The sequence below is a fragment of the Photorhabdus sp. RM96S genome, from assembly GCF_042879335.1.
Lineage (GTDB): Bacteria > Pseudomonadota > Gammaproteobacteria > Enterobacterales > Enterobacteriaceae > Photorhabdus > Photorhabdus kayaii.
Genome location: NZ_JBHFKT010000033.1, coordinates 1 through 56,555, shown reverse-complemented (window position 1 = coordinate 56,555; position 56,555 = coordinate 1). Strand labels below are relative to the sequence as shown.

Annotated in this window: 53 protein-coding genes and 9 pseudogenes; 29 read left to right on the top strand and 33 right to left on the bottom strand. The window is 41.4% G+C overall.

Features of this window, described 5'->3' with window-relative positions:
- Positions 1-275 precede the first annotated feature (275 nt).
- From ACGF49_RS18285 to ACGF49_RS18250, 8 genes and pseudogenes are all read right to left on the bottom strand, one after another.
- Positions 276-362: pseudogene (locus ACGF49_RS18285) on the bottom strand (hypothetical protein); the annotation flags it as partial.
- A 74-nt stretch (positions 363-436) separates the two neighbouring features.
- Positions 437-1,522, bottom strand: coding sequence for an inositol-3-phosphate synthase (locus tag ACGF49_RS18280; RefSeq protein WP_387492178.1), 1,086 nt, complete (start codon positions 1,520-1,522; stop codon positions 437-439).
- A 128-nt stretch (positions 1,523-1,650) separates the two neighbouring features.
- Positions 1,651-2,484: a glycosyltransferase family 2 protein gene (locus tag ACGF49_RS18275; protein ID WP_387492176.1), complete on the bottom strand. Its 834-nt coding sequence runs from the start codon at positions 2,482-2,484 to the stop codon at positions 1,651-1,653.
- Between the two features lie 7 nt (positions 2,485-2,491).
- Entirely contained in the window at positions 2,492-3,433 is a 942-nt protein-coding gene (locus tag ACGF49_RS18270) for a glycosyltransferase family A protein (protein ID WP_387492173.1), read from the bottom strand.
- Positions 3,415-4,644, bottom strand: coding sequence for a DegT/DnrJ/EryC1/StrS aminotransferase family protein (locus tag ACGF49_RS18265; RefSeq protein ID WP_113044400.1), 1,230 nt, complete (start codon positions 4,642-4,644; stop codon positions 3,415-3,417). Before ACGF49_RS18265 ends, ACGF49_RS18270 begins: the two co-directional genes overlap by 19 nt.
- Before the next feature lie 8 nt (positions 4,645-4,652).
- Positions 4,653-6,608 (bottom strand): carbamoyltransferase C-terminal domain-containing protein, encoded by a 1,956-nt coding sequence (locus ACGF49_RS18260; protein ID WP_262978590.1) that lies wholly within the window; start codon positions 6,606-6,608, stop codon positions 4,653-4,655.
- Positions 6,605-7,066, bottom strand: coding sequence for a Gfo/Idh/MocA family oxidoreductase (locus tag ACGF49_RS18255; RefSeq protein WP_324251150.1), 462 nt, complete (start codon positions 7,064-7,066; stop codon positions 6,605-6,607). The genes ACGF49_RS18260 and ACGF49_RS18255 overlap by 4 nt, the downstream gene beginning before the upstream one ends.
- Before the next feature lie 27 nt (positions 7,067-7,093).
- The gene (locus ACGF49_RS18250) at positions 7,094-7,744 is read right to left on the bottom strand and encodes a Gfo/Idh/MocA family protein (RefSeq protein ID WP_113041394.1); all 651 of its coding nucleotides are present in this window, start codon (positions 7,742-7,744) and stop codon (positions 7,094-7,096) included.
- 795 nt (positions 7,745-8,539) lie between these two features.
- On the opposite strand from ACGF49_RS18250, the pseudogene ACGF49_RS18245 reads away from it, so the two are divergent.
- From ACGF49_RS18245 to ACGF49_RS18230, 4 genes and pseudogenes are all read left to right on the top strand, one after another.
- A pseudogene (locus ACGF49_RS18245) lies at positions 8,540-8,659 on the top strand (adenosine deaminase); the annotation flags it as partial.
- Positions 8,660-8,762: 103 nt separating this feature from the next.
- Positions 8,763-9,293 (top strand): annotated as a pseudogene (locus ACGF49_RS18240) (adenosine deaminase family protein); the annotation flags it as partial.
- A gap of 124 nt (positions 9,294-9,417) precedes the next feature.
- Positions 9,418-9,726, top strand: a pseudogene (locus tag ACGF49_RS18235) (plasmid pRiA4b ORF-3 family protein); the annotation flags it as partial.
- Positions 9,727-9,783: 57 nt separating this feature from the next.
- Positions 9,784-10,008 carry a hypothetical protein gene (locus ACGF49_RS18230; protein ID WP_041380083.1) on the top strand — a complete coding sequence of 75 codons (225 nt, stop codon included), beginning with the start codon at positions 9,784-9,786 and terminating at the stop codon, positions 10,006-10,008.
- On the opposite strand, the gene ACGF49_RS18225 is transcribed toward ACGF49_RS18230, so the two are convergent.
- The 6 genes from ACGF49_RS18225 to ACGF49_RS18200 form a co-directional block, all read right to left on the bottom strand.
- Positions 9,977-10,204, bottom strand: a complete 228-nt coding sequence (locus ACGF49_RS18225) for a hypothetical protein (RefSeq protein ID WP_011146600.1) — start codon at positions 10,202-10,204, stop codon at positions 9,977-9,979. The two genes, ACGF49_RS18230 and ACGF49_RS18225, sit on opposite strands and share 32 nt — an antisense overlap.
- A gap of 89 nt (positions 10,205-10,293) precedes the next feature.
- The gene (pemK-mt, locus tag ACGF49_RS18220) at positions 10,294-10,626 is read right to left on the bottom strand and encodes a type II toxin-antitoxin system toxin endoribonuclease PemK-mt (protein ID WP_146747606.1); all 333 of its coding nucleotides are present in this window, start codon (positions 10,624-10,626) and stop codon (positions 10,294-10,296) included.
- A 1-nt stretch (position 10,627) separates the two neighbouring features.
- The gene (locus ACGF49_RS18215) at positions 10,628-10,885 is read right to left on the bottom strand and encodes an AbrB/MazE/SpoVT family DNA-binding domain-containing protein (protein WP_146748061.1); all 258 of its coding nucleotides are present in this window, start codon (positions 10,883-10,885) and stop codon (positions 10,628-10,630) included.
- Positions 10,886-10,979: 94 nt separating this feature from the next.
- Positions 10,980-11,108, bottom strand: coding sequence for a hypothetical protein (locus ACGF49_RS18210; RefSeq protein WP_262405117.1), 129 nt, complete (start codon positions 11,106-11,108; stop codon positions 10,980-10,982).
- A gap of 403 nt (positions 11,109-11,511) precedes the next feature.
- Complete coding sequence (locus ACGF49_RS18205) at positions 11,512-11,889, bottom strand: type II toxin-antitoxin system VapC family toxin (protein ID WP_058588678.1); 378 nt, start codon at positions 11,887-11,889, stop codon at positions 11,512-11,514.
- Positions 11,889-12,092 carry a type II toxin-antitoxin system VapB family antitoxin gene (locus tag ACGF49_RS18200; protein ID WP_011146605.1) on the bottom strand — a complete coding sequence of 68 codons (204 nt, stop codon included), beginning with the start codon at positions 12,090-12,092 and terminating at the stop codon, positions 11,889-11,891. The genes ACGF49_RS18205 and ACGF49_RS18200 overlap by 1 nt, the downstream gene beginning before the upstream one ends.
- A gap of 98 nt (positions 12,093-12,190) precedes the next feature.
- Between ACGF49_RS18200 and ACGF49_RS18195 the strand changes: the two are divergent.
- From ACGF49_RS18195 to ACGF49_RS18185, 3 genes and pseudogenes are all read left to right on the top strand, one after another.
- Positions 12,191-12,351, top strand: a pseudogene (locus tag ACGF49_RS18195) (IS5/IS1182 family transposase); the annotation flags it as partial.
- Between the two features lie 79 nt (positions 12,352-12,430).
- Positions 12,431-12,895 carry a hypothetical protein gene (locus ACGF49_RS18190; protein ID WP_011146606.1) on the top strand — a complete coding sequence of 155 codons (465 nt, stop codon included), beginning with the start codon at positions 12,431-12,433 and terminating at the stop codon, positions 12,893-12,895.
- 17 nt (positions 12,896-12,912) lie between these two features.
- Positions 12,913-13,221, top strand: a complete 309-nt coding sequence (locus tag ACGF49_RS18185) for a type II toxin-antitoxin system RelE/ParE family toxin (protein WP_113041392.1) — start codon at positions 12,913-12,915, stop codon at positions 13,219-13,221.
- Between the two features lie 680 nt (positions 13,222-13,901).
- Here the strand turns inward: ACGF49_RS18185 and ACGF49_RS18180 are convergent.
- The gene (locus ACGF49_RS18180) at positions 13,902-14,873 is read right to left on the bottom strand and encodes a bile acid:sodium symporter family protein (protein WP_228902305.1); all 972 of its coding nucleotides are present in this window, start codon (positions 14,871-14,873) and stop codon (positions 13,902-13,904) included.
- A gap of 208 nt (positions 14,874-15,081) precedes the next feature.
- Positions 15,082-16,119 carry an oxidoreductase gene (locus ACGF49_RS18175; protein WP_228902307.1) on the bottom strand — a complete coding sequence of 346 codons (1,038 nt, stop codon included), beginning with the start codon at positions 16,117-16,119 and terminating at the stop codon, positions 15,082-15,084.
- A gap of 197 nt (positions 16,120-16,316) precedes the next feature.
- Here ACGF49_RS18175 and ACGF49_RS18170 point away from each other — a divergent pair, with 197 nt between their 5' ends.
- The 12 genes and pseudogenes from ACGF49_RS18170 to ACGF49_RS18115 all read left to right on the top strand — a co-directional run.
- On the top strand, positions 16,317-16,757 hold the full coding sequence (locus ACGF49_RS18170; RefSeq protein WP_113041389.1) for a DUF2569 domain-containing protein: 441 nt from the start codon (positions 16,317-16,319) through the stop codon (positions 16,755-16,757).
- Between the two features lie 107 nt (positions 16,758-16,864).
- Positions 16,865-17,446, top strand: a complete 582-nt coding sequence (gene rsxA, locus ACGF49_RS18165) for an electron transport complex subunit RsxA (RefSeq protein ID WP_011146612.1) — start codon at positions 16,865-16,867, stop codon at positions 17,444-17,446.
- Positions 17,446-18,078, top strand: coding sequence for an electron transport complex subunit RsxB (gene rsxB, locus ACGF49_RS18160; protein WP_113041388.1), 633 nt, complete (start codon positions 17,446-17,448; stop codon positions 18,076-18,078). Before rsxA ends, rsxB begins: the two co-directional genes overlap by 1 nt.
- Positions 18,071-20,074, top strand: coding sequence for an electron transport complex subunit RsxC (rsxC, locus tag ACGF49_RS18155; RefSeq protein WP_387492160.1), 2,004 nt, complete (start codon positions 18,071-18,073; stop codon positions 20,072-20,074). The genes rsxB and rsxC overlap by 8 nt, the downstream gene beginning before the upstream one ends.
- A 12-nt stretch (positions 20,075-20,086) precedes the next feature.
- Entirely contained in the window at positions 20,087-21,166 is a 1,080-nt protein-coding gene (gene rsxD, locus ACGF49_RS18150) for an electron transport complex subunit RsxD (RefSeq protein WP_387492157.1), read from the top strand.
- Between the two features lie 9 nt (positions 21,167-21,175).
- Positions 21,176-21,805 (top strand): electron transport complex subunit RsxG, encoded by a 630-nt coding sequence (gene rsxG, locus ACGF49_RS18145; protein ID WP_113041385.1) that lies wholly within the window; start codon positions 21,176-21,178, stop codon positions 21,803-21,805.
- Entirely contained in the window at positions 21,802-22,485 is a 684-nt protein-coding gene (locus ACGF49_RS18140; protein WP_113041384.1) for an electron transport complex subunit E, read from the top strand. Before rsxG ends, ACGF49_RS18140 begins: the two co-directional genes overlap by 4 nt.
- A 16-nt stretch (positions 22,486-22,501) precedes the next feature.
- Positions 22,502-23,140, top strand: a complete 639-nt coding sequence (gene nth / locus ACGF49_RS18135) for an endonuclease III (protein ID WP_113041383.1) — start codon at positions 22,502-22,504, stop codon at positions 23,138-23,140.
- Between the two features lie 127 nt (positions 23,141-23,267).
- Positions 23,268-25,211, top strand: a complete 1,944-nt coding sequence (locus tag ACGF49_RS18130; protein WP_113041382.1) for an exoribonuclease II — start codon at positions 23,268-23,270, stop codon at positions 25,209-25,211.
- Positions 25,212-25,849: 638 nt separating this feature from the next.
- Positions 25,850-30,745, top strand: coding sequence for a putative adhesin (locus tag ACGF49_RS18125; RefSeq protein WP_387492153.1), 4,896 nt, complete (start codon positions 25,850-25,852; stop codon positions 30,743-30,745).
- A gap of 166 nt (positions 30,746-30,911) precedes the next feature.
- Positions 30,912-31,793 carry a hypothetical protein gene (locus ACGF49_RS18120; RefSeq protein ID WP_387492151.1) on the top strand — a complete coding sequence of 294 codons (882 nt, stop codon included), beginning with the start codon at positions 30,912-30,914 and terminating at the stop codon, positions 31,791-31,793.
- Positions 31,730-31,941 (top strand): annotated as a pseudogene (locus ACGF49_RS18115) (DNA replication terminus site-binding protein); the annotation flags it as partial. The gene ACGF49_RS18120 and the pseudogene ACGF49_RS18115, both read left to right, overlap by 64 nt.
- Before the next feature lie 176 nt (positions 31,942-32,117).
- On the opposite strand, the gene ACGF49_RS18110 reads toward ACGF49_RS18115, so the two are convergent.
- Both ACGF49_RS18110 and ACGF49_RS18105 read right to left on the bottom strand, forming a co-directional pair.
- Complete coding sequence (locus ACGF49_RS18110; RefSeq protein WP_205068530.1) at positions 32,118-32,279, bottom strand: hypothetical protein; 162 nt, start codon at positions 32,277-32,279, stop codon at positions 32,118-32,120.
- An 11-nt stretch (positions 32,280-32,290) separates the two neighbouring features.
- Complete coding sequence (locus tag ACGF49_RS18105) at positions 32,291-32,416, bottom strand: type II toxin-antitoxin system Phd/YefM family antitoxin (RefSeq protein ID WP_113041379.1); 126 nt, start codon at positions 32,414-32,416, stop codon at positions 32,291-32,293.
- 193 nt (positions 32,417-32,609) lie between these two features.
- Here ACGF49_RS18105 and ACGF49_RS18100 point away from each other — a divergent pair, with 193 nt between their 5' ends.
- Both ACGF49_RS18100 and ACGF49_RS18095 read left to right on the top strand, forming a co-directional pair.
- Complete coding sequence (locus ACGF49_RS18100) at positions 32,610-33,056, top strand: antitoxin Xre/MbcA/ParS toxin-binding domain-containing protein (RefSeq protein WP_271859055.1); 447 nt, start codon at positions 32,610-32,612, stop codon at positions 33,054-33,056.
- Positions 33,053-33,526, top strand: a complete 474-nt coding sequence (locus ACGF49_RS18095) for an RES family NAD+ phosphorylase (RefSeq protein WP_113041378.1) — start codon at positions 33,053-33,055, stop codon at positions 33,524-33,526. Before ACGF49_RS18100 ends, ACGF49_RS18095 begins: the two co-directional genes overlap by 4 nt.
- 57 nt (positions 33,527-33,583) lie before the next feature.
- On the opposite strand, the pseudogene fumC reads toward ACGF49_RS18095, so the two are convergent.
- Positions 33,584-33,817, bottom strand: a pseudogene (gene fumC / locus ACGF49_RS18090) (class II fumarate hydratase); the annotation flags it as partial.
- Here fumC and ACGF49_RS18085 point away from each other — a divergent pair.
- From ACGF49_RS18085 to ACGF49_RS18075, 3 genes are all read left to right on the top strand, one after another.
- Positions 33,818-33,982 carry a hypothetical protein gene (locus tag ACGF49_RS18085; protein ID WP_158536500.1) on the top strand — a complete coding sequence of 55 codons (165 nt, stop codon included), beginning with the start codon at positions 33,818-33,820 and terminating at the stop codon, positions 33,980-33,982. It begins immediately after the preceding pseudogene.
- Positions 33,983-34,151: 169 nt separating this feature from the next.
- Positions 34,152-34,514 carry a helix-turn-helix domain-containing protein gene (locus tag ACGF49_RS18080; protein WP_113041377.1) on the top strand — a complete coding sequence of 121 codons (363 nt, stop codon included), beginning with the start codon at positions 34,152-34,154 and terminating at the stop codon, positions 34,512-34,514.
- Positions 34,511-35,791 (top strand): type II toxin-antitoxin system HipA family toxin, encoded by a 1,281-nt coding sequence (locus ACGF49_RS18075; protein WP_262978501.1) that lies wholly within the window; start codon positions 34,511-34,513, stop codon positions 35,789-35,791. Before ACGF49_RS18080 ends, ACGF49_RS18075 begins: the two co-directional genes overlap by 4 nt.
- Positions 35,792-35,889: 98 nt before the next feature.
- Here ACGF49_RS18075 and ACGF49_RS18070 read toward each other — a convergent pair whose 3' ends face one another.
- From ACGF49_RS18070 to ACGF49_RS18040, 7 genes are all read right to left on the bottom strand, one after another.
- On the bottom strand, positions 35,890-36,339 hold the full coding sequence (locus ACGF49_RS18070; protein WP_228902717.1) for a nuclear transport factor 2 family protein: 450 nt from the start codon (positions 36,337-36,339) through the stop codon (positions 35,890-35,892).
- Positions 36,275-36,415 carry a hypothetical protein gene (locus ACGF49_RS18065; protein ID WP_228902714.1) on the bottom strand — a complete coding sequence of 47 codons (141 nt, stop codon included), beginning with the start codon at positions 36,413-36,415 and terminating at the stop codon, positions 36,275-36,277. Before ACGF49_RS18065 ends, ACGF49_RS18070 begins: the two co-directional genes overlap by 65 nt.
- A gap of 103 nt (positions 36,416-36,518) precedes the next feature.
- On the bottom strand, positions 36,519-37,124 hold the full coding sequence (locus ACGF49_RS18060) for a TetR/AcrR family transcriptional regulator (RefSeq protein WP_228902713.1): 606 nt from the start codon (positions 37,122-37,124) through the stop codon (positions 36,519-36,521).
- Between the two features lie 400 nt (positions 37,125-37,524).
- Positions 37,525-37,851 carry a stress response translation initiation inhibitor YciH gene (gene yciH, locus ACGF49_RS18055; RefSeq protein WP_011146654.1) on the bottom strand — a complete coding sequence of 109 codons (327 nt, stop codon included), beginning with the start codon at positions 37,849-37,851 and terminating at the stop codon, positions 37,525-37,527.
- A complete protein-coding gene (pyrF, locus tag ACGF49_RS18050) occupies positions 37,841-38,587 on the bottom strand; it encodes an orotidine-5'-phosphate decarboxylase (RefSeq protein WP_228901999.1) in 747 nt (248 codons plus the stop codon). Before pyrF ends, yciH begins: the two co-directional genes overlap by 11 nt.
- 44 nt (positions 38,588-38,631) lie before the next feature.
- A complete protein-coding gene (gene lapB / locus ACGF49_RS18045; protein WP_112872301.1) occupies positions 38,632-39,801 on the bottom strand; it encodes a lipopolysaccharide assembly protein LapB in 1,170 nt (389 codons plus the stop codon).
- A gap of 6 nt (positions 39,802-39,807) precedes the next feature.
- Entirely contained in the window at positions 39,808-40,119 is a 312-nt protein-coding gene (locus tag ACGF49_RS18040) for a LapA family protein (protein ID WP_112872300.1), read from the bottom strand.
- Positions 40,120-40,533: 414 nt separating this feature from the next.
- Here ACGF49_RS18040 and ribA point away from each other — a divergent pair, with 414 nt between their 5' ends.
- A complete protein-coding gene (gene ribA / locus ACGF49_RS18035; RefSeq protein ID WP_112872302.1) occupies positions 40,534-41,130 on the top strand; it encodes a GTP cyclohydrolase II in 597 nt (198 codons plus the stop codon).
- A gap of 92 nt (positions 41,131-41,222) precedes the next feature.
- Here ribA and acnA read toward each other — a convergent pair whose 3' ends face one another.
- Entirely contained in the window at positions 41,223-43,898 is a 2,676-nt protein-coding gene (gene acnA, locus ACGF49_RS18030) for an aconitate hydratase AcnA (protein WP_349010401.1), read from the bottom strand.
- Positions 43,899-44,164: 266 nt separating this feature from the next.
- On the opposite strand from acnA, the gene ACGF49_RS18025 reads away from it, so the two are divergent.
- Complete coding sequence (locus tag ACGF49_RS18025) at positions 44,165-44,992, top strand: hypothetical protein (protein ID WP_228901997.1); 828 nt, start codon at positions 44,165-44,167, stop codon at positions 44,990-44,992.
- 50 nt (positions 44,993-45,042) lie between these two features.
- Here the strand turns inward: ACGF49_RS18025 and cysB are convergent, their stop codons facing one another.
- Positions 45,043-46,017 (bottom strand): HTH-type transcriptional regulator CysB, encoded by a 975-nt coding sequence (gene cysB / locus ACGF49_RS18020; RefSeq protein WP_113041370.1) that lies wholly within the window; start codon positions 46,015-46,017, stop codon positions 45,043-45,045.
- Between the two features lie 304 nt (positions 46,018-46,321).
- Positions 46,322-48,925 carry a type I DNA topoisomerase gene (gene topA / locus ACGF49_RS18015; protein WP_113041369.1) on the bottom strand — a complete coding sequence of 868 codons (2,604 nt, stop codon included), beginning with the start codon at positions 48,923-48,925 and terminating at the stop codon, positions 46,322-46,324.
- 351 nt (positions 48,926-49,276) lie between these two features.
- Here topA and ACGF49_RS18010 point away from each other — a divergent pair.
- Positions 49,277-49,476, top strand: a pseudogene (locus ACGF49_RS18010) (DUF2498 family protein); the annotation flags it as partial.
- 241 nt (positions 49,477-49,717) lie between these two features.
- On the opposite strand, the gene ACGF49_RS18005 reads toward ACGF49_RS18010, so the two are convergent.
- The 3 genes and pseudogenes from ACGF49_RS18005 to ACGF49_RS17995 all read right to left on the bottom strand — a co-directional run bounded on the left by ACGF49_RS18005 (position 49,718) and on the right by ACGF49_RS17995 (position 53,439).
- Positions 49,718-50,548 (bottom strand): alpha/beta fold hydrolase, encoded by an 831-nt coding sequence (locus tag ACGF49_RS18005; protein WP_113041368.1) that lies wholly within the window; start codon positions 50,546-50,548, stop codon positions 49,718-49,720.
- 406 nt (positions 50,549-50,954) lie between these two features.
- The gene (sohB, locus tag ACGF49_RS18000; RefSeq protein ID WP_228901990.1) at positions 50,955-52,001 is read right to left on the bottom strand and encodes a protease SohB; all 1,047 of its coding nucleotides are present in this window, start codon (positions 51,999-52,001) and stop codon (positions 50,955-50,957) included.
- Positions 52,002-52,675: 674 nt separating this feature from the next.
- Positions 52,676-53,439: pseudogene (locus tag ACGF49_RS17995) on the bottom strand (CatA-like O-acetyltransferase).
- 296 nt (positions 53,440-53,735) lie between these two features.
- Between ACGF49_RS17995 and ACGF49_RS17990 the strand changes: the two are divergent.
- Both ACGF49_RS17990 and cobO read left to right on the top strand, forming a co-directional pair.
- Complete coding sequence (locus tag ACGF49_RS17990) at positions 53,736-54,500, top strand: YciK family oxidoreductase (protein ID WP_113041366.1); 765 nt, start codon at positions 53,736-53,738, stop codon at positions 54,498-54,500.
- Positions 54,500-55,096, top strand: a complete 597-nt coding sequence (cobO, locus tag ACGF49_RS17985) for a cob(I)yrinic acid a,c-diamide adenosyltransferase (protein ID WP_223121385.1) — start codon at positions 54,500-54,502, stop codon at positions 55,094-55,096. Before ACGF49_RS17990 ends, cobO begins: the two co-directional genes overlap by 1 nt.
- Positions 55,097-55,132: 36 nt before the next feature.
- Here cobO and rluB read toward each other — a convergent pair whose 3' ends face one another.
- Positions 55,133-56,065, bottom strand: a complete 933-nt coding sequence (gene rluB, locus ACGF49_RS17980; RefSeq protein WP_113041365.1) for a 23S rRNA pseudouridine(2605) synthase RluB — start codon at positions 56,063-56,065, stop codon at positions 55,133-55,135.
- Positions 56,066-56,555: the final 490 nt, after the last annotated feature.

Here is a 56,555-nt window from a genome sequence, read left to right as displayed (position 1 = left end):
ATTGCGGGGCACCGAGCCAAAGGAACAAGCTTAAAAAAGCGGGTTGGTGCGATGATTATCGGGCAAGAGTTTTCTTTGGATGAATAGCAGTCAAAGTATGCTCGTGCCCTGTGCGCAATATGGTGACCAATTCTAACAATGGGGAGGTACTCGGGTATAATTCTACCTCGACGCTTGATTACATCATCAGGCTTGTGTTTTTCATTTACCGTATATTTCTCAACAAATAGATCTACATCCTTAAAAGTGATTCCTGCTGCGTTTAAGCAATACCTTATAGCATCATTATCATTAAATCCATCATGCTTAATCTTCGTGAGCCTTTCTTTTTCAATGCCAACGATAATCTTACCATTCTTCATTAAGCACGCTGATCCGTCATGTGATAACCCAGAACCTAAAACATAAATTGGTTTGCTCATAGTTCCCCTCAAACTTAAAACATGTATTTTGGTACTTCAAAGGCAACCAGTTTTTGACACTCAGAAATTGCTTCTTCGATTTTTAACTGCACAGGGGGTGTTTTTTGAGTCCATGCTGAAGGACCTTTTAAAGCACCTTTTAGTCCCATGTCTCTAGCAATCTTCAAATAACGTATAGCGTCAATCACAACGCCAGCTGAGTTCTCAGAATCTTGCACCGATAATTTAGTATCAATTTCGACTTTGCTTCCTCCAAACCCGGTAAGCTCCAAGCGTATATGCGCAACCTTATTATCCTTCAAATAAGGTATATAAGTCGATGGCCCGGCAAAAATAGAATCCTCGTGAACATCCACTCCAGCAATTTCATTTTGACTTCTAATAACGTTCTCTTTCGAGATTTTTTTGGATGTTAATCTCTCTTGAACCATCATATTATTAAAGTCAGTATTTCCGCCAATATTAATTTGCTGGTGATAGTCAACAGTTAGATTTCTTGAATGTGCTAATTCCTGGTATACTTGCGACAATATTGACGCACCTAAATGACTCTTCATATCATCACCTATGATAGGGATGCCTTTATCGTAGAACTTTTTGTCCCACTCCGGATCAGACGCTATGAAAACTGGAATACAATTAAGCAACGAAACACCAGATTCCAGACAACATTCAGCAAGATATTCGGTAGCCTTTTGAGAGCCAACAGGTAAATAGTTTATCAATATATCTATTTCTTTTTCTTTAAGACTAGAAACCAAATCAATTGTTTTTTGATCACTCAAAACACGAAACCCACGATCTTCAGGTTGATTGTTCATATACGTAGATACACCATCAAAAATTTCAATTTTCTCGACGATCGGACCTTCTGGCAAATCGGTACAGAATACCCTTGCACAATTGGGCTTTGCAAAAATTGCTTTTGATATTGGTAAACCAACTTTTCTACAATCAACATCATATGCAGCTTTCACATTAATATCTTTGATTGAAATACCTAGATTATTAATTATTGGATCGCTATCTGAGTGAAAATAAATCCCTTGATAGAGAGACGAACAGCAATTTCCAACACCTGCAATAGCAACGTTAATCATATTAAAAACCCTTCTTGTTAGTATTTTGTGAAATTATTAAATCATTTAATTTAAATATATTCTCTTCTTTTATAAGCCAATCTGTCATTTCATTACTATACCGAATGAACTTCAAGATGCTTGAGTCGTCAGATATAAAAACATTTAAATTCAACAACATAATCGTTTTTCAAACATGCACTTTGAAGTATCTTGAGTATATACTTCTTAGAAATATACTTTTTATTTTCTAAGTTAGTATTATAATTTGCATCATCATCCTCTGGATGAGACAAATGTATACCTTCTATCCCCTCAAACAAATGAAATTGAGAATTAGCTTTGTGAAGCCGGAAACCAAGATCAATATCTTCACCACCCCATGATTTAAAATGTTCATCAAAACAGCCCACTTTTTCAAAGAGTTCTTTTTCTACACTAAATATTGTTCCCCATAAAAAGACCCAAGGTGCAGGCATGGAACATAATTTATAGTTGAATCTCGCGTATGAGCTTTGGCGAATATCTTTGCCAACACCCAGTTCTTTCATCCTTTTAATTGTGCTGTCTACATCATCTAGGTCAACTTTTAGATCCCATTTATTTTCAGAGTACAGACCGTATACATTTCCAATCGAAACTGATTGTGAGTTAGAGCTATGGAACTTAATCACATTCTTAACGAAATCGCTTGGCAAAAGTACGTCGGCATCAACAAAAGCCAGTAGCTCCCCTTTTGCATTTTTAGCTCCAATATTTCTCGCTCTGGCTACACGAAAACCTTCGTCAGGTACATATATATACTTGAGTTTATAGTTGTAAACTCGCTTAGTAACAGCGAGACAAGTCTCATCGCTAGAACCATCATCTACAACTATTACTTCGAAGTCACTAAAGTCCGCGCTTTGCTTGTTTAGTAAAGACAGCAAAGACATTAGGCTTTCTTTTTTGTTATAAGAAGGGATGATTATACTTAGAATCATAAATTCTTTACTCCTTGATCTTACTTTTTATTTCAAGAAAAGAGGCTTTAAAATTATGCATATCTGATAGAGTATAGTTTCCTTGTACAGATAAGCAATTATTTAATCTGTTTAGGAATTGTTCAATAACCTCATTAATATTGAAATAAGCACCAAATTTTTCAATATATGAATTCATTGAGATTATAAAGCCTTCAATATCGTTCTTATACTTTTCTTCCAAAAAGGTATCAGGACGATGCACAGCATCTCCTTTGAACCTATATCTAAATGGAATATCTTCTAGTACTTTAATAAATGCCCCACCCGCAACCATATTCATCCAAGTGACATGATCTTCCGAAACTGAAAAGTCTGGGAATGGACATCTAAGCGCCAAGTCAACATTGACTGCCGTGCCTGACGTCGGGAATATGTACCCACAGTGCCTTATCATATCGAGGTATTTATTGCTTCCTTCTGGAGTATACCGACTATGCTGAACAGCGACGTCGAGCATATCACTCCTAAAGTTTTCGAGAGAAACCGAATTACCATTTTCATCGATTCCGGTAAAGGTTGTGCTAATAATTAAGTCTGATTGATTAATCTGTTCTGCGGCACATAACGTTTTCTCTATACGATATGGATGCGAAATATCATCATCGTCCTGAAAAAAAATGATATTGGCACCGTGTTTGTGAGCATATTTGACACCAATATTTCTTGCTGATGATACCTCCCCCCTCTTCTCGTTAACTATAAAATGAAATCTATTATCAATTATATCGTTCGGCAAGTAGTCTTTTATTCTGGTATTCAATTGCTCATAGAAACTTGAATTATCATCCACTATTACAACGCACCAATCTGGGGTTGACTGAGCATGTATTGAAAATAAGGTTTCAACCAGATAATCATTATCTCGCTTGCTCTTTGCATAATGAGGAATCACAAACCAACTTGACATTTATGCACAACCTCATTTATCTCTTTTGCAAAATCAACTATCCAATCCTTCGGCTGAAGTAACACTTGGTGAGGGAACGCCATTGTTCGATTGTAAAAATTCCCAGCACCTGGAAGCCTATAATTTATACTATTCAGTCTTTCGAAATGCCTATAATACTTGTTTCTATCAACTCGACTTGGTTGGTAGAGTGGATTGTTATTTAAAGGTTTATCAAGCCTTTCAAAAGGTACTCGATATTTCTCTGAGAAATAGTTCGATATTGCTTGTGCTTGTTCACCTTTAACTTCGCAGTTGAAGTCAACGACACAACGCCAATATACTCTCTGATCAATATTTGCGTCTGCGTCAAGGATATTGCATATTTTATTTTTTCTAAGGCAATCATCAAGAACCATGGCGTTTAAACGTCGCTTTTCATTCTCGACATCTAATCTTTTAAGACCGTTTAACAAAATAGCACACTGCATCTCAGTAATGTTGTAGTTCCTTCCTTGTACTTCTCCATTACCGGAAATAGCCATAAGATTTCTTGGATTTACGCTATCAGTTTTAGCTCTCCCATCCATCATCAAATTTTGTATTATAGAATAGTAAACATCCGAGCTAGTAGCAATAATCCCACCTTCTCCACTAGTAAGTAGTTTTGATTGCTGGGTAGAAAATACAGATATGTCAAAAAAAGAACCAGCCTTCTTTGATTTCCACGTTGCCCCATGGCTTTGTGAACAATCTTCAATAACTTTTAAACCATATTTATTTGCAATAGAACCAATTTTTTTCACATCTACCATGCCGCAATAAGCATGCACCAAAATAATGGCTTTGGTGTTCTGGGTAATATTCTCTCGTATTGCCTTCTCTGATATTTGTCCGGTTAAAGGATCAATATCAGTCAAAACAGGAATAGCCCCTAGATTATATACAACTTGGGCAACTGCAACCCAAGTCATACCTGGTACTATGACTTCATCTCCAGGCAAGATACCAATGGTTTCAAGCGCGATGGATAACGCCGCCGTTCCAGAAGTACATGGAATAGCGTGTTTAGTACCTATGTAGTCTGCCCATCTTCTTGAGAAAAGAGTACTAAAGTGTGGCAATGTCTCAGACTGGCCTGACAACGTCCAACGCGTAGATCTAAGTGCTCCTTCTACATCAGTTAGTAGGTCAACATCGCACACCGGCCAATTCATCTCAAAAGGTTTCATGCATCCTCCTATAACACCAAATTTAATAGCCTTTTGCTTAACAACCGTTTGTAGGCACTTATGATATCGCCTTCTCGAATACGTCCATCAAATAGAAGTTGACTAATTGTTTTAATGCCATCAGCGACATCAAAACAGGACAACTCTGTCTCTGTAACCCGTTCGCTATATGTTGCTGTATTGATGTAATATGAACAGGATTCATTTGTAGTTTTTTTGATGGTAGTTACAAACTCTTTTTTTATTGGTCGCAATAACTCGTATAGCTTATCACCACAAATTCTTTTCTTAATAATGAAATCGCCGACAACCAAATAGTCCAAGTCTGTAAGTAAAAAGCATTGTATAGCATCATACGCGTCACATACAATTGGCTCCGCATTTACGTTAAATGAGGTATTTAATAAAATAGGAACCCCTGTAATTTCTTTAAAATTCTTTATTAGCTGGTAGATGTCCTTATTATATTCTCCAACAGCTTGAACTCTCGCTGTATTATCTATATGTGTTATAGCTGCAAGTTTTTGTTGGTTTTCCTTAACAATTGGAAGATTAAATACCATATACTCCAAGTTCACTTTACAATCTGGAACTAGGAACCAATCTGAAATTTCATCCACCAACACCATGGGTGCAAATGGGCGATAGGACTCTCGCTGCTTAATAATTCGATTAGTTCTATATTTTGATTCAATAGGTCTGGGATCAGCTAGAATACTACGACTACCAAGAGCTCTTGGACCATATTCCATTCTACCTCTAGCCCATCCTATTATCTTGCCATTACTAATTTCATTCGCAAGAAATTTAAACTTATCTTCAGTATTAATAATTTCTATGATATCTTGATTTCTATCTATTATTTCAAGCGCATGTTTACTATTTATATCAGGTCCTAAATAAACATTCTCGAGTTTATTTCCATTAATCCTAGCGTCAGGATACATTGCACACATAGCTGCACCGACAGCACTTCCACCATCGTGTGAGGCAGGATGAACAAAAATATTGTCAAACAATTCGCTGAAAGCGAGCTTTCCGTTCAATGTACAGTTTAGAGCTACCCCACCACTGAGACATAGATTTCTTTGATTTAGCTTCTTTGACCAGAAAGATATTATATGGAATGCCATCTTTTCCAGGTATTTTTGTATGGAATGCGCAAAGTTTTGATGACTTTCTGAAATATATTCATTTTCTCTTCTTGGCAAAATACCTCTATCTAAAAAGTAAGCAGGTATATTTGTATGATTAAATGAAACCTTTCCACCTTCTTCAAAATTTATAAGCTCTTCGAAAAGTTCATCAAATTGATTTTGTTTTCCATAGGAAGCCAACCCCATTACCTTATACTCATCAAATCGTTCATATCCTAGTAAATATATACAATCGAGGTAATATCTTCCTAGTGATGAAGAAACTGGATATCTATATATACTTCTAACAACCCCATCGATATATGAGTAGATTGATGTAGACTCATCTTCCCCATTTCCATCTATTGTGACAACTAATGAACTATCGAAGCCAGAGTTTTCAGCCGCCATGATCGCGTGGGTATCATGATGACGTACATATTCAATTGGGATATCTTTAACTTCTTCACCAAATTTACGCACAAGTATCTTGTTAATTAAACCTCTAGAAGTTTCGACCTCGAGATTTTTTCTTTCAATATATTGTAAGCCAAGTCCAGTGTCTGTATTTAACTCTTCAAAATAAAATGCAATTTTGTCAACATCAGTTATTTTAACTTGTGCTATTTTTAAGCACTCAACAATGGCATCAATAGGAAACTGATTAGAGTGTTTAATCCTATCCAGACGCTCTTGTTCCACAGCCGCAACAATCTTACCATCTTTAATAATTGCAGCAGAGGCATCATGACCAAACCAATTTGGTATATCCCCAATAACAGGTGTTTCAAACGTTTCGAAACTACCGCTAATCCCTAGAGTTATCATAAAAAGAATCTCCTTATCCTTGATGAAAATAATTCGATATCTAATAACGTCTCATTCATTTTAGTCAGCGGCCTAAATTTACTATTCGTCATTATTGTTTCTATGATATTGATAGACTCCAAAGACCGTTTAATATCAAGTAAAGGTTCTAATTTATAATTTAGTGAAGTGACTAAGTCTAAGACTCCAGTAGCTTGATCAATAAAGTGAGTATCATCATATCTTCTGTCTATCTTGTGGGGGTGAATCGTTTTTCTTCGAGAGAAATGTTCTGTTGGGCGATCGATTTTATCTTCTTTATTCTTCCTTAAAATTATTAGAGAATTCGCCATCCATAAATCTTCAACTATTATTTCACCTTCATCTCCAATCACCCGAAAACTATGATCCTCACTTTCAACAATGCTAAGCTCAACTTTTGCTCTTCTACTATCACTATATTCCAAAGTAAGATCAATCCAATCAGGGGCAGGTGAATCTGTAACTTATTTATCCGGATAGATTAAGGCAGAGCTATAGCTCATGCTATCTGGCGTCCCCATTAAAGCCAGAATTAGATCAATCACATAAGAACCATGTTCAAAACCACAACCAACTTCAAATTCATTCTTTGCAGGCCAAAGTGCTCCTGAAGGACTGATCCAACTACCAAAGTTCATTTTATGAACTGGTCCCTCATGAATAGCACTCTTAATTAAACGTATTTCTCCAATTTCGCCAGAACTCAATATCTCTATTACCTTGATGATTGGGGGATTTAATAATAAGGAGGGTGCACTGGTTATAATACAGTTATTATTTTTGGCAACTTCTAGCAATTTTTTTGATTCTGTAATGCCCATAGTAAATGGCTTTTCACTGTATACTGAAATTCCATTAGCCACAGCTTCCAATGACACATTGTAGTGCTCTTCTGGATTCGTCAAGTTTAGCAATATGTCAACATTTACATTTTCTAACGCATCGCTTACCGAAGAGTAAGTATCGAAACTATGATAGTTTGAGAAAGCTTCAAGTCGATTGCTATCTCTATCGACACAACCAACAATATCTAGGCACTCATAGTCATTAAGATTTGACACATAGAAGTCTGCAGCATAACCACAACCAACAATTAGAATATTTGACTTTTTCACCTCACCTCCATTTTCAGACTAATACTCACTAAATAAGCTTTCAAAATAGTAGATCACTTTGCAAAATGACTTGTACAATAAGGAGTACGAGCTATAGAAAGACCATGAATTAGTGCTGTTTATCAGGCATCAAACTTCCACTACTCAGACACTAATCAAATTGACTACTGTATCGGTATTACGAAATGCTATTTAATATTTCTCAACATAATTGAAATAGATAAATGTAAATACTTATTAGCTCACTTACAATACGTCTTCATTATAAGTATAAAATTTCAAAAAACAATCAAATATTTAAAATAAAAATCCAATTCATAGATTAAAATCACTTTTTCTTATAAAAATATACATCTATACCTATCATTTAACATGATATCCTATCAATAATAAATCACTTATAAGCATTTCCATAAAATTATTATAAGTTTTCTCTAATTAACCCATGAAATTTTTAAGAAATACAATTTTCAAATTGTGATAACATTTTCATTAAAAAAACCAATTCCATGATTATATTAATTTATAATCCATATATTAAATTTAATTATTTTATGGCGTAAAATATTAAACATATTATTTTCCATCACAGTTATCGTACCACCATTACTGGTGTGAATAGGAGGAAACATATTGAAAACTGATTTCGGTGGAACCTGTTTTGAGAGGTGTCCATTTCATTATTTCGAAATAGTAGATAACTTGAAGGGAGCTCAGTCCGATATTTGCGATCTGATCAATCGCCAAAAGTCACAAACCACAATATGGACTAAGTTATATCTATTATAGCATTAGGCAATTATTGATGGTATCCGTTCTGCCCGTCAAAATAACGGTATCGACATCCATCTTATCGGAATTTTGAGCAGAACTTTTGGTGAACAAGCCTGTACTCAGGAATTAACTAGCCTACTAAATAAGATTTCAAAATAGTGCTAAATCTTATACCACTCATAATTCTATGTATAACAATGGGTTGAAGAAGGCTATGTGTAGCATAATTACGAAACGTTATTTAGCTCACCAGCAACATATTACTGCATTGGATCTCGCGGGTGACGAGTTAGGTTTTCCCGGCCATCTTTTCCAATCTCATTTTACCAAAGCCCGTGATGTTGGATGGCATATAACTATCCATGCCGGCGAAGCCGCTGGCGCTGAAAGTATTTGGCAAGCCATTAGGGAATTAGGAGCCACGCGTATTGGTCATGGGGTAAAAGCCATTACTGATCCCGTATTGATGGATTATTTGGTTGAAAACCGTATTGGTATTGAAACCTGTTTAACCTCAAACCTTCAAACCAGCACCGTCAATTCTTTATTGGACCATCCACTCAAACAATTCCTGGAAAAAGGTATTCTTGCTTCCATTAATACCGATGATCCAGCCGTTGAAGGCATCGACATCCGCCATGAATATGAAATTGCCGCCCCTGCCGCAGGTTTATCTATTGCTCAAATTCGTCAGGCTCAGATAAATGGGCTGGAAACTGCTTTTATCAGTGATACAGAAAAACAGGCATTACGCATGAAAGCAGCAAATCGTTAAACATAAATAGCTCAGGAATGGAATCTCCCATTCCTGATTATCGAGACCATAAAAATCTGTGGTGCACGGTGTTAAATCAACGATAGAATGAGCAAAGGAACATCATTCTATCAGACACCTCCCCATGAAATCTTATATTGTGAAAGTAGCCCTCCGAGGTATCAGCCCAATGGTCTGGTACCGATTCAGATTGTCAGGCGAGACTTCTTTAGCGGCTTTGCACTATATCATTCAGATCGTGCAGGGATGGCAGGATGATCATCTGCATCAATTCCGTATTTAGGGCAAAAATTACGGCATTTCCTACTCCGGCGGGATCGGATTTCCTGATAACCCCTACAAAATTACGCTGGGTGACTTTGAATTTGATGCCGGTGACCGTTTTACCTACGAGTACAACTTTTTCGAGCACTGGCTTCACGATATCCGTATTGAAACGATTCTCGAAAATTCTCACCTGAAGTCTCCTTTTTGTCTGGCCGGAAACAGAATGCCCGGCGCGACGTTAGCCGATGAAACTGATAAGACACTGGCATTGCTTGACGCGATTATTCATGCTGATGATACGACCACGGTCGGAGAGATCCGTCCATTGGTTGAGGCGCTTGATGCCGTCAGATTCAACCGGCCCAAGGTTAATAGCCAATTAAGTCGGCTCAACCTTGATTCACCGGAACTGGAACCTATTGTGATCGGGCTGTGGCCGATAGGATGATCGGTATCCATAAAGGTATACCTTTTGCTCTTAACGCGTCTATTTGAGGCAATTTACTGATTTCCGCAGGCTGGTTGAGTTCATTAGCTTCATAGCCGGCTGCCGGGCTTGGGAAACCGGCCGCAACGGACTCGGCAAAGAAAGGTAATGAGTCGCCTTCATCAGAAGGCAGGGGATAAACTAACGCCAGCGCCATAAAATTAGCCTCCTAATATTGTTTATACATACAGTATATTGCAGCTATTCAGGAACAGGCAATGCCGGCAACATATTCACGTTATTGATTCAACTAAGAATTACGGTCAGTCGGGCCAGAACGTCATCCATGATTTTTGCAGGCACACGCTCAAGCCGCTTTCCGCCCCGTGCGCCCATGTCAATTGTGCGCGGCTGATCGCAGCGCACAACGCCGGTTGTACGTGTACCGGCACCGTCCAGCGATACTGCAAAGCCAGCGGTACGGACAAAATTACCACCGCTGGTAACGGGTACCACTACAGGCAGGCGGGTCACGCGGTTAAAGGCCGCTGGCGTGACAATCAGCACCGGCCGCGTTCCCTGCTGCTCATGGCCTGCGGTAGGGTCGAGTGAGACAAGCCAGATTTCCCCTCTCTCCATATCAGATTGCCTCCCGGCCTGCAGATGGCGCGTCCAGCCATTCACGATCTTCTGCACTGATTTCGGCATCCGGATCGCACTGTGCCAGCAGTTCAGCAAGCGAATATTGTGGGCGCTTGTGCGGCTCCACTATCAGCCGACCATTATCAATGACCATGCCGACTTCATTATCTGATCCCAGAGACAGTGCGTTCAGCAGCGCCGGCGGAACGGTCAGCATAACGGAACCGCCGACTCTCTTCAGACGAGTGGTATGCATATTTCACCTCCATAAAAGTTATATATAAATATAACATCCAACAGGGAAATAAACCAGGCGGCAACACTAAAAAGTTAAATAAATATATAACTTTTTATCCCAGAAGCGTAGCAGGCCCACTGCTGGCAGCAGTGCTACCCCGCGCCAGTAGACTAGGAAAATACACAGCAGGAACACCAGAACAGCGCCATGACTGACGAACATAGCTGTATGATTTCATCATTTCCCATCATCTGAAGCATAATCAGATGGTCTAAGTCTTTGAAGAAATCTTATCAGCGATTTCCTTTGTAGAGCATAAAAATCTATGGTCTCAAAGGCCGAGCCTTTGCCCGGCGCACAAAATATCCCACGAAGGCTATTTTTTGTACAAACTGACGTCTACAGTGCGCAATGCGCGATATTTCCCGGCTCCTAGCTGTAGTGACGCGCAATGATGATTGCCCCGATGCGCAATAAATGCCCTTTTCTGAACCACATTGCGTGAGAATGAAAAGCCGTTCCAAATCACTTTATCTGAGAATCAAACCACATTACTGATTTGCCCGCCCACCCTTCCTGAGAATGAGAAAACCACCAGAAAACCGGCCGGTTTTCTGGTGGTTTCCAGAGCGGTTTAAATTCTGTCAATGAATCGGCTGATAACTCGCATTAAGACGTTTAGCCAACTTCTCAAGTCGTCTATCCAGCGTCCAAAGCCTTGCCCCTGGTGTTATCAAGGTTGATGCCAGCAATGTAATATCAACCAGACCACATCCGAGGCCGTACAACTTTTCGTTTTCAATGAATGCCATTACCTCGATGATAGTGGCCTGATGACTCTGTGGTAACAGCCCCAGATCTCCAAGCGTTCGCAGTCTTGGTGCCGGAGGAGTACCACAGGCTATTTCAGCCAGTATCATCGGATGAATCAGAACCAGATCCCGGCTTAACAACTGGATCAATCCGTCATTCCTGTTTTTGAAATGGTCAATCCAGACGGACGTATCTACTAAAATAGTCATTATGCGGATGGCTCCTCCCGGCGACGGGGAACTATCTGCATATCAGGTGATGTGCTGCCGAGCGAAGCCAGTCTTTTTGCTGCCTGCACCCGAACAAACGTTTTCACCGCTTCACGGAAAATATCAGCCTTATCCATGCCAGGATCGGCCATTTCTAGTGCCTGTGCATACAACGCATCATCAATCGTGACAGTAGTTCGCATAATATAACCTCCTTGATTCACATATTGATGATAATATACATCAAAAATAGAATCAAAGCAGTTTGTAAGAAAAGAATAATGGCATGGGATAACCTTGCAATCCGCACAAATCAAAGAGTGAACAACGTGCTGTGCCCCCCGGCGCCTATTTTGACGCACTGCATAAAGCCGTCAATGAAGACCGGGCAGCAGTCGGAAAAAAAGCCTGAAGCCAGCCCTTAAGGAACGGCCGAGAAAGACGAAGGTCAGTACCACCGATTTGTCTAGGTGCTTGCGCGTTTCCTAGAAAACATGCACAATCAACCCTGTTACTTTCATCACCCTATAAGGAGTTAATCATGCAAAGCATGACCATTGAGCAGCTACGCGCCGCAAGCGATGCCGGCGGCGTGGAAGGTGTGACCCTGAAAGGGCAAGGCGGAACCTTCCTTGTGCAGATCGCAACCCGCAGCGGTGCCGCCGCTGTGCTGGCGAAGGCCCGCAGCCAAGAGCCGCGCCGTTTCGGCAACCCCATTGCCGCCCTGAACGTGTTGCGCGGCGTAGGCATCACCATCGGCCAGTTCGACGCCAGTGAGTGGAACCCGGACGAGAAAGAAGAAACCGCCGGCAATCGTGGCCGGGCCGAGGCAATGCGCAAGGCCCACCAAGCCGCCGCCTACTCGGAGTGGCTGGCCGCCGAGATTCAGGATGCTATCGACGACCCGCGCCCGAATCTTTCACACGATGAGGTTATGGCCGAGATGGACGCCGATATTGCCGCCTTGGCCGCCGAACACAAGCCCGCCAAAAGGAAGCGCGCTTGAGCGCGGCTGGCTGATTTATGGCGAAGGCAAAGACCCCTTACCGCATCGAGTGGCGACCGAAGGCCCGCGAGGATTTGCGCGCCATTGTTCGATACATAGGCAAAGACAACCCGACCAGGGCGGGCAGCTTCGGTCAGGAGCTACGCGACAAGACCTTGCCGCTTGCGCAGCACCCGGAGCTTGGCCGCACCGGGCGGCCCGGCCTGCCGGATTATGTGCGCGAGCTGGTCGCGCATCGGAACTACATTATTTTTTATCGCGTGCTGGACGAGGCGCGCACCGTCGAAATTTTGCGAGTGAAACACGCGGCGCAGCAAACGCCGTGACATGGTGACAGCAGATCTCCCTGCAGGAGATAGAGAGCGTAAATAACTCAAGTGCCCCAGACTTTTTTATGCTCTCCCTTTTCAACCAACAGAATATTAACGTAGATTTATCTAGGTCTAATTTAACAATGTTCCAATATATACCACAACAAATTAAGTATAGATTTAAAAAATCCATCATAACGACTATTTTAGTGATCTTAATCAAAGATTTAGACTTCTAAAGAAAACCATTTAAAATATAAAATTGTATTCATTGGGGAAATATAAAATTCAAATAGAAGTTTACGATTTAAATTTCGTAGTCAAATAAATAAGTTTTCATAATTATGCTCCACTTCCAACCAGCCCTTGTGTACCAAGATATACAGCCTTTTCATCCAAGTGGTCTGTAGAATCAATGAGATAGGCTACAGAACCAATGTTGTTCAAAAAGAAAACAAAAGGCATAGGTGTATCAGTATTATGGAAAGCTATTTATTACATTGTTGTAAATATCATTAATATATATACCCTATGGATTTCAAGATGCATCGCGGCGGCAAGGGAGCGAATCCCCGGGAGCATAGAGAACTATGTGACCGGGGTGAGTGAGTGCAGCCAACAAAGAAGCAACTTGAAAGATGACGGGTATAAACATATATTTACAACAATTCCCTATCATAGATTTATACCTATTTCTATTTTAACCTCTTGGCATAACGTTGCGCCAATACGGCACACACCATCAACTGAATTTGATGAAAAATCATCAACGGCAACAACATTACGCCAACCGTCGCAGCGGGGAATAAAACATTCGCCATTGGCACGCCATTAGCCAGACTCTTTTTCGAACCACAAAAAACAATCGTAATTTCGTCTTCTTTATTAAAACCTAACCAACGGGCAATATAAGTATTAATAACCAACACAACCGCCAATAAAACACAGCAAACCACCCCAATCATCAGTAGCAAATAACCATCAATTTTATGCCAGATACCTTCTACCACCGCCTCACTAAAAGCCACATAAACCACCAAAAGAATCGATGACCGGTCAGTCATATTGACCAATTTTTTATGTTTCTCTACCCAACGGGCAATTAATGGCCGCGATAGATGTCCGATAATAAAGGGAACCATCAATTGCAGAATTATGGCTTTTATAGCTTCCAGAGTATCAGCGCTGCCTTCACCTTGTGTATGGATCATCAACCCGACTAATATTGGCGATAAAAATACGCCCAGAATACTGGACGCCGAAGCACTGCAAATAGCAGCGGCAACATTGCCACCAGCAACTGAGGTAAAAGCAATAGCTGACTGAACCGTTGCCGGTAATGCACAAAGATAGAGAAATCCCCAATAAACTGTTGATGTCATGATTTCCGGTACGAGCAAATTCAACCCTAATCCAATAATCGGGAATAAAACAAAGGTACTGAGAAAGACCACCAGATGAAGCCGCCAATGTGCCATGCCGGCAATAATGGTTTGACGAGATAATTTAGCACCATGCATAAAGAATAACAGCGCAATAGCCGCTGTGGTTAATCGTTGAAACCAGACTTTAATTTCCCCCTCACAAGGAAAGAATGTCGCAATAACAACTACCGTCACTAATATCATCAAAAAAGGATCTATTTTTAATTTTTGCCACCAAGTCATTGATCATTTTCCTTGCTATTTCAAATAATAGGCCCGGCAAGCCAGGCTAAGTAGTAAATAAAAAGTCTCAACAAAATATATACCCTATGGATTTCAAGATGCATCGCGACGGCAAGGAAGTGAATCCCCGGGAGCATAGATAACGACGTGACCGGGGTGAGCGAGTGCAGCCAACAAAGAAGCAACTTGAAAGATGACGGGTATAGGCTTAAATTGCCACTGTACGTTGTTGTTCTGCCGACTGAATACCAGCCTCAATTAATTTCATAATTTGAATGGCTTCACTTGCCGTGACTGGATTAGGTTTACCTAACGTAATCGCATCACGGATAGCAGCATAATAAGCAGAATAATTACCAGGTAAAGTCGGCACATATTCAGTCACTAATTCATCTCCACGTGACAGCGTCACAATCCCATCACGAATATCATATCCCCAATCGGCATGTGGCGGCCTTTCCCCCGCTTTCAATCGTTCTTCCTGAGGATCAAGACCATATTTCACGTAACTGCCTGCCATACCATGCAACGTATAAACAGCAGATTCAGCCGCTGCCACAGTTGTTGCATGAAGAACTACTTTAATAACCGGATAATTTAACAGTACATGGAAATAATCTGCCGCTTCCGCTTGTGGGCGAATCATTCCCAAATCAGCCGTAATAGATTGCGGTTTACCAAACAGTTGAACCGCCTGATCGAGTAAGTGAGGGCCTAAATCATACCAAATACCACTTCCTTGCCCTGCTGTTTCACGCCATCTTTGACGTATAACCGGACGATAACGATCAAAATGGGATTCGAAATATCTCAATTTGCCCAATCGATTTTCTTCAATCAGAGATTTTATCGTCAGAAAACCAGAATCCCAACGGCGGTTATGAAATACAGAAAGTAATAAATTCGCCTTCTCTGCCTGCTCTTTTAAAGATTCAGCTTGTTCAACTGTGATAGTAAACGGTTTATCCACCACAACATGCTTACCCGCTGCCAATGCCTTCTGCGCCAGAGGATAATGAGTATCATTAGGTGTCGGAATAACGATTAAGTCAATTTCAGGATCATTAAAAAGATCCTCAGGGCGGGGTACCACCGGGATATTTGGCCAATCTGATTTCACTTTCTCAGCGTTACTACTGGAAATGGCAACCAATCTAATACCGGCAGTCCCGGCAATTAATGGTGCATGGAACGTTTTACTCGCATAACCATACCCCACCAGCCCAACCTTTAATAGCTCATGCATAACAGCCTCTCAAACTCATTAATAATATGCAGCAATTCAGCATCCGTAAAAAATATCATCGGTGATGACCATTGCGCAAATTATCTCTGAATCTACCCTTGAAGATCTTTCAATCAATCTATTTCCTACAACCTATTTCCTAAGTCATTAGAATCGCCTATTATTCTTTTTTCATATAGCTTCAAGTGGAATGATTTATGTATCAAACCAATGATTACCACCGAATTAATGGTTGGATTCTGGCTCCGGCGTCTTATCTGATTATGACCTTTCTCAGTGCCAGTATAATGCTCGCCTTATATATTGTGTCATTTTTTAGTCAAAACAGTGCATTGAGTGCCGGGAATAATCACTTTACTTTAATGTGGTTTCTTTCTGTTGCCATTACTGCGGTAATGTGGTGTTACACCCTATGGGTATTGAAACTGCTTTTCATTCGATCAAAAAGATTCCCTCAAATTTTTATTATTTGGCTTATTGTTACCGTATTAATTGCATTGAAAACTTTCGCTTTCTCCCCTATTCCTGATCAAATGGCTTTGCGTGCATTAGCATGGCCACTATTGGCAACCGCTATTTTTGTCCCCTACATTAAACGCTCTCATCGAGTCAAAATGACTTTCACACAAGATCGATAACCTCAACTTTCTTTGGTTGTTATCATTAACAATAGATTGCCCCTGGTAAAACGAGGGCATACTTATAATTTAATAAAAAGTCAACAAACTCATTTTCAGGCACAGCAATGACTGACTATTTTCTTTTATTTGTTGGAACCGTATTGGTTAACAATTTCGTCTTGGTGAAATTCCTCGGTTTATGCCCTTTCATGGGCGTATCTAAAAAGCTGGAAACTGCCATCGGGATGGGATTTGCGACAACATTCGTTATGACACTAGCCTCTGTATGTTCATGGCTGGTGAATACTTTTATTTTATTACCACTGGACTTAATCTATTTGCGTACCCTGAGCTTTATTCTTGTCATTGCAGTCGTGGTGCAATTCACAGAGCTTGTTGTACGCAAAACCAGCCCGACGTTATACCGGTTATTGGGTATTTTCTTGCCGTTGATTACGACTAATTGTGCTGTACTGGGTGTGGCACTGCTGAATATCAATCAATCACACGATTTTTTACAATCCGCTATCTATGGTTTCGGTGCTGCCGCCGGTTTCTCTCTCGTTATGGTACTGTTTGCCGCTATTCGCGAACGTCTGGCTGTTGCTGATGTACCCGCCCCTTTCAAGGGGTCATCTATTGGTCTTATTACTGCGGGTTTAATGTCCTTGGCTTTTATGGGCTTTAGTGGTTTGGTGAAATTCTGATGACATCGTTATGGATTGCTATTGGTGCACTCAGTGCACTAGGGTTAATTTTTGGGTTAATCCTAGGGTTTGCTGCCCGCCGTTTTCAGGTGGAAGAGGACCCCATTGTTGAAAACATTGATGATATTCTGCCGCAAAGCCAGTGTGGACAATGCGGTTACCCAGGCTGTCGCCCTTATGCTGAAGCCGTAGCGAATAATGGCGAGATGATTAACAAATGTGCACCGGGTGGAGAGCAAGTCATGCTGAAAATTTCAGAGCTGCTCGGTATCGATCCGCAACCATTGGATGGTGATGCAAACGTACAAAACCCTGCACGCAAAGTCGCCTTTATTGATGAAGAGAATTGCATTGGTTGTACTAAATGTATTCAGGCATGTCCTGTAGACGCTATCATCGGTGCTACACGTGCCATGCATACCATTGTTGAAGATTTATGTACCGGTTGTGACCTGTGCGTTGCTCCTTGTCCAACAGACTGTATTACAATGATCCCTGTAGCAACAACCACTTCCAACTGGAAATGGGATTTAAAAGCTATTCCAGTCAGAAATATTCCTGTTCAGCCATCTCTCGCCATTTCCAATAAAAGTATCCCGGTCAAAAATATTGAGGCTGAACACCATGTTTAATTTATTTAATTTGCTCAATAAAAATAAAATCTGGGATTTCGCCGGGGGTATTCATCCACCTGAAATGAAGCTGCAATCCAGCCAGACCCCTTTACGCATTACGCCACTACCGGAAGAGTTAATCATCCCATTGCAACAACATTTGGGTACGGAAGGCGAGTTGCTGGTTAAAGTGGGTGATGAAGTGCTTAAAGGCCAACCTTTGACATTTGGCACTGGTCGTACTGTACCGGTTCATGCATCGACTTCCGGCACAATCATTGCCATTGAACCGTGTATTACAGCGCACCCATCCGGGTTGAAAGAGTTATGCGTTCGTTTGCGCCCTGATGGGAAAGATAAATGGGGTGAACGCATTCAAGCACCTGATTATCAATCACTGGATGCAGATACGATTCTTAATCGAATCCATCAGGCCGGTATCGCAGGTTTAGGTGGAGCCGGCTTTCCTACCGCAGCCAAACTACAAAGCGGCCGTCATGGTCTTAAGACACTGATCATTAATGCCGCAGAATGCGAGCCTTATATCACCGCTGATGACCGCCTGATGCAGGAGCATGCCGGCGAACTTATTGAGGGCATTCGTATTCTGGAACATCTGCTTAAACCGGAACAGATCCTGATTGGTATCGAAGATAATAAACCAGCAGCAATAAAAGAACTCAAAACCGTTCTAAAGGGCGATAAATCGATTATCGTCCAGGTTATCCCAACCAAATATCCTTCTGGCGGTGCCAAACAACTGACCAAGATACTGACCGGTAAAGAAGTCCCCTCCGGTGGCCGTTCCTCTACTATCGGTGTACTGATGCAGAACGTAGGTACCGTGGTTGCAATCAAACGTGCCATTATTGATGGAGAACCTTTGATTGAGCGCATCGTCACAATTACTGGCGAAGCCATCACCTCGCCGGGTAACTTTTGGGCGCGGCTCGGTACTCCGGTACAATTTCTTCTCCAGTTAGCCGGTTTTGCACCACAATCAGAACAGATGGTCATTATGGGTGGGCCCTTAATGGGATTTACGCTACCTGACCTCAACGTGCCCATCGTTAAGATCAGTAACTGTATTCTGGCTCCATCCCATCAGGAAATGGATTCAAATACAACGGAAGAGGCTTGTATCCGTTGTGGATTATGTGTGGAAGCCTGCCCTGCCCGTTTATTACCACAACAGCTCTATTGGTTCAGTCGGGGACAAGAGCACGAAAAAGCCAGAGATCACAATCTGTTCGACTGTATTGAATGCGGCGCCTGTGCTTATGTCTGCCCAAGCAATATTCCTCTGGTGCAATATTATCGCCAAGAGAAAGCCGAAATTCGGGCCTTGGATCAGGAAAACCGCCGTTCAACCGAAGCCAAAATTCGTTTCGAAGCTAAGCAAGCGCGCATGGAACGAGAAAAACTGGCCCGAGAGGAAAGGCACAAAAAATCGACCGTCCAAGTTGATAACAAAGATAAGAGCGCTGTACAAGATGCGCTTTCCCGCGTGAAGGAAAAACAGGCTAACGCGGGTAAAATTGTTGCTATAGAACCGGGGCAAATACCTGATAACGCCGCAGTAATAGCGGCTCGTCAGGCAAGAAAAGAGCAGCTTCGCGCTCGTCAGGCGGAAAAACAGGCGGTGGAAAATATTAATATTGCTCCATCTGAACCACCAAGTGCAGAAGATCCACGCAAAGCCGCATTAGCAGCAGCAATTGCCAGAGCTAAAGCGAAGAAAGCAGCTCAAAATCAAGAAGTAACACCATCACCAGAAGCGAGAGAACCAGAAACTACCGCTAGTGAAAAACAAGATCTTCATAAAGATGCGGTCACTGCCGCTATTGCCCGTGTCAAAGCCAAGAAAGCTCAGACTCAACAATTAGCTGAAACTCAGGCAGAAACACCATCAGCGGAAGAAACTGATCCACGTAAAATTGCCGTCGCGGCTGCTATTGCCAGGGTTAAGGCCAAAAAAGACGCCCAGGAACAACAGAAAATTTCAATAGAATAGTGATTGTTATAAATGAAATTCAGACCCGTTCAGATTGACAATAAAAAACTAAAAGTCGCAAGTTCGCCTTTTACACACGATCAGCAAAGTACCAGCCGCATTATGCTGTGGGTTGTGCTGGCAGCGCTCCCCGGTATTGCAGTACAAACTTACTTCTTTAGTTACGGTACCTTGTTCCAGCTCCTGCTTGCGGTGATTACCGCCCTACTTGCAGAATCATTTGCCCTATCTTTGCGTAAACAGGCAATTATGCCTCGTTTGCAGGATAATTCTGCATTACTGACAGGTTTACTTTTAGGGATCAGCCTTCCACCACTGGCTCCTTGGTGGCTGATTGTATTGGGAACTGCCTTTGCGGTAATTATTGCCAAACACTTATATGGTGGCCTTGGTCAAAACCCATTCAATCCAGCCATGGTCGGTTATGTCGTACTGCTAATATCATTCCCAGTGCAAATGACCGGCTGGTTGCCTCCTATGGATTTACTGGCAACACAAATCACACCGCTAGACAGTCTGATGGTGATCTTCAGCGGTCATACTCCCGATGGCACAACATTACAGCAGTTGCAACAAGGTTTCGATGGAATTAGCCAGGCTACACCGCTGGATAGTTTCAAAACCGGTTTATTGACTCACAATATTGATGACGTTCTTCGCCAACCTATATTGCAAGGATCTCTGGCTGGCATTGGCTGGCAATGGGTCAACATTGCTTATCTTGTTGGTGGGTTGATTCTGCTGAACAGAAAAGTGATAACCTGGCAAATTCCTGTGGCATTTATCCTGGTATTAGGTTTATGTGCACTCACTAGCTGGTTGATTGATCCATCCCGTTATTCGCCGCCATTATTACAACTGTTTTCCGGTGCAACCATGCTAGGCGCATTCTTTATTGCAACCGATCCCGTCAGTGCTTCCACGACACCCAAAGGTCGTTTGGTTTTTGGTGCCATGATCGGCTTATTAGTCTGGGTTATTCGTGTTTATGGTGGTTATCCTGATGCCATAGCATTTGCGGTCTTATTGGCGAATATCACCGTGCCACTCATTGACCATTACACCCAACCCCGCGTTTACGGGCATAAATAAGGAGCCGTTATGTTAGAAACCATGCGACGTCACGGCATCACACTAGCCATTTTTGCTGCAATTACCACCGGGTTGACGGCTGTCGTGAATTCACTCACCAAAAGTACTATCGCAGAACAAGCCGCACAACAGCACAAGTCGCTGCTTGATCAGGTTATTCCGCCGGCCCTATACGACAATGATATACAAAACGAATGTTATCTAGTCAATGCGGATGCTCTGGGCAATAACTTGCCTCATCGTCTCTATCTGGCCCGTAAAAATAATCAACCCGTGGCGGCGGCGTTAGAAAGTACTGCACCGGATGGTTATTCCGGTGCTATTCAATTACTGGTTGGCGCAGATTTCTCGGGAAAAGTGCTTGGTGTACGGGTTACAGAACATCATGAAACCCCAGGACTAGGGGATAAAATTGAAACCCGGATTTCAAACTGGATTCATGTATTCTCAGGGAAAACCATCACATCAAATCATGACCGGCACTGGGCAGTGAAAAAAGATGGCGGCGAGTTTGATCAATTTACTGGTGCCACTATTACCCCACGCGCCGTGACAAACTCAATCAAACGAACCACACTTTATTTACAGACTATACCTAAGCATCTCTCTTCTCTAGAATCCTGTGGAGAAAAATCATGAGTGAAACCAAAAACTTATTTATCCAAGGGCTATGGAAAAACAATTCCGCTTTAGTACAACTGCTAGGATTGTGCCCACTGTTAGCCGTATCTTCCACTGCAACCAATGCGCTCGGCTTAGGGCTGGCAACGACACTGGTTCTAGTCTGTACCAATATTGCGGTTTCCAGCTTGCGTCGTTGGGTACCCAATGAGATCCGTATTCCAATTTATGTTATGATCATCGCCTCGGTTGTCAGTACTGTCCAGATGTTGATTAACGCCTACGCTTTTGGTCTGTATGAATCATTGGGGATTTTCATTCCACTGATTGTGACTAACTGTATTGTTATCGGCCGTGCTGAAGCCTATGCCGCGAAAAATCCAATTATGCCATCGGCGATTGATGGCTTAGCAATGGGATTAGGAGCCACTTTTGCCCTGTTTGTTCTTGGTGCTATTAGAGAAATTCTCGGCAATGGAACCCTATTTGATGGCGCTGATTTACTGCTGGGTAATTGGGCTAAGGTATTACGAATAGAAATCGTTCATATGGATTCCCCTTTCCTGTTAGCGATCTTACCACCCGGCGCTTTTATCGGTTTGGGATTAATGCTGGCAGCGAAATATCTTATTGACGAAAAAATGAAAGCTAGGGCAATAAAAGAAAAAAGCCGTGCAATAACCATGTTACCAGAATAGGACAGTTCCATTTGATATGAACAAGCAGAAACGTATCGAAATTTTAACGCGTTTACGGGATAACAACCCAAAGCCAACAACTGAATTAGTTTTCACAACACCATTTGAGTTACTTATTTCAGTACTGCTTTCAGCGCAAGCAACAGATGTGAGCGTTAATAAAGCCACAGCGAAACTCTATTCAGTTGCTAATACCCCCAAGGCAATACTTGACCTTGGTGTAGATGGGCTGAAAGAGTATATAAAAACTATCGGTCTGTATAACACCAAAGCGGAAAATACAATTAAAACCTGCCAGATATTACTGGAAAAACATGCTGGCGAAGTTCCCGAAGATCGTGCTGCATTGGAGGCATTGCCAGGTGTTGGCCGCAAAACAGCTAATGTGGTGTTAAACACCGCTTTCGGCTGGCCGACTATTGCAGTCGATACCCATATTTTTCGCGTTTGTAATCGTACTCAATTCGCGCCCGGTAAAAATGTCAATGAAGTCGAAAATAAATTACTGCAAGTTGTCCCGGTCGAATTTAAAGTTGATTGTCATCATTGGCTTATTTTACACGGTCGTTATACCTGCATAGCCCGTAAACCTCGTTGTGGTTCCTGTATTATTGAAGATCTATGTGAATTTAAAGAAAAAATTTACCCTGAGTAACTATTGTAATTTCCATACTGTTTTACGCTATTGTGCAGATGTTGCTTGCTCGACACCATCAATTCGCGTAAAACTGTTATTCTAAAAAACTATCTGATAATAACCCTCAACTTTCTCCGCGGATATTATGTTTCAAAACAACCCGCTGCTTGCACAGCTAAAACAGCAACTTCATTCCCAAACACTTCGAGTAGAAGGTTTGGTCAAAGGTACCGAAAAAGGATTCGGATTCTTAGAAGTCGATGGGCAAAAAAGTTATTTTATTCCTCCCCCACACATGAAAAAAGTTATGCATGGCGATCGAGTGACTGCCGCTATTCATACTGATAAAGAAAGAGAGATCGCCGAGCCAGAAACATTGATCGAGCCATTTTTAAGTCGCTTCGTTGGCCGTATTCAGAAAAAAGAAAATGATAACCGTTTATGGATCATTCCTGATCACCCACTGCTAAAAGATACTATCCCTTGCCGGCCGACCAATCAGGTCACTCATCCATTTCAACATGGTGATTGGGCCGTCGCTGAAATGCGTCATCATCCATTGAAAGGCAGCCGTGGTTTTCATGCAGAAATTACCGGCTATATCACTGAAGGCGACAATCACTACGCCCCTTGGTGGGTAACACTCACTCGCCATAACCTGGAACGTGATGCTCCCACTATGACTGCCGATTGCCAGATGAACGATGGCGATCTTGAGCGCATTGACTTAACATCGCTGGATTTTGTCACTATTGACAGTGCAACCACGGAAGATATGGACGATGCTTTGCATATTGCTAAGCAAGATGACGGTAGCCTGAAACTCAGTATCGCCATTGCTGATCCAACCGCTTATATTGCGGCTGACAGCGAACTGGATCAAATCGCCCATCAACGTGCTTTCACTAACTACCTGCCGGGTTTTAATATCCCCATGTTGCCACGCGATCTGTCAGAGAATTTATGCTCTCTGCGCCCTAACGTCCGCCGTCCGGCATTGGTTTGTCAAGTTTCTATTCTGGAAGATGGTCAACTGGGTGATGATATTGCGTTTTTCTCTACTTGGGTTGAATCAAAAGCTAAATTGGTTTACGACGAAGTTTCTGACTGGCTGGAAAAAACCGGGACTTGGGAACCCGCTTCCGAAGCGATTAAGACTCAAATCACACTCCTGAAGGAAATGAGTGATCGCCGTAACCAATGGCGCCACCAAAATGCGCTTATTTTCAAAGATCGTCCTGATTATCGCTTCATCCTCGATGATAATGGTTACGTATTGGATATCGTAGTAGAACAACGCCGCACAGCTAACCGTATTGTTGAAGAAGCAATGATCACTTCTAACCTGTGTGCCGCAAAGATACTACGCGATAAGTTAGGTTTTGGTATTTACAATGTTCATATGGGTTTTGAGCCACTGCAAATTGAACAAGTGGTTGAATTACTGAAAGAAAATGGTGTCGATGCTAACACAGAAGAATTGTTAACCTTAAACGGCTTCTGCAAATTACGCCGTGAATTGGATAAACAGCCAACACAATTCCTTGATAGTCGCATTCGTCGTTTCCAGACTTTCGCAGAAATTAAACCTGAACCCGGCCCTCATTTTGGTCTCGGTTTTGATGCTTACGCCACCTGGACATCACCGATCCGTAAATACAGCGACATGATTAACCATCGTTTACTGAAAGCGATTATTCAAAAAACGGATGTGGAACAACCCTCAGAAGAAAGCTGTTTGCAACTGGCTGAACGTCGCAGACTGAATCGTATGGCTGAACGTGATGTAGGAGATTGGCTGTATGCCCGCTTCCTGCAACCACACGCAGGAACAGAACAACGATTTACCGCAGAAGTCATTGATATCACCCGTGGTGGTTTACGTGTCCGGCTGGTCGATAATGGTGCAGTGGCCTTTATACCGGCACCATTCCTACATGCCGTGCGTGATGAACTGCAATGTAGCCAAGAGACCGGTACAGTGATTATCAAAGGTGAAATCGCTTACCAATTGAACGATATTATTGATGTTCGTATTGATGAAGTCAGAATGGAAACGCGTAATATTGTCGCCCGCCCTACGGCCTGATTTCCCTTAATTGAACCCTTTCTGAGTCAAACTACAGCTTAATCGCTGTAGTTTGTTTTAATCTTACATTTCGTTCTGTTCGATACGGGGTGTCACTATATTGAACCATTATCATTATCCCCTCACAGCGATAACATTTCCCTTTCCATTTCTTTACAAATATTTACTATTTCTACTGTTTACTATTCACCACAGAGTAACTTTAATAAACATCCCATATTAACTACAGAAGCCTTTCAACCCACCTATCAATGGATATATACCCGTCATCTTTCAAGTTGCCTCTTTGTTGGCTGCACTCGCTCACCCCGGTCACATCGTTATCTATGCTCCCGGGGATTCACTCCCTTGCCGTCGCGATGCATCTTGAAATCCATTGAGCATATTGGTTTATATTTAACCATACTATAAAAACTATAAATAAATATTTATAAATAATTATACTAATTAATAATTTTACAATGTTATTAATTAGTATTTGATATTAATTGAGATTAACTATAATTACCCTGCCTTACGATTGTGACTTTAAAATCAAAAAATAATATTTTTATATGAACAATCATTTCTATAAATCAAATGGATACAGTAGCTATACAGCTAAATAAATAATAAATTTAATCAACTTGGAGGATTATATGTCACATTTTGAATATGATATCGAAAATAAAAACGACACCTATCAATTAAAAGAAAATGAATATACTGTGGTCAATGGAAAATATTGGGAGTATAAGCGAGATGAAAATGAAAATAAGCCATTTATTCACCTACTGAAAGGCAATCAAGACTATCCAACTTGGATAACCTCTGATATTAAAAAAGTGAGTCTATATATCATAGAAAATTTATTTTCTTATAATAAATACTCAACTAAATTACAACAAAATTTAAAACAAGCTGTGAACGCCGTTTTCAATGAATATTCCGAAATAAAATACTCTGAGTTACTGCATAACATTAACAATATATTCAACCTTTTTTTCATAAAAAATTATAATAGTCCTGATATCGATACAGCAATCAATATTTTAATATCAAAAATAGAAATTCATGAAAAGTTAGCAAGCATAAATAAAAATAAAATCGATTCAGATCAAACTAAAATCGATATATGGCAGGAACTGGGTATCAACGCGGAAGAACCTTTACTGAAAATATATCGTCAGGCATTCTCTACCGGAGAAATCGATGATGAGCTCTATTCAGATGCATTGCTAACTTTTATGTCAGATGGCAATGTAACGTTAAGTGATAAAGAAAAATCAGATTATAATCAACGAATCAAAGATAAAGAAGATCTTTTCAAATCCTATAAAAAAGGCATTGAAAAGGTGAATAGTTTAATTTCCGCTAATAATATTAATCCAGGTATTCCGATTATTCATCCAGAAACAAATCAAAGTATCAGCATTGGAGATGACATACTATTAGCGCTACTAGCCAAAGAAGAGATAGCATTAAAAAAACAACATCGTACCGAGTATAGTCAGAAAGATATTTTTGAACTGCAAACTCTACAAGCTGCTAAGTATCATTTATTAATCTTATCTTCATTAGGTGCCCTATTATATCAGATTGCCCCTAAAATCGGAAAAATGATTCAAGGTCATGGTGATTATCGTGATATCATTTTTTCCCAAGAGCAGGCTGAATTATTATTTAAAAAACATAATATTCACTATGATACTGATCATGTTCTTTCTCAAGAATCAAAACATATTGAAATGGAAGGCTGTATTATTTTAACAGCCGCAATTATTTATCGAATGAGAAAAGAGAATGCCAATGAGGAACAAGCATTTAAGTACTCTACATTAGAAACAATAAAATTATTTGAAAATGACAAGCAAAAACTTAATCCTTTCAATAAAAGCAACATAAAGCCAGCAGGATATTTTTCTTTTATTGATTTCAAAAAGAGAGATAAATTTGATTCACAATATAATTTTAATGAGCAATTTAATGTTTATAAAAACAAATACAGTCATTATGAATCCATTTCACTCAGTAAGTTAATACTTTCATCTCCGGCTGCGCAATTAACTGCCGAAGAGATTGTTAATCCACCAGAAGAAGCCTTTCTCTATTCAGTCGAACACGGAATGGGAAATGTCGCCATGATAAAAATGTATCAGGGTAATTGGTTGGTTGTCTCAACAATACAAGGAGGCGTGAAAGCAAAAAAATATTCCCAACAACAAGTTGATAGCCAACCCACCTTACATGCTATGTCTAGACCCAATGCACTATTTTTAATTGAGCAAAAAATAGAGATAGGCATGGGGATATTAATGGCAAATAGAATGATTCCTACAGGAAAAAGACTTTTCCCGATTGGCTATGTACGAGCCAAAACCTTCAGCGGCTTCTCAGAAACAAACCGATATAAACATTCTTACGACGCATTTTGGAATGATTATTACGGTATAACTTCAGGAATGAATGTCGGAATTAGCTTCACGGGTTCACCTACATTTAATTTCTATAAAGATGAAAACTTACTTTCTGTTACCTCAACGATAATACAGCAAGGCTTAAACGATATTACAATAAAAAGTAAACAGGCGCTGGATATTACCTCTGGTTGGCATATCGCGGCAACCATTTTTATTCCTTTCTATAATGTTATCTATAAAGCAACAACCGATAGTGAATATAAATTAACTGGAGAGGATATTGGCTCCATTGTCTTTGATACAGCAAATGTGCTGTTAGTTGTTGCTACCCTAGGTATGTCATTGACTGAATCAATGGCCGCAAAAGTCACACAGACCACATTGCGCCTCAGACAAGCCGGTCTAACCGGAAGAGCTTTAATTACAGCGGTTATCAGAACATTACCAGAGCATGGCGTAATCACTTTACGCCAATCTTCTCGCATTCTGCTCGGCGGATTAATTGATTTAATCGAGCCTTTACCGATTAGATCAACACTGACCTTAACTTACCGAGGAGTTGTAAGCGCAGTAGGTGTGATAAAAAATAGCATTAAACTTGAGAAAAGTTTCGCCGATATTTTTAGCAAAAGCACCAGAGGGATTGGTAAACTTAAAAATGAATGGAAAGTCAGCAATATTTCACTCGACGAAATGGCCCCTCATACAAATGAGGGAATATATAAAGGGATTTATTCAATACGCTCTGCTAATATGGAAACAGCAATTAAACAAAATTACTATATAAAGGAATCTGGTGCTAATTATCCAGTCAAATGGGATGAAGCAAACCACACTTGGCGCGTAGCCAACCCGGCTTATCCGAAACAATTTAGTTACTGGTCTGCGGTGAAATTAGATAAAAATGGCCATTGGATTACTCATACCGATGTATCTAATAAATTTCTTATCCTGGAGCAGAGTAAAAAAATAGATCATGAACTTGAAGCAGCACGCAGTAATATTAATAACGATAAAATATTAGATGCATTTATTCATATCAATACCGCATTCAAAAGTCATGAAAAGTATGATATCGATAAACTATCAGATATTACTGACACATTAAGCCATTTCTTGGAAAAATCCCTAAAACTTGGAGATAAACAAGCCCTACTCAACACAGAGATAGTGAATATCCAACAAGCCTGGATACGTGAAGTCACCTTACCATTACAAAACAATCTAAGTATTTCGGCTGAAAAGATTAATGCCATCAAAACCGAACTGCCTTATCTATTGAAGGAAATCTATCCTATTGGAAATCAATTACCTAATGAATCAGCAATCAATAAAATTGCCCTAGCTATTGAAGAAATACCTGTCACACCGATGCCAAAATATTCTTCGGGTAATATCCAAAAAACTATACAATATACATCCATAGAGAGTAACCGTGTAGATATTCCTCCTATCGGGATCACAATAACAGGTAATGATCTATTTATTAATCAAGTCACTCACGTACTAGATGAAATAAGTGAAATTCCTTCCGGAAATATCGTTATTCAGGAGCTTGAAAAACAGGGTTTAAATATACAACCACCGACGATGGATGCCATTGTACGCGAAAAAGAGGGTCAATTTTATGCTCGTAATAGCGCCGGTAGCAGTATTGCCTTTGACCCAGAGAATCACCTGATTGGCACAGAAGAAAAGCTTGTCGAGGAGCCATGGCGTTCCCGTGAACCTGCTATCGCTTTATATCATGAGATGCTACATATCTATTATAATCGTTACCCAACATGGTTTACTTCTATCGATAATAAAATAATTGATCAAAAAGTCAGTGGCGGTTTTTCTTTGCTGGAAGAATCACGCATTGTGGGAACAAAATATTACTCCAATGATAAAAATACGTTATTTGATTTCAGTAATTCCGGCTATTTATTAGAAAACAATTCTGCCTTATTGACTGAAAATAGATTCAGAGCAGAATATGCCATATTCAAAGGTGAAAGCGAGTATGTTATTCAACCTTATTATGGCAAAGGCGATAGTCAAATCCCATTAACAAGTACTAGAATAAGCACCAATGAATCACACCGTAATGTCATGGGTGTGGGAAGTGGAAAACCTGAAAAAATGCCCGGTGAATCAGCTACTGATTACCGTAATAGAGTGAAGGAATGGCGAAAAGAGAATAAAAAACCAGGGATGGATATAGATATTGGATCAGCGGATATTAGAAAAAGAAAAGCACAACTCAGAATTGAGCTTTTACAAAAAGAATATCCTCAACTTGAACCACAAAAAATTGAGCTTGGCGGAGCATTCGAATTATGGACAGTACCTAATGAACCGGCGAATAGATTAATGCTGAGTTCACATGGATATTTTTTCTCTGATAGTGCAATGACGCAAGTCCCCGCGGGAAAAACGATTCAATTTCTTGGTCCTCACGGTCAAACATTATTGGAATCACTGGAAAGTCCATTGAATTCTCCCTTTGATGTTACATTGGGTAATAGCGGCTTGACTGTACAACCTTATGCAACAATTAAAGCAGGCAACACAGCAAGTCTGGCTAATGTAAGAATAGGTGATAAGACGTTTACCGTGAACGATATTCAGAATATGGCTACCAATGATATTGAAAATTATCTGCTAGCCACTGGAGTAGAAGCCAATACAGTTAATCATGGCAGGGTAAGAAATTACGGTATCAAATATTATGAGAAAATGCCTGATGAGGAAGTGAAAGCGGCAATATGGAAAAATAGGACAGACAGTACAAATATCAATAAATATGACACACTATTAGTCAGCCCGGAAGCGGGGAATCGTAAAAAATTGTCCGATATTTTTACGCTGCTGAAAACCGACGAAAGGATGGCAAAATATGATGAAATAACCTTTGTTGCCTGTCGTGAAGAATTGAACAGAATAAATATGAAATCAGTACATGATACCGGACTTGGCGGTGGTTATGAACCCAAACTACAACCAACGGTGATTATTTCACGTTCTAAACGATCGGAGACTCTCACGCCGGATGGAGCAATTATTTATTCTATTATTGCGGTAAATCTACATCATAATCTCATAACAGAAAAAATTATCGGCATAGCACCTTTCTTGTTGATAGATAATTAAAAGGTTTTTGTATTACTTGAAACACTAAATTAAGGCGGGAAATATTTTCTCGCCTTATTTATTTTAAACTGTGTTAATTCTGCGCTAGGAATTGCATCCTACGATTTTGATATCTTATTTAGCCTACTATATTAAATTACACCTTTTGACTTTAGAAACGTTAGATATGATTAAAAAGAAAAATTTTAATCAGTCAGATTCTGTGTCTCCACAAGGTGTTGTATCCAGTGTATTAAGTATTTTATTAAAACTGACGTACAAAAAATTGACAGAACCTAAAGAAGTCGATGTCATTGGAATTATTCAAGATACATTAATTAAATATACCAGTGAATGGTTAGAAGCAGAGTATCAAGCCGTAAGAAAAGATGCGGAAAGTTTACAAAATGCCATCTCATCTTATCAAAAGAATCCCACAGATGAAGCAAGACAATTAATTGTAGTTCGTAATGAAATCGCGATAGCGGATATGCGTCGCTTGTGTATTCTCAGTATTAATACAGCGAAGAAAAACAGTATTCCTCTCTTATCCAGCATTTGTGCCCTTTCCTGTTTATTATACTTTTTTACATTAAGAGATACCTTGGTTAATGGATCGGAATGGGGTTATTCACTTTATGATCTTCAAAAATACAGCAAAGCAATAGCCGAACAAGCAGATATTATGTTTAACGATATTCTAATTGCCGCTCTTAATAACTATAACAGTGAAGATTTTTATGAGCCAGAGACACAGGCAAAGCGCTCAATGATATATTGGACAAGTGACTATACTAATATTCAATCCCATTTAACTTTTGGCGCACAACGAAAATCTTCGCGTGTTTGTTTAGATCCAAATGACACAGATAATTTATTTATCGACCATAACTACAATAATATTTTTCTCGGCGATGTATTTTTGAATGGTGGTAGGTCATCTAGAAAAGTTACCGAAACCTTGGTAACAATCTCCTTTATTTCTTGCTGCTCTTGCCAAATAGTATTGCACGGGTCTGGTATACAGAGCAGCAAAAGCAAGTGCAATATGCCTGCCCTCTTCCATTAATGCGTTTTATGTTAACTATGGCGGAAACCCACCAAAGATCGGCGAATTACCTGATTATGATGCCGATGCAATAGTGCATCGTTATAAACCCAAAGCTAAGCCATTGGAGTTGGTTATTCCAAGACTGCATTTGTATCGTGAGATTTAGTGCATGACTGTTATTTGACCGCATTAGTCATTTGTCATAAAAAAATGACTAATTTGATGATTTTTTCATCTGCCGTAATGAAAATCATTTTTTCCAATTTAGTCTGTGAGACCAGAATTCTATCAAACGGATCTTTGTGCATCTTATCAGGCAAGGTCAATACGTTAACTGTATGTTCACCTTTTTATCGGTAGTTCTTTAAAATCATTATCCAGTAATTCTTTGCGTAGAACATGCGGCTCAATGTCTATCTTCCCAAGATCATATTTGATAGCCACTTCCCAAATGCTGGCTGCACTGAAAAAGACCTGATTATCAAAATTGGTGAGAATGTCCATACATTTCTGATTCAGCTTCGTTGGTTGGCTATAACTTTACCGTTGCGCGCAATAAGGAATGGCTCCCCGGTTGTTGCCACACTGTTTAGCAGTTTGGACAGATGTGTCTTAGCTTCGTAGATATTGATTTTTTCCATCAGCAAGACCTCATTTTTAAACCTAAAGTCATTATCTACAGCTCTCAGACCTAGTCAAGTTAACCAGATCAACAGAATATTTGATACTCATAAATAAATTGGTTATTCCGAAACTGCATTTAGCATGATTACTATTTGACCTCCCTAGGTCATTTGTCTATCATAAAAGTGACAAATGACTAACGAGGTGCTTATGAGAGTATTTACACCAAACCATAAAACACAAAGCAACCCACTTTGGAGAACAGTGGGTTTCCCTTCAAGCAATGGGCCACATTTAAATGCAGTATTAAATGAAGGGCTACCTATAACTGTAGTTGAAAAAATACAAGATTGGTCAATGTTTGCTAAGAGAGATATTCTACGAATCACGGGTATCCAAATGCGCAACTATTCAAGACGACGCTCAAATAAAGGTAAATTCACAGCAGATGAAAGTCAGCGTATTGCCCGATTCGTACGTGTCATGGATTGTGCTGTAGATTTATTCGATGGCGATAAAGATAAAGCAACTCAGTGGATGAAACGTCCCGTTCGGGGGTTAGGATACGTCACGCCTGAATCAATGCTGGATACAGAAAGTGGCGCGCTGGATGTCATCAATCTCATAGGCAGAATTGAACATGGAGTTATATCGTGATCCTATACCGGCTCATACGTTCGAAGTATGTAGAATCAGCGTGGAGCGGTACTGGAGCAAAACTGTATGGTGGCCGCTGGCACAATATAGGAAGGCCAGCAGTCTATGTTACTACTTCTGTTTCCTTGGCTGTTCTGGAAGTTCTTGTTCATGTTGGGGATGATGAGCTTCTTACTGATTTTGCACTGCTAAGTATTGATATCCCCGAAAACCAGATTGATATTTTAAATATTGATACTTTACCTCCAGATTGGAACGATCCTATACCTCCGGTAAGCACAATGGAAATAGGCAGTGAATGGCTCGATGTTAATGATTCCATTGGCCTTATGGTACCTTCTGCCATCATACCTTACGAGAATAATGTTATGCTGAATCCTATGGCGAAAGATTTTCAGAAATACATGAGCACGATCAAACGCCTTGATTTTGGTATTGATTCCCGACTGGCAAAAACAAAAAATAGTTGAGGAGCAAGGAAATGAAAACCGGAACACAAGGCTCTGGTTCAAATAGCTAAACAGCGATTATTTCAAGCTGCCAACCATATCTTCAGGTCGAACCCACTCATCAAACTCAGCGTCTGTCAAATAACCCAGTTTCATTGTGGATTGTTTCAAAGTCAGCCCTTCTTTATGCGCTTTCTTGGCAATTTCCGCTGCTTTGTCATAACCGATATGGGTATTCAGCGCCGTGACCAGCATCAGCGATTCATTCAGCAACTGCGTAATACGATCGCGGTTAGGCTCAATACCTGATGCTTGAGATCCTACAACTGCGGCTACTTTACCCTATGGATTTCAAGGTGCATCGCGACGGCAAGGGAGCGAATCCCCGGGAGCATAGGTAACTATGTGACCAGGGTGAGTGAGTGCAGCCAACAAAGAGGCAACTTGAAAAATGACGGGTATAAACCAGATTCATGAACTACCCGCGGTGGGTATGGGACTCATATAAAGCTTTAAATCATCATAAATACATTTATGAGATTCAATTAGCACTCTTAAATACTTCTCCTTTCATATCAGATTTTAGTAAAATAAGAGCTATAATAAAGTCTATTAACCATAAAATTTAAACTTAAAAGGTGTATTTATGGCTCTAATTCTTTATACCGAATCGGAGTTGCTAGAAGAACTTGGGCACCGCCTCCGTTGGCATCGGTTACAGCGTAACATGCTCCAGACAGAACTAGCTCTCAGGAGCGGTATTTCCGTCTCTGCGCTCAAAAAACTTGAAGGCAGCGGACGGGGCACGCTTGAGAATTTCATGAAGGTCGTCTTTGCTCTACGACTGGAGAACGAAATTAAGTCCCTGTTTACGCCACAACAGATCAGCATTGCACAGCTCGAAGCCATGAAAGCACCGGTTCGCCAGCGCGCCCGGCGAACCCAACGTTCGTCTCGGAAACCCTCCGGCAATGGCCGCGCCCATCAATCAAGAGACTCAAAAAAATGACGACACAAAACTTTCAGTACCGATCACTGGGTCGGCTACAAGTGATCTACAGTGGTCGTGGGGAACAGTGGGTGTTGGGCCATCTGGCCGAAAGTACTGTGCGTGGCCGCTATTTATTTGAGTACACCCATGAAGCTCTTGATAGTGGCATCGAATTCTCGCCCCTACAACTGCCACTTTCCACAGAGACTTACGCGAATTTTGAGCACTTTCAGGACTGGCTTCCTGGTTTCATCGCAGATTCCCTGCCGGATGGCTGGGGACGGCTGCTTATGGACCGGTTCCTTCGCCGTAATAATGTCGATCCTGGCCGGATTTCCGCCCTGGAACGCCTGGCATTACTGAGCGATAACACGATGGGGGCTCTGACCTACCAACCTGCTCTGCCTTTACCGGACGACCAGGAAGACAAATATCGTATTCTGAGCTTGACCGGACTGGCTCAGCAGATCCGTCAGGAAGTCACCGGTCAGGACTCGGAGGCACTGCGTGAACTTTTCCTACTTGGCGGCTCGCCTCACGGAGCCAGACCAAAAGCACAAATAGAATATAATCCATCCACCGGCCAGATGAAAACGACTGCGTTCCCAGGAAGTAAGCCTTGGTTGGTCAAATTCCCCGCAGCAGAAGAAAATCCTTGGGTCTGTGCCCTTGAAGAAGTGTATGCCTGTACTGCCAGAATAGCGGGCATTGATTTTCCCACAAGTCGCTACTTCCGCCTTGAAGGGGAGCTTGCTGCTTTCGGTGTCCAGCGTTTCGATCGTGAGAATGGAATGCGGGTGCCGGTACTAAGTATAGCCGGTGCCCTACATGCCGACTTCCGATTACCCTGTATGGATTACATAGATATCTTACGGGCAACTGGCTCCATCACCCGCTCTATTGTTGCACGAGAAATCCAAGCCCGTCGTATGGTATTCAACGTGTTGATGCATAACCGCGATGATCATGTGAAGAATTTCTCCTTCATTCTGAATGAAAGCAATGAGTGGGTGGTATCCCCCGCCTATGATCTGACCTTTGCGGACGGACCCGGCGGACAACATCAAACCTCAGTGACCGGCCACGGAGCAGATATCACCCGCACTATGTTGCTTAAGGTTGCCAAAGATGCGGGCATCGCGTCGGCCAAAATGAACAATATTATTGATGAAGTAGCGGATGTCGCCGCCGACTTCGCCCATACTGCGCGAAATATAACTGATGATATTCCCGCTGACGAACTCCATCAGGTCACGAACTGCATTAACCGTAATCTGTCTTATCTTAAACGATAAATTCAAGGTACACAGGCCTTCTTAATTCTTATGTTAATCAGAAAGCCCCGGCGGAGGTACTGCACATCAGCCACGTCTCGACTGTCGTCTGAAAAGGATTACAACCCTAACTCAGATAATCCAGGATGATCATCAGGACGGCGACCTAAAGGCCAATGAAATTTGCGCTCAGATTCTTTTATCGGAAGATCATTAATGCAAGCATAACGGTTATACATCAAGCCATCTTCGTTAAATTCCCAATTCTCATTACCATATGAGCGAAACCAGTTACCGGAATCGTCATGCCATTCATAAGCATAACGAACCGCTATCCTATTATCAGTAAACGCCCAAAGTTCTTTAATCAATCGATATTCATGCTCTTTCGCCCATTTTCTGGTTAATAAATCCTGAGCTTCTTTACGACTATGTACAAATTCAGCACGATTACGCCAATAGGTATCCAATGAATAAGCCAATGCCACTTTTTCAGGATCACGGCTATTCCATCCATCTTCCGCCAAGCGGACTTTCTGAATAGCAGTTTCGCGGGTAAATGGCGGCACCGGCTGGCGAATTTCTTTTATACCCGTCATCTTTCAAGTTGCCTCTTTGTTGGCTGCACTCGCTCACCCCGGTCACATAGTTTGCTATGCTCCCGGGGATTCACTCCCTTGCCGTCGCGATCCATCTTGAAATCCATAGGGTATATATTAGACATATTGTCTCCTAATTAAATTTTCCATTAACTCACATCGTATTTATTCAGCAATGCCTCGGCAATATTCATCGCCTCTAAAGCATAATGTGTATCATTCATCACATGCGCAGTTGTAATAGCGCCTTCTATTAAGAGCAGGAGCTTCCTCGCTAAATCCACTGATGAATCCGGCGATATTTCTTTACAAATAGACAGCACGTAAGTAAAAACTTTCTCTTTATGTTCCTTAGCAATTATTCTTACCGGATCATCAGGATTAGGGCGCTCACCGGATGTATTGATAAATGCACATCCTCTAAAATCATCACTCGCGAACCATCTTTGTAATACCAAAAAAATATTCAGCAATTTCTCTTTAGGTGTTTTATATTCAGCTATTGATGAGGTAAACCACCGCATCCATCGTTCATCTCGCCGACGAAGAACTTCTTCAATCAACCCCTCTTTCGTACCAAAATAACGATAAATTGTCTTACGTGAAGAACCTGTCGTGCGCGTTATCAGATCGATACCCGTCGCCGCAATCCCCCTTGTGTAAATTAATTCCTCTACAACATCCAACATGTTTTCCCTGATGTTGGACGCCTGCTCACCTTCCATGTTTTTCATGGTAGAACGATCATTCTCCACAGTCAACCTCTTTACTGAAAAAATAGATTTAAATTGTTATCTCTATGATTTAAAAAGTAATTATTAATGTTCATCGCCTTTATCATCAAAGTTGCTCATTCCCATACGAAAATGCCTTTTAATAATGATCTTATCAGAGAAATGAAGAAATAATGAAGAAATAATATTAATTATATTACTATCCTTAAGAGGGGGAAATAATATCAAAATATTATTTTCATAGAATATTAACAATAATATATTTTATCTCTTTATTGTGAATTATTTCTAATTAAAATGATTAAGAATATTATTAACAAATATCTTAAAACACTACCAATAATTAGACTCAGGAGTAAAATGAATGAAGGGCGAATATCCGCCCTTCTATACCCTATGGACTTGAAAGATAACGGGTATATCAACCACCAGCTAATTTAACTGTCATACCTTTGGCTTCGAGTAACTGTTTCAATAATTCTCTTTTATCGCCCTGAATTTCGATCTCACCCTCTTTCACTGAACCACCACAGCCACATTTTTTCTTCAACTCAGCCGCCAGCTTAGCTAACGTCTGATCATCAGCATCAATCCCGGTAATCACGCAAACCCCTTTTCCTTTACGGCCACTGGTTTGACGCTGAATACGAACAATGCCATCCCCTTTTGGACGCTGAGATTCAACCGTTTCTTCCTGAATACGCCCTCTGTCTGTGGAATAGACCAACCGCGAATTATTATCTTGCATTAATCACTCCCGCAATAGATTGATTAATTTGACGCAATGCGGCCGCAGGATCGGCGGCACGGGTAATCGGACGGCCAATGACCATATAATCAACGCCAGCCAATACCGCCTGTTCTGGCGTCATGATACGGCGCTGATCACCCACATCACTGCCCGTCGGGCGAATTCCGGGAGTAACTAATTGAAAATGCTGACCACAAACCTTTTTCAGTTGCTGAGCTTCATGCGCAGAACAAACCACACCATCCAGCCCACATGCCTGAGTCAGTTTTGCCAACCTTTCAGCCTGTTGCGCTGGTGTCATATCAATCCCAATACCTTGCAGATCCGATTGTTCCATGCTGGTTAATACCGTGACAGCAATTAACAACGGAGCATCATGACCATAAGGCAGCAGCGCCTCTTTCGCCGCTGTCATCATTCTGGTGCCGCCACTAGCATGTACGTTTACCATCCAAACCCCCATCTCAGCAGCGGCAGCTACCGCTCTGGCGGTGGTATTAGGAATATCATGGAATTTCAAATCTAGAAATACTTCAAAACCACGTTGGCGCAGCAACTTAACAAACTGCGGACCATGTAAGGTAAACATCTCTTTACCTACTTTCAGACGGCAATCCTGTGGATCAATTTTATCGGCAAAAGCCAGCGCCGTATCCTGATTGTCGTAATCTAAAGCAACAATGACAGGCGAGCTAATCTGTCTACCGAACGATGTTAAGGTATGAGATGTCATTTTTTAACCTTTTTGACTAACAAAGCAATATTATGGTGACACTGTCACTGACCATCTAATCCACGGATCGGTTTAATAGAATCCCACGAACGGCATGATGGACAGTGCCAGTAAAGCGAATGAGAAGTAAAGCCGCACTTATGGCAGCGATAATTAGGCTTGGTGCGAATTTGCTCACCAACCATGTCCCGTAGCAAGATAATACTTTCTTTCGCCCGGCCCTCTTCTGCTTCGGCCAGGTGGTAATCCATCAAGCGATAAAATAGGCGCATGGTCGGATGACGCTCCAATCGATGATTGATGTAAGTTTGCGCGACTTCATGCCCTTCTTGCTGCTCGATAATATCAGCCAGCAAAAGCTCAGCCGTTGCCCCACAATCCTCTTCGACACAACGTCTCAGGAAATTTTCCCATTCATCAAGCTGATTCCGATGTTGGTAACACTCCTGGAGAATAGGTAACACCTCACTCACCAATTGTTTGTCCTGCTCAAGAACAGATTTTAAAGCATCCGCCGCTTTATTGTACTCTTGCCGGGCCATAAACAGACGCCCCAACATGATAGAAACTCTGGCACAGTTTTTATCTGTCTGAACTGCTTTATTGAGATAACTGATAGCCTCATCAAGATCATCACCGCTCATCTCCTGTAAAGCGAGTTCACAATAAAAATGCGCAATTTTTTCCCGTAAATCATGTTTGCCGGATTTGACTAATTTCTCAGCAATATCAATGGCTTTTTTCCAATCACTGGTTGCCTGATAAATAGCCAGCAGCGATTGAAATGCATTTTGGCGAAAATCTTTTTCATTCACCAATTGAGCGAACATATTTTCAGCACGATCATACAAACCCGCAGACATATAATCGCGGCCCAATTGTTGCGTCGCAAGCAAACGCTGATCAAATGTCAGAGAAGCGCTTTCCATGAGAGATTGATGAATGCGGATAGCCCGCTCTACTTCTCCCCTGGAACGGAATAGATTCCCCAAAGTCAAATGCGCTTCAAAAGCAGAACTGTCCTCTTTAAGCATTTCAAGAAACAGATCCACGGCTTTATCTTGCTGGTTTGAAAGGAGAAAGTTAACCCCGGTAACATATTCTCGTGATAAGCGATCGGCATTTTGTTGCTTATCCTGTTGAGCACTTCTGCGCCCCATATACCAGCCATAAGCAGCGGCCACAGGAAGCAACAGAAACAACAGCTCTAACATAGGGGTTTATTCCTTGCTAAGTGCAAGCGATGAATGAGTAACCGAAGGTTCAACAGGTTGCTCCAGTTGCGCTTCAAGTCGCTTAATCTTGCGTTCAGCTCTTCTTAACGACAAACGAGCACGAAGATAAAATAATCCACAGATAACCCAACCTAACACGAAACCGCTAGCAAATAATACAGCTAAAAGTGTAGATATAGAGTAATTCCCTTTAGCAATCAGATAGTTAAATGTAACAATCTGTTCGTTATTTGATCCAAGAGTCATCGAGACGACAAAGATCACCAATACCAGTAATAAAATCAGAAAATATTTCACATTTTTTCCTGTTATCTATTGTTGCTTGGACATTATGCTGGATAACGGCTCATTAAATTAGCATTTCCAGTCTGGATAAAGGAAGCAATTTATCATGATAAATGCGTCTTTCAGCTTTTTTACGATATCTTCCCATCGATTAAGTGTAAATAAGAAGCAATGACACCGCCAAATCCTTTTTGTCGTTAATCAACCGCCATTTTTCTGAGCGACGACGCGACCTAGTGTTATAACTGTCATTTATATATGATTATTTGAAAGTTTTTGACAGATAATTTGCGGTAAATATGGCAAGATATAGCCGCATGATAATCAGAGAAAATCTTTTACGCAGTGTCCGCTGATTTCCCAGACCGGTATTGTTTTTCACATCTATGTCTTGTAACGAGTCTGAATCAACATATGAACAATAAAATGCAATTAAAACGAGTCGCTGAGGCCAAGTTACCCACTCCTTGGGGTGATTTTTTAATGGTCGGCTTTGAAGAAATCGCCACAGGTCAAGATCATGTCGCATTAGTATACGGTACTATTTCTGGCAATGAACCTGTTCTTTCCAGAATCCATTCAGAATGTCTGACCGGTGACGCCCTGTTTAGTCTACGTTGTGATTGCGGTTTTCAACTTGAAGCCGCCCTTGCTCAAATAGCTAAAGAAGGGCGAGGTGTATTACTTTATCATCGACAAGAAGGTCGTAATATTGGCTTAATCAATAAAATTCGTGCTTACGCGTTACAGGATAACGGTATCGATACTGTAGAAGCTAACAATCAGTTAGGTTTTGCCGCCGATGAGCGTGATTTCACCTTATGTGCAGATATGTATAAATTACTCGGTGTTCAAGCTATTCGTCTGCTGACAAATAATCCCAAAAAAGTGGAAATTATGACCGAAGCAGGTATTAATATTGTAGAACGTGTTCCATTAATTACCGGCCGGAATCCTAAAAATGCTTATTATTTGGATACCAAAGCCAGAAAAATGGGTCATTTGTTACCTGAGCAAAATTAGTTTCTCAGTAAGCTAGCTGGAAAAGACGGCGCCTAAATAAATCAGTGCCGTCTTTAGTATGATGTATACCCTATGGATAACGGGTATAAAAATTATTTCAACATGTGACGAATAACATAGTGCAAGATACCACCGTGATGGAAATAATCTAATTCAGTTCTGGTATCAATACGACACTGAGCATTAATGATTTCCTGACGCCCATCCGAATAAGTCACTTTCACCGGAACAATCTGTCCCGGCTTGAGGTCATTCATCCCTTCAATATCAATTGTCTCATCACCTCGCAGATTTAATGTCTTACGATTTACGCCCTGAGAAAATTCCAATGGCAATACCCCCATACCAATCAGGTTCGAACGGTGAATACGCTCAAATGATTCCGCAATCACCACCCTAACCCCCAATAACCGAGTCCCCTTCGCTGCCCAGTCGCGGCTCGAACCAGAACCATATTCTTTGCCCGCAATGATAGCCAATGGTGTTTTTTCTTCCTGATAACGCATAGCTGCATCGTAAATCGCTAATTGTGTCTGTGACGGAATATGGCGGGTATATCCTCCTTCTACACCAGAAATCATCTCATTACGGATACGGATATTGGCAAACGTTCCGCGCATCATGACTTCATGATTGCCGCGCCTTGAGCCGTAAGAGTTAAAATCCTTAGGTTCAACCCCATGTTCTTGAAGATAACGCCCTGCCGGGCTATCAGCTTTGATATTCCCCGCCGGAGAAATATGGTCCGTGGTTACAGAATCCCCAAGAATAGCCAATATATTCGCGCCGTGAATATCCGTTATCGCTTCAGGCTCTGCTGTCATATCACTAAAGAATGGTGGGTGGCGAATATAAGTAGAATCAAGCTGGAAGTGATAAGTTGCAGAACTCGCAACATCCAGCGACTGCCATATTTCATCACCATCAAAGACTTCCGCATACTCTTTGTGAAACATATCAGCCTTAATTTGATCAACGGCTTTAGCAATTTCTTTGCTATCAGGCCAGATATCCTTCAAATAGATATCATTGCCTTGTTGATCCTGACCAAGAGGATCTTTAGTCAAATCCTTTTTCATGTTGCCGGATAAAGCATAGGCCACGACTAACGGCGGCGACGCTAGCCAGTTAGTTTTTATCAGAGGATGGATACGGCCTTCAAAGTTTCGGTTGCCAGAAAGGACGGCACCGACGGTAAGATCAGCTTGCTTAATCGCCATTTCAATAGATTCATGCAGTGGCCCAGAGTTACCAATACAAGTTGTACAACCATAACCTACCAGATTGAAGCCCAGTTGCTCCAGATACGGCATCAAGCCCGCCAATTCAAGGTAATCTGTCACCACTTTCGAGCCGGGCGCCAGTGAGGTTTTCACCCACGGTTGGCGTTTAAGCCCCTTCTCAACCGCTTTTTTCGCCAATAACCCCGCGGCCATTAGCACACTGGGATTAGATGTGTTGGTACAAGAAGTAATCGCAGCAATGACAACAGCCCCCTCTTCTAACTCATACTGCTGATTATCCAGATTAACTGGCGCTGAGATGGCTTTCCCCTCGGGTTTATTCATTTCCAGATCAACGGATGATTGAAATACTTGAGGTACTCGCGCTAAAGCCACCCTGTCTTGTGGACGTTTCGGTCCAGCGAGGCTCGCTTCCACCGTCGACATGTCCAGTTCAAGACTACTGGTAAATACCGGTTCATCACCGGGATTTCGCCATAATCCTTGGATCTTACAATAAGCTTCTACCAGCTCAATCTGCTGTTCTGTACGCCCTGTCAATCGCATATAGCTCAGGGTAATATCATCTGCCGGGAAGAAACCGCAAGTTGCACCATATTCCGGTGACATATTGGCAATGGTTGCCCTGTCTGCCAGCGGCAAATCAGCTAACCCATCTCCATAAAATTCAACAAATTTCCCGACCACACCATGGGCACGCAGCATCTGAGTCACTGTCAATACAAGGTCTGTTGCAGTAATTCCTTCGCGTAACTTACCGGTAAGTTTAAAACCCACCACATCAGGAATAAGCATGGAAACAGGTTGTCCTAACATGGCCGCTTCAGCTTCAATACCGCCCACACCCCATCCTAGAACACCGAGACCATTGATCATGGTGGTATGAGAATCGGTACCAACCAAGGTATCAGGATAAGCCAACTCTCGTCCGTTATGCATTTCATGCCAAACCGTTTTACCCAGGTATTCCAGGTTTACCTGATGGCAAATCCCGGTTCCGGGCGGGACAACACGAAAACGGTTAAAAGCTTTTTGCCCCCAACGCAGAAAGAGATAACGCTCGTAATTACGTTCCATTTCTAATTGAACATTTTGTTCAAAGGCTTTTTCCGTGCCAAATTTATCCACCATAACTGAATGGTCAATAACCAAATCAACGGGTGATAGTGGATTAACTTGTTCAACATTACCACCAAGGCGCTGAACCGCTTCTCTCATGGCCGCTAAATCAACAACGGCAGGCACCCCGGTGAAATCCTGCATTAATACACGTGCTGGCCGGTAAGCAATTTCTCTGTCTGCATGACCAGTATTTTGCCAATCAACAATTGCTTTCAAATCATCAACAACAACAGAATTGCCATCGATATTGCGAAGAAGATTTTCCAGAAGAACTTTCAGTGATTTGGGCAAACGGGAAATATCACCCAAATGTTTAGCAACCAGTGGTAAGCTGTAATAATCATATTGTTTACTTGCAGCGGAAAGTGTTGAAACACAAACTTTTTTTAAATCAAACGACATAACTCCTCCTTCTTCTTATACTGGCATAACTCAAAACTACCTTAGTGCCTAGCCATTAATGATAATGGCACAAATTAAACATAACATATAAGCAAATATTTGTTTCCCATTACCGCACAATGAATCAATTCAGTGTATCTATCAGAATTTCAGTAATAAATTTTGATAATTTAGTCGGGTAAACAATCGAATGATAATCAGCTAGAATTAACCCGCTAACAATTCAATTGGATTCAAATTATCAATAAAAAAACAAGGAAAAAATAATGGATATAAAAAACGCAATTACAAATAATCAGGAACATATCGCAAAAATCAATGAAGCTAATACGTTCTTTCACATCGACGATGCTTATTTTAGTATAGAAAATACCAATAAATATAATGAAAAGGATGGTTTAGTTCAGTTCATTATAGCCAAACAATTATCTGATAAACCAGAAGTCATAGATAAAACTAATAGCTTAAGTCAAACATTAATTGCACTCTCCTCCATTGCAACCAATTATGTCAATAAATACGCGGAAAAGTATGGAGAGCAATATAAAACAGATATGGACTTTTGGACTAAAGTCGTTAACAAATTACCTCTAATGGGTACTAGCAAAGTTGAATCTAAAAATTACACCGATTCATTAAATGGTTTAAGCATCTCACAAAGTTTCCTTAATTTCATTATGAATGTGGTTGTATTCGAAAATACAGATATGCTGCCAGATTTCGCTAAGTTTCTTACCAAGCAAGGGGAAACGATTCGTTTAGGCATACGGAAAAATAAAGGCTTCTATTCTACTGTGACACTAACGATTGCTATCGATACCTTGATTGTAGGAGAGAAGACCGTATATATTCCGAAACTAAAACTCTATCGAGTTAATTTTGATAGCACTAATTCAAACTTTTTATCAAGTTGTGCTTCTAATGAAAATATCAATATTGATTTTGAGTATTCATCCTTAATATCGGTTTTAGACTATGAGGCGCTCGAAAATCCTGAGATTAAAGCCAGTTTTGATAATTTCATCAATAAACAAAGAAAAATATCAATAGAAGATTCTGATGATTTCTTCAGTGGTGAGTTTGAACCCATCTGATAAGCAAAATTAGGGAGCCAATAGCAATCATTCGCTCCCTAATTATTTCATTATACGATTGGTAATTTGATATCTTTGAACATGACTTCGATATCTTCATTTGAGCGTAAAGCAACTGCCTGATCAATAACATCACGCGTCAGGTGAGGCGCAAAACGCCACATAAAATCATACATGTAACTGCGCAAGAAACTACTGCGACGAAAACCAATCTTAGTTGTGCTGTAGCTGAATTTATCACGCATATCAATGCAAACAAGGTCGTTATCCTGCACCGGATCAACCGCCATGTTGGCAATAACCCCCACACCTAATCCTAACCGGACATAAGTTTTAATGACATCAGCATCCGTCGCAGTGAAAACAATTTTAGGCTTTAAACCCACTTTATCGAATGCAACATCTAACTCAGAACGACCGGTAAAACCAAATGTATAAGTGACCAGTTGATATTCAGCCAATTCTTCAATTGAAACACTCTCTTTACCTGCCAGCGGGTGATTCGACGTGACCACCAGCGTCCTGTTCCAATGGTAACAAGGCAACATTATCAAATCTTCATATAAATGCAGTGCCTCAGTTGCAATAGCAAAATCAGCACTACCTTTACTGACAGCTTCAGCAATTTGTGTTGGCGACCCCTGATGCATGTGTAAAGAGACCTGAGGATAACGTTCAATAAAGCCTTTAATCACAGGAGGTAATGCATAACGGGCCTGTGTATGAGTAGTAGCAATATATAGCGAACCACGATTCGGATAAGTATGTTCACTAGCAACTGACCGTATTGCATCAATCTTAGATAATACTTCACGAGAAATTCGGACAACCTCTTCACCTGCGGGAGTAACATGCGTCAGGTGTTTACCACTACGGGAAAAAATCTGAATACCTAATTCATCTTCAAGCATTCTGACCTGCTTACTGATCCCGGGTTGAGAGGTATACAGTCCTTCTGCCGTAGATGAAACATTGAGGTTGTGGTTTACCACCTCCACGATGTAACGAAGCTGTTGCAATTTCATATAAACACCATCCCAAAATAAACGCTGTGAACAATTATGACTTAGAAACCTGGACTGATATTGCTGTTTGCTATTTATTATAACGAATAGAAATAATATTGTTGTCGCATATAACCACTATAACACGATTATATATTTATATAACGAATAATTAAAAATTCATAATGAATGTTTAACCGGATTCTAATTCATATATTTTAAGATAATGCCAATAGGCGAAAAAAGCCAACCTATAAGGTTGGCTTAATAGAAGAAAATAATCCCTTTTCTAAGAAAAAGAGAGTGTTGATTCTGTCAGAAATGGTTACTTTTTGTCTTTCTCAACCCATTTCCCATCAACATAAAACACACTCCACCCCGTTGCCTTGCCATTTTTCTCTGAAGAAGCATATTGCTGTTTAGTCTTACGACTAAAACGGATAACTGTTTTATTACCTTCAGCATCCGCCACAGGCGCATCAGCCAGATAGCGTAATTTCTCCGGCAAACGCTCTTTAAAGCGAGCTAACTCTTCTACCAACGGCGCTCTGGTTTCTCTGGATTTAGGGAAAGTATTTGCTGCTAAAAATACACCGGCTGCACCATCACGCAATACAAAATAGGCATCAGATTTTTCACAAGGAAGCTCTGGTAACGGAACCGGATCCTCTTTTGGCGGCGCGACTTCCCCACTGCGCAAGATTTTGCGGGTATTTTTACAAGTTTCATTGGTGCAGCCCATGTATTTACCGAAACGCCCCATTTTCAAGTGCATTTCAGCGCCACATTTATCACATTCGATAACAGGACCGTCATATCCCTTAATGCGAAATTCACCCTCTTCCACTTTGTAGCCATCACAAGCCGGGTTATTACCACAAACATGTAACTTACGTTGGCTATCAATAAGGTAACTGTCCATCGCTGTACCACATTTTTTACAGCGACGACGGGCGCGCAATGCGTTTGTTTCCGCCTCATCCCCTTCTAAGACATTAAGAATTTCATTTTCAGGGATAAGGTTTATCGTCTGCTTACAACGCTCTTTAGGTGATAACGCATAACCAGAACAACCCAAGAAAACGCCAGTGGTCGCTGTTCGAATGCCCATAGAGCGCTGACATGTCGGGCACTCAATAGAGGTAATTACCATCGGATTAGGCCGCATACCGCCATCTTCCGGCTCTTTATTGGCGACGTCTAGCTGTTCACTAAAATCTGTGAAAAACTCATCCAGAATCCCTTTCCATTCGGCTTTGTTACTTGCAACCTGATCAAGCTGATCTTCCATTCGCGCAGTAAAATCATAACTCATCAGCTCGTTGAAATTTTCTTCCAGACGATCAGTAACAATTTCTCCCATTTTCTCCGAGTAGAAACGGCGACTCTCCACGCGAACATAACCACGCTCCTGAATCGTGGAGATAATGGAAGCATAAGTGGATGGGCGACCAATACTGCGTTTCTCCAGCTCTTTAACCAGGGATGCCTCACTGTAACGTGCCGGTGGTTTGGTGAAGTGCTGGCTTGGGAGCAGTTGTTGCAAATCAAGTTCTGTACCCATTTCAACAACCGGCAACGTGCGGTCTTCATCACCTTTGCGCAACACAGGCATCACTTTTGTCCAGCCATCAAAACGCAATGTACGACCTTTGGCACGCAATTCAAAATCACCCGCCTGTACCGTCAATGTTGTGGAATCGTATTTCGCCGGTGTCATCTGACAAGCCACAAACTGACGCCAGATTAGCTGATACAGCTTCTGTGCATCCGCATCCATATCTTTCAGTTGCTCTGCCATGATGATATCAACACTGGAAGGACGAATCGCTTCATGCGCTTCCTGTGAATTCTCTTTACTGCTGTAAGTATTGGCTGCTTTTGGCAGGTATTTATCGCCAAAATTATCACTGATATAACCACGAACCATATCCAGCGCATCCTGACTCAAATTGGTTGAATCAGTACGCATATAAGTAATATATCCGGCCTCATACAAACGCTGAGCCATCATCATGGTCTTTTTAACACCAAACCCTAAACGCGTGCTGGCCGCCTGTTGCAACGTAGATGTGATAAACGGCGCACTCGGTTTACTGGAGGTTGGACGATCTTCACGATCGAGCACTTTGTAACGGGCTTTTTCCAGTAAAGAGACGGCGGCTTGAGTTTGTTCACTATTAACTGGCTTAAACGGTTTACCCTGCTGATGGGTCACTTCCATATGCAGTGAAATTTCGCCTTTCGCCAGCAAATCAGCATGTAATTGCCAATATTCTACTGGTACAAACGCTTTAATTTCACGCTCTCTTTCTACTACAAGGCGTACCGCCACCGATTGCACACGACCGGCAGAGAGCCCTCTAGCAACCTTTTTCCACAGTAGCGGAGAAACCATATAACCCACGACTCGATCCATAAAACGGCGAGCTTGTTGAGCATTTATCCGGTGAATATTTAATTCACCCGGATTATCAAATGCCTGTTTGATGGCATTTTTAGTGATTTCATTAAAAACAACCCGGCTAAAACGATCGCCATCACCGCCAATCACTTCCCGCAAGTGCCATGCAATGGCTTCTCCCTCTCGGTCAAGATCCGTTGCGAGATAAACATGATCAACTTTTTCAGCCAGTGATTTTAGCTCTGCCACGACCTTCTCTTTGCCCGGCAAAATCTGATAATTCGCTTCCCAACCATGGTATGGATCAACGCCCATACGGTTGACTAATGCAGCTTTCTCATCTTTTTTAACCTTCTTCTTAGACTTATCGGTAGATGAGCTCGAACTCTTTTGGCTGGCTGAGCCACTGGTCGGCAAATCACGGATATGACCAACGCTGGATTTCACCACGTAGTCACTCCCCAAATATTTGTTGATTGTTTTGGCCTTTGCCGGGGACTCCACTATTACAAGAGCTTTACCCATAGTTATCTTTACCTAATTATCTTTTCAGATGGTGGAATTCACTGCGCCATATCACGGTATTTAAAACCTCTTTTTATATTGCGATAGATTCTCAATATATCAACTTATTTTTATTCAGTTGATTTTCCCAAACTCGAAACATATTGAATTATCTAAGGTATTTTAGATACCGCCCATGCTCTATGCAAATGAATGAAGCGATCACCGTAAACAAAATCTTCCATCTGCATGATGAAAAGTTCACACTCTACCTGATAAAAAATGATGCGCAACAAATTATTTTTGATTAAGGATAGAAAAAGACGAAACAGAACAACACCGATTAAAGGTGAACAATGACTAAAAAAAGCAAGCGATATTATCCGCCAACGTGAAGATTTTATTCATGGTATGTATATAAGTAGCGTAAAACAAAAAGGAAATGTATTAGTATTAATGGTGAATTTTTTCTAATGGAAAATGGTTTACCCACAGTAAAAAGTACTGCTATTTTCAATATGTTCAAACACCTGACGCATACCCTGTCGAAACCATATTATCTCGAAAATTAATAACAAAAATTTATTGAGCAACGAATAGGCAGATAGATGAAAACGATATAAAAATATATCTGCCGGGTATATATACCCTATGGATTTCAAGATGCATAGCGACGGCAAAGGAGCGAATCCCCGGGAGCATAGATAACGATGTGACCGGGGTGAGTGAGTGCAGCCAACAAAGAGGCAACTTGAAAGATAACGGGTATAAAACAGCTCTGACGGTAACCTGACGGTAAACTACAAGTATTAATTACACTTCTAAGGTGAGATCAGAGAGAAAACCCGCCATCAAACGATTAAACAGCTCTGGTGCTTCCCAGAATGGCCCATGTCCCAAGTTGAGCAAGTTATACACCTGACCAGTCCAGAGATTTTTGTAGGTTATCCCGTTAATGTAATCAATATTAACAAATAAATCTTCTGCGCCATTAACGATAGCCAGTGGCGTTGGGTTTGTTTCAACCAATAACCGTTGATCCATAACGTCCGGTGAAACCGACGCTTCAGACATATACTGCCGGGCTAAACCATCGGTCCGCGCCACTGCGGATCTCAAAAATGGCTCACAAAGTGCGTTTTCTCCATACAACGCCAGGGTATAATCCGTAATCTCCTCTTCTGTCAGCGAAGCCTTACCCGATATAGCCATAAACCGGCTTGGTTTAAATCCAAGACTAACATTCTCTGCGCCTGGACTAACCGGCGGCGTGCCACAAATCATTAGCCCAACAATCCCTGGGAATCGCGGGATCAGCTCTAAACCGATATGTCCCCCCAGTGACCATCCGAAAACAGCAACTTTATCGACGCCTAATTTTTCCAGTACTTCGATGATGCAAAGAGCATAACCAGGTATCGAATAGGTCCGGCGAGGGTCCACTGCATTTGATGAAGAACCGTGCCCTGGTAAATCAATAGCTAAAATCCGGTATTCGTCACCAAAACAGTTAATTTGATGGCGAAAAACATCTTTGGAACTCGAATTACCGTGTATAAGGAGGACCGGTAACTCATCACCTCCCGTATCAGCAACAGAGATGACAGCATGACTGGTATGAATATCGTATTGTGAAATAGCCATAATACTTTATTTCCTTATGAATATTATTGTAAGTTGCCATTCTTCGGGGATTTTCATAATGCGTTTAAAGACGCACAATAACGTTGTGCAAAAGTGACTTGTATTTGTTTGAAAATCAGCCAAGCAGAACACATAAACGCAAAGCCAGAGTATCAACTATTGGTGTAGAAAAGCCTGCGGCTCATCACAAGCAGGAAGGGGGATGTAAAGCAAATTATGTAACACCTGTAATATTTTAACAGGGCCAAAATACCTGGCTTTTCAGGGGAATAACATCATGAGAATAAGCGTCGCTCTGTTCAATTAGCACATTACAATTAAGCAATATATCAGGGCACCCCTGAACGTCGAAATAGAACGCCTTGGGGTACGCCAAGATAATTGATTCAAAATAGCGGAACTTTAATTAAAGCAGAGGCTTCTCCCCTCTTTGCCACCAGCGCAATAATAGTTTATCAATACTTTCCATTGCATTACCGGTGAAACGCTCTACCATGCGTTTACGGCGTGTATAACTGACACCAATAACTTCACAGTTATCTATTTGAGCAATCAACAGATCATCGCTGACACCAATTTCGTCAATCAATCCCTTCTCTTTCGCCTGTGAGCCGTACCAGTATTCGCCTGTCGCCACACTTTCCACATCAAGTGATGGGCGATGTGTATGAATAAACGATTTGAATAGTTCGTGAGTCTGATTCAGATCTTCCTGAAACTTTTTCCGGCCCTGCTCTGTATTTTCTCCCAACACAGTCAGTGTACGTTTATATTCACCAGCCGTATGGAGTTCCACATCAATATCATTTTTCTTCAATAACTTATGAATGTTCGGAATCTGAGCGACCACGCCAATAGAACCAATAATGGCAAAGGGTGCAGCAACTACACGATCAGCAACACAAGCCATCATATAGCCCCCACTGGCAGCAACTTTATCTACGACGATAGTCAAGCGAATCCCTTTCTGACGCAAACGAGCAAGCTGAGAGGCTGCCAATCCATAGCCATGCACCATGCCTCCAGGACTTTCCAGACGTAACAACACTTCATCTTTTGCATCTGCCACGGCCAGAATTGCGCTAATCTCTTCACGTAATGAATCGACTTCATGTGCATCCATACTCCCTTTAAAATCCAGCACATAAAGACAAGGTTTCTGTAACCCTTTATGACCTGCCTTAGCGTCACTCTTCTTCTGCTTGGATTCGAGCTTTTGTTGCTTATTAAACGCTTTCTGCCAGATTTTCCCTTCCGCTTCTGTCATGCGCGCCCGCTGCATTTGACGCTGTTTATCCCGATATGACTCACCGAGATCGACGAGTTTCAATTCTCCTTTTAGCGAAGATTTCCGCATTCCTATGCCGATACCCAATATTGCCAGAGCAATAATCGCCAACACCAGCGTAACTACTTTGGCTAAAAACAACCCGTAAAGAGATAAGTATTCCACAAAATCCACCTTTTGTTTCTTAGACATTTACCAAATAAATGTATTTGATTTTTTTCACTTAAAAACAATATATTATAATTAATTCGTATTCAATAAATACGAATATGTACAAATAAAAACGTCCAGTATATCGGTCTCAGTAGCTAATTCTACACCATTAAGATGGAGAAATGGGGGACTAGTGCAAAAATGAGCAATTAGATTGCAGAATCACAAAAACCCGGCGTTTCAACCAAGCATTCTGACTGTTATAACTGCCTGATCGCTACCACTATCTGAAAGAAAAGAGAGAAATTATTGAACAATGGAAAAGTAAACTGCTATCGCTATGAGTAAAGAATAATGGCCAAACAGTCCCCATCATTATGCTGCCCTTACAATACAGTTAGATCGCTATCCCTATTATATAATAATTTAATGGGTAGTCGTTAGTTTGTAATTATCAATGAAAATTTTAACAACAGACTCAATGTGTTTCATAATGAAGTGACATGAACCTCTAGTTCAACAAATTTAACAACCAGCCGCTTGTACAGCAATAGTCCAATCGTAATCATGATCCCGACCAACTTCAATCGTGAAAACCACCAGTGTTAACTGATGGCTATTAGCATATTTCCGATACAACCTTATATTGAAGCCATAAATAATTCAGGTTAGCTTTAAGGCTTTAACTAAATAAAATCGTTACATAGCTCTTGTAAGTTATTAATAACACGTCCCACATGGAAGCCGTCACAAGTAGCATGATGCACCTGAATTGCCAAAGGCAACTGAGTTTGATTTCCATTTTGGTAAAATTTTCCCATGGTAAATATGGGTGGAAAATAATCGGTAAAACTCGCCATGTTCAAGTTAAATCCATCAAAACTTACCCACGGCACTGATGATATGTGAAAGTGATTTTCAGGTAGTTCTGGTTTAGAAAAAAAGCAAAGATCATCTTTATAGGTTTCATAATCATCAGAATAATTTTTCATAAACTCGGACAGATCAGAATTGAACTCAGTCCAAATCGCTGAGAATGTTTCTGTTTCCTTGTGAAAGATTGTATACGCAGGATTTACACCATCCCATATATACCCGTCATCTTTCAAGCTGCCTCTTTGTTGGCTGCGCTCACTCACCCCGGTCACATAGTTATCTATGCTCCCGGGGATTCGTTCCCTTGCCGTCGCGATGCAACTTGAAATCCATAGGGTATAATTAATTCTTCATCTTTTATAGCCATTCTGAACTCAGAATAAGAGTTCACAACTTTTGATATTAAATAAATCATGGTTGGATAGAATTTATATTGTTTTTCTACCAACGAAGATAACAAATGGGTAATATCAATTTTTGCTGTTAGACTAAATCCGCATTGCGCGACATTACGGTAATGCAAGAAATGCTCTTTTCTATCCCAGAGATCTATATCAACCTTTGAGTAATTCATGTTTTCCCCTTCTAATGTAAAATTTAACAAATTGATTAAATTAGAAGGGCTGCTCTTTCTGTTTGTATTGGCATCATAATCACTCCGGTATGAAATTGGATTAAATACTCAGTCTCCGACGAAGAAAAATTATACATTAGCTAAAGACAAATAACTACCAACACAGCACTATGCTCCGTTTATCTCCTGAGCAATCAACCTTGGCAAATTTGACTCAATATATCACTTTCTGTTTTGATAGCCCGAACGGCCTCCGACGGTAACAAATCGCGCCGTCAACAACAGGAAATCTTCAAATGTTACATTACCAACCAAAACATGACCTCCTACAACAACGTATTATTTTGGTGACAGGTGCTGGAGAGGGTATTGGCCGTGAAGCGGCTTTGACTTACGCCCGTTACGGTGCACAAGTGATCTTACTTGGCAGAACAACACACAAACTGGAAACTGTCCAAAAAGAGATTGAACAAGCAGGTGGTGCCCCTGCAACTGTTTACACCATGGATCTGCTTACCGCCACAGCCGAAGAGTGTCAGGCATTCGCTGGCGATTTAGCGCAACATTATCCGCATCTGGATGGCGTATTGCATAATGCCGGTTTACTGGGAGCTGTCGCGCCGATGGCAGAGCAACCCGTCCAATTATGGCATGATGTTATGCAAGTCAACGTCAATGCGACCTTTATGTTAACACAAGCCTTATTGCCGCTATTATTGAAGTCACCTGACGGATCATTAATCTTTACCAGTTCGAGCGTTGGCCGTGAAGGTCGTTGTGGTTGGGGAGCCTATTCTGCCTCTAAATTTGCAACCGAAGGCATGATGCAAGTTTTAGCAGCAGAATATAAACACACTTCTCTACGCGTTAACTGTATTAATCCCGGCGGTACACGCACAAATATGCGCGCCCGCGCATTCCCTAACGAAAATTCTGCTAAACTGAAAACACCGGCAGATATTATGCCACTGTATCTTTATCTTATGGGCAGCGATAGTCTGCATAAAACAGGCATCAGTTTTGATGCCCAACCCGGACGCAAAGCAGGACCAGCCGAATAATGACAATCAATGACAACCAACATCAAAAAAGGCAACAACGCCTAAAAGAAAAAGTGGATTTCCGTATTGAAGCCGCCCAATTAGAACGGGGTATTCTCATCGTTTTTACCGGCAATGGTAAAGGCAAAACCACTGCGGCATTTGGCACCGTGACCCGAGCGATAGGTCATGGATTTCGCGCCGGTGTGATCCAGTTTATCAAGGGGAAATGGGAGAATGGCGAGAAAAATCTGCTGGAACAGCATGGGGTGAATTTTCATGTTATGGCAACAGGTTTCACCTGGGAAACTCAAAGCCGGGAAACGGATACTGTAGCCTGCCATCAGGTATGGCGCTATGCGTTAGAGATGTTATCTGATCCCGATTTGGATCTAGTTGTCTTGGATGAACTGACTTATATGGTGAGTTATGGCTATCTTCCTCTGGAAGAAGTTATTACTGCGCTCAACCACCGACCGGAACACCAATCCGTTATTATCACCGGCCGCGGTTGTCATCGTGAATTATTGGAAATGGCAGATACCGTGACAGAGATGCGCCCGGTAAAACATGCCTTTGACGCCGGCATTAAGGCACAAAAAGGGATCGATTGGTAAAAAAGGCCCCGTTATAACACACGAGACCCAGAAAACTTAACGACCTTTTGGTGCGGTTGTACGCCCCGCGTTCTGGCGTGAACTGCCCGGACGTTTGCCTGCCGATGGACGCGATGCGACTTGAGCATGGCGTTTAACCGCTCGGCGGATTTGGTTAGCTTTAAGACGGCGTTGATCACGCCCAACGGCCACTTTAGAAACCGTCTCTTCATTCAAATCCACTAATTGGCGTAAATAGTTAGTCTGCTCCAGACCCAGTTCCGTCCATCCCCCGCGTGGTAAGCCTTTTGGCAAACTAATATCCCCATAACGCACACGAATAAGACGGCTCACCTGTACACCAACTGCTTCCCAAAGACGACGAACTTCACGGTTACGTCCTTCTGTCAGCGTGACGTTATACCATTGATTCATCCCCTCCCCCCCCTTAAACGCGATAGTACGGAATGAAGCTGGACCATCTTCCAGTTGAATCCCTTTAGCCAGTTGTTTCAATTTGGCATCATCAACTTCACCAAAGACACGGACAGCATATTCGCGTTCAACTTCACGGCTTGGATGCATCAAGCGATTAGCCAGTTCGCCATCCGTGGTAAATAACAATAAACCACAGGTATTCACATCCAGACGCCCAACCGCTATCCAGCGGGAACCTAGCAATTTAGGAAGACGATCAAAAACTGTTGGCCGCCCCTCTGGATCATGACGAGTACAAAGCTCACCCTCTGGTTTGTAATAAGCCAAAACACGGCAAACCGCTTTTTGTAATTCTTTGATATTTAATACCCGACCATCGAGGCGGATTTTTGTGGCGGGCTGAACTTCAAGGCGATCACCTAAAGTTGCAATCTTACCGTCAACACTGACGCGCCCCTGTTGAATATAACCTTCTATTTCGCGGCGGGAACCGTGACCGGAACGCGCGAGAATTTTCTGTAACTTTTCAGATTTCTGTGTCTTACCGCTCATTGAGCAACCTCTGTTGTCGCCTTCACAGGCGTCGTGTTATATATCAATCAATACGTTATGACAGAATTCAATCATAACAAACTGATTTTAATACATTTGATAGCATAGAATGCTAGAAAATAGCTCATACATTCTAATCCGTGGCCGAGCATTCTACACTAATTTCAGACACAATGATTCTAATCCAGCAATTCCCTATCACGCGAAAACTGAAAGCCTCATGGCTGGCGTAAGGGAACAATATCTCCATCCTTATCGCGATTTGCCGACATTTAATATAACAGATTCCCCATTATCAGGATTAAAAAACCCAACACTGATCACATTTCATGCTACCCATTCTGACGGTCAATTAATTACACATTAAAATGGTTCAATAATGGGAACCTCTAAAAACTTTTCACAGCCACAAAATTGAGTAAAATGTAGGCACAGTACATCTCTGCAAGGTAGCGCTGTCATGATACCGCCTCGTTCTGCTTTAAAAAAA

Excerpts from the sequence above, each read along its gene's own strand:
- ACGF49_RS18265 (WP_113044400.1), bottom strand. The coding sequence starts at position 4,644 with ATGAAACCTTTTGAGATGAATTGGCCGGTGTGCGATGTTGACCTACTA.
- cysB (WP_113041370.1), bottom strand. The coding sequence starts at position 46,017 with ATGAAATTGCAACAGCTTCGTTACATCGTGGAGGTGGTAAACCACAAC.
- ACGF49_RS18025 (WP_228901997.1), top strand. The coding sequence starts at position 44,165 with ATGGATATAAAAAACGCAATTACAAATAATCAGGAACATATCGCAAAA.
- ACGF49_RS18180 (WP_228902305.1), bottom strand. The coding sequence starts at position 14,873 with ATGACTTGGTGGCAAAAATTAAAAATAGATCCTTTTTTGATGATATTA.
- pyrF (WP_228901999.1), bottom strand. The coding sequence starts at position 38,587 with ATGACATCTCATACCTTAACATCGTTCGGTAGACAGATTAGCTCGCCT.
- rsxA (WP_011146612.1), top strand. The coding sequence starts at position 16,865 with ATGACTGACTATTTTCTTTTATTTGTTGGAACCGTATTGGTTAACAAT.
- yciH (WP_011146654.1), bottom strand. The coding sequence starts at position 37,851 with ATGCAAGATAATAATTCGCGGTTGGTCTATTCCACAGACAGAGGGCGT.
- nth (WP_113041383.1), top strand. The coding sequence starts at position 22,502 with ATGAACAAGCAGAAACGTATCGAAATTTTAACGCGTTTACGGGATAAC.
- ACGF49_RS18200 (WP_011146605.1), bottom strand. The coding sequence starts at position 12,092 with ATGCGAACTACTGTCACGATTGATGATGCGTTGTATGCACAGGCACTA.
- acnA (WP_349010401.1), bottom strand. The coding sequence starts at position 43,898 with ATGTCGTTTGATTTAAAAAAAGTTTGTGTTTCAACACTTTCCGCTGCA.
- rsxG (WP_113041385.1), top strand. The coding sequence starts at position 21,176 with ATGTTAGAAACCATGCGACGTCACGGCATCACACTAGCCATTTTTGCT.
- rsxD (WP_387492157.1), top strand. The coding sequence starts at position 20,087 with ATGAAATTCAGACCCGTTCAGATTGACAATAAAAAACTAAAAGTCGCA.
- ACGF49_RS18260 (WP_262978590.1), bottom strand. The coding sequence starts at position 6,608 with ATGATAACTCTAGGGATTAGCGGTAGTTTCGAAACGTTTGAAACACCT.
- ACGF49_RS18080 (WP_113041377.1), top strand. The coding sequence starts at position 34,152 with ATGGCTCTAATTCTTTATACCGAATCGGAGTTGCTAGAAGAACTTGGG.
- ACGF49_RS18120 (WP_387492151.1), top strand. The coding sequence starts at position 30,912 with ATGATTAAAAAGAAAAATTTTAATCAGTCAGATTCTGTGTCTCCACAA.
- ACGF49_RS18230 (WP_041380083.1), top strand. The coding sequence starts at position 9,784 with ATGCCCGGCGCGACGTTAGCCGATGAAACTGATAAGACACTGGCATTG.
- rsxB (WP_113041388.1), top strand. The coding sequence starts at position 17,446 with ATGACATCGTTATGGATTGCTATTGGTGCACTCAGTGCACTAGGGTTA.
- lapB (WP_112872301.1), bottom strand. The coding sequence starts at position 39,801 with ATGTTAGAGCTGTTGTTTCTGTTGCTTCCTGTGGCCGCTGCTTATGGC.
- ACGF49_RS18105 (WP_113041379.1), bottom strand. The coding sequence starts at position 32,416 with ATGGAAAAAATCAATATCTACGAAGCTAAGACACATCTGTCCAAACTG.
- cobO (WP_223121385.1), top strand. The coding sequence starts at position 54,500 with ATGACAATCAATGACAACCAACATCAAAAAAGGCAACAACGCCTAAAA.
- ACGF49_RS18190 (WP_011146606.1), top strand. The coding sequence starts at position 12,431 with ATGCAAAGCATGACCATTGAGCAGCTACGCGCCGCAAGCGATGCCGGC.
- ACGF49_RS18275 (WP_387492176.1), bottom strand. The coding sequence starts at position 2,484 with ATGATTCTAAGTATAATCATCCCTTCTTATAACAAAAAAGAAAGCCTA.
- ACGF49_RS18005 (WP_113041368.1), bottom strand. The coding sequence starts at position 50,548 with ATGGCTATTTCACAATACGATATTCATACCAGTCATGCTGTCATCTCT.
- rsxC (WP_387492160.1), top strand. The coding sequence starts at position 18,071 with ATGTTTAATTTATTTAATTTGCTCAATAAAAATAAAATCTGGGATTTC.
- ACGF49_RS18175 (WP_228902307.1), bottom strand. The coding sequence starts at position 16,119 with ATGCATGAGCTATTAAAGGTTGGGCTGGTGGGGTATGGTTATGCGAGT.
- ACGF49_RS18100 (WP_271859055.1), top strand. The coding sequence starts at position 32,610 with ATGAGAGTATTTACACCAAACCATAAAACACAAAGCAACCCACTTTGG.
- ACGF49_RS18170 (WP_113041389.1), top strand. The coding sequence starts at position 16,317 with ATGTATCAAACCAATGATTACCACCGAATTAATGGTTGGATTCTGGCT.
- ACGF49_RS18205 (WP_058588678.1), bottom strand. The coding sequence starts at position 11,889 with ATGACTATTTTAGTAGATACGTCCGTCTGGATTGACCATTTCAAAAAC.
- rluB (WP_113041365.1), bottom strand. The coding sequence starts at position 56,065 with ATGAGCGGTAAGACACAGAAATCTGAAAAGTTACAGAAAATTCTCGCG.
- ACGF49_RS18280 (WP_387492178.1), bottom strand. The coding sequence starts at position 1,522 with ATGATTAACGTTGCTATTGCAGGTGTTGGAAATTGCTGTTCGTCTCTC.
- ACGF49_RS18215 (WP_146748061.1), bottom strand. The coding sequence starts at position 10,885 with ATGCATACCACTCGTCTGAAGAGAGTCGGCGGTTCCGTTATGCTGACC.
- ACGF49_RS18130 (WP_113041382.1), top strand. The coding sequence starts at position 23,268 with ATGTTTCAAAACAACCCGCTGCTTGCACAGCTAAAACAGCAACTTCAT.
- ACGF49_RS18110 (WP_205068530.1), bottom strand. The coding sequence starts at position 32,279 with ATGGACATTCTCACCAATTTTGATAATCAGGTCTTTTTCAGTGCAGCC.
- ACGF49_RS18125 (WP_387492153.1), top strand. The coding sequence starts at position 25,850 with ATGTCACATTTTGAATATGATATCGAAAATAAAAACGACACCTATCAA.
- ACGF49_RS18140 (WP_113041384.1), top strand. The coding sequence starts at position 21,802 with ATGAGTGAAACCAAAAACTTATTTATCCAAGGGCTATGGAAAAACAAT.
- ACGF49_RS18270 (WP_387492173.1), bottom strand. The coding sequence starts at position 3,433 with ATGTCAAGTTGGTTTGTGATTCCTCATTATGCAAAGAGCAAGCGAGAT.
- ACGF49_RS17990 (WP_113041366.1), top strand. The coding sequence starts at position 53,736 with ATGTTACATTACCAACCAAAACATGACCTCCTACAACAACGTATTATT.
- pemK-mt (WP_146747606.1), bottom strand. The coding sequence starts at position 10,626 with ATGGAGAGAGGGGAAATCTGGCTTGTCTCACTCGACCCTACCGCAGGC.
- ACGF49_RS18185 (WP_113041392.1), top strand. The coding sequence starts at position 12,913 with ATGGCGAAGGCAAAGACCCCTTACCGCATCGAGTGGCGACCGAAGGCC.
- ACGF49_RS18075 (WP_262978501.1), top strand. The coding sequence starts at position 34,511 with ATGACGACACAAAACTTTCAGTACCGATCACTGGGTCGGCTACAAGTG.
- topA (WP_113041369.1), bottom strand. The coding sequence starts at position 48,925 with ATGGGTAAAGCTCTTGTAATAGTGGAGTCCCCGGCAAAGGCCAAAACA.
- ACGF49_RS18225 (WP_011146600.1), bottom strand. The coding sequence starts at position 10,204 with ATGGCGCTGGCGTTAGTTTATCCCCTGCCTTCTGATGAAGGCGACTCA.
- ACGF49_RS18210 (WP_262405117.1), bottom strand. The coding sequence starts at position 11,108 with ATGATGAAATCATACAGCTATGTTCGTCAGTCATGGCGCTGTTCTGGT.
- ribA (WP_112872302.1), top strand. The coding sequence starts at position 40,534 with ATGCAATTAAAACGAGTCGCTGAGGCCAAGTTACCCACTCCTTGGGGT.